Raw genomic sequence first — 57671 nt, forward strand, 5'->3', positions numbered from 1 at the left:
GCCGGGTTTACGGTCTGTTTTTTCTGGGACCGGACCTCGCCCGCGCCCCGGCCGCGGGCCGCCGCGCGGGGCGTTTGGGGTGGGGCCCCCCACCCCCCCCCCCCCCCCCCCCCCACCACTTTTGCGGCCCGGATCCGCCGGGTAAGGTTAGGTTAGCCTCACCGATCAACGGGGACGGCACCACGAATCCAGCCCGGCGGGAGGTGAACCGCGTGTACGTCTGCAGTTGCTTCGGGATCACCGAGCAGCAGGTTCAGCAGCACGCGGAGAACGGCGCCTGCACCCCCCGCCAGATAGCCTCGGCCTCCAAGGCGGGCACGGACTGCGGCGGCTGTGTGCGCCGTATCCAGGCTCTGCTCGGCCGCGGCAGCTGCCCGCGCCGGGAACTGGCGGAACAGGGCAGGTCGCCCCTGGCCGACGTGGCACAGCCGGCCGCCGCCGCGCAGGTGGCCGCCGAGGCCGCCTGAGCGTCTCAGCCGCCGTACTTGGCCGACTCCTTGGAGTCGGGCTGGCTCTGCTCGATCAGCGTCGAGAGATAGAGCGACTCACCCAGCTTGTCGATCAGTTCGAGCTGTGTGTCCAGGTAGTCGATGTGATGCTCCTCGTCCGCGAGGATCGCCTCGAAGATGTTCGCCGACGTGATGTCGGCCTTGGCGCGCATGATCTCCACACCGCGCCGCAACCGGTCGATGGCCTCCACCTCGACCTCCCGGTCCGCCTGGAACATCTCGGTCACGGTCTGGCCGACGCGGACGTGGAAGAGCCGCTGGTAGTTGGGCAGGCCGTCCAGCAGCAGGATGCGCTCCGTGAGCACCTCCGCGTGCCGCATCTCGTCGAACGACTCGTCCCGGGTGTACTTGGCGAGCTTCGTCCACCCCTTGTGGTCCTGCAGCTTGGAGTGCAGGAAGTACTGGTTGATCGCGGTCAGCTCGGCGGTCAGCTGCTCGTTGAGCAGTTCGAGCACCTCGGGGTCGCCCTGCATGAGGGGGCTCCTTCCACGGCGGGGAGTCGAAAAGGGAGGTTGCGCCGCATGATTGCACCGGGTGTCGAAGATCGTCCAGTAAGTGCGTACTTAGTAAGTAAGTGCATGCTTGGTAAAACTAGAACGGCTTGTCCTGGTTGTCCCGTCCTGGACGGGGCTGGTCCTGTGCACCGTCCACCGTCTGTCAGGATGGAGGCATGGGTCACCCGGTGGAGCGCGAATCTGGAGCAGCGGCATCGTTCGAGCTTCCGCCGGGGCAGCGAGTGCAGCGCGGATGGCCGGTCACGCACTACGGTCCGGTGCCCAAGTTCCGGCCCGAGCGCTGGGAGTTCAGGGTCTTCGGCGCCACCGCCGACGCAGAGAAGCGCTGCTGGACCCACGAGGAGTTCACGGCCCTGCCGTACACCACCGTGACGGCCGATCTGCACTGCGTCACCAAGTTCAGCATGCTCGGGGCGGAGTGGGGTGGCATCCCCGCCCGGACCATCCTCGACCTCGCGCCGCCCGCACCGGATGTCACCCATGTGATGGTGTGGGCGGAGTACGGCTTCAGCTCCAACCTGCGGCTGTCGGACTTCGCCTCCGAGCGCGCCATCTTCGCCACCCACAAGGACGGTGAGCTGCTCACCGCCGAACACGGCTTCCCGCTGCGCCTGATCGTCCCGCACCTGTACGCCTGGAAGGGCCCGAAGTGGGTGCGCGGCGTGGAGTACATGACCGCCGACCGTCGCGGTTTCTGGGAGGAACGCGGCTACCACAACATCGGCGATCCCTGGCGGGAGCAGCGCTACTCGTACCAGGAGGAGCCCGGGGACGGCCCCGAGCTCTGACCCCTGCCGGCCGCGGTCAGTGGTGGTACTGGTGCACCACCGCGTGGCCCTTGCCCCGGCCGATCATCCACTTGTTGACCGGGACCGTGACCACGAAGGCGACCGCGAGGGCGATCGCCAGGACGGCCCAGAAGAGCGCCGTGTCGAGTCCCGCGTCCATCGCCCCCGGCCAGAACGCGATCACGCCGTTGTCGACCAGCTCCATCACGGCGATGGACAGCGTGTCCGCGGCCAGCGCCACCCGGATGCCGGCCCGCAGGCCCACGCCCGCCCTGAGTACTCCGCGCAGGGTGAGGGCGTAGCCGAAGAAGAAGGCCAGCACGACCGCCAGGGCCAGGGTCGGTACGTCGCCCCAGCCGAGCGCGGTGCCGATGACCATGCCGAGCACCTCGCCGACGGCGCAGCCGGTGAGGCAGTGCAGGGTGGCCCGGACGGCCATGGGCCAGCCGGCCGGGGAGGGTGCTGGTGCGTGCCGCGCGTGCTCGTGCTGCATACGTGCCCCCAATGTCCAGGTGGTGGTTCCCGTAACAGCGGCAACCATATACCCCCTGGGGGTATTCCTCGGTCTACTCCTCGGGCTGTTCCCCGGCCCTTCAGGAATCCCGTAGCTTCTTCAGCCGCTCCACATCGGCCGCGTGCCCCTGCTTGCCGCCGGGTGTCTCGATGATCAGCGGCACCCCCTCGGTGGCGGGGTGGGTCATCAGGGCGCGGAACGGATCCTCGCCGATGTGGCCGGCGCCGATGTTCTCGTGCCGGTCCTTGTGGGCGCCGACCAGGTCCTTGGAGTCGTTGGCGTGGATCAGCTTCAGCCGGCCCTCGCCGACCGTGCCGACCAGCAGGTCCAGCGTCCGGTGCATCCCGTCCGGGCCCGTCAGGTCGTGCCCGGCGGCGAAGACGTGGCAGGTGTCGAGACACACGCCCAGCTTCGGATGGGCGTCCAGGGCCTCGAAGTACGGCCCGAAGTCCCAGGTGCGTGAGCACAGCGAGGCGCCCTGGCCCGCCGTGGACTCCAGCAGGACGTACGGGTCGTCGTCGGTGAGCTCGTCGAGCAGCGGCAGCAGGTACTCCCTTACCTGCTTCAGGGCCACCGAACGCTTCCGCCCGCCGGTCGCGCTGCCCGTGTGCACGACCACGCCGAGCGCGCCGATCGCCCGCCCGCGGCGCAGCGAGTGCCGCAGCGACTCCACCGACCGCTCGGCGGTGGCCTCGGTGTGCGAGCCGAAGTTGATCAGATAGGGCGCGTGCACGTACACCGGGATCGACTCCTCGGCGCACGCCGCGCGGAACGCCTCGTCCTGGCGCGGGTCACCGGCCGGCGTGGCCCAGCCACGCGGGTTGGCGACGAAGACCTGCACGGTCTCGGCCTTCAGGTCGTGGGCGTAGGTGAGGCCCACGGAGTGCAGGCCGCCGGCGACGGGGACGTGACCGCCGACGGGGTTGCGGGAGGGACCGGGGTGCTGACTCTTCACCCGTTCAGGGTGTCACGCGACCCCCGGCGCCCCGTCAGCGGATCTGGAGGGTGATCGTCGACCCCTTGGGCGCGGTCTCGCCGCCCGGGACGGACTGCCGGCGCACGGTGTCGCCGAACAGACCGAGCAGTCCGCGGTCCTCCTCGACCTCGAAACCGGCGCCCCGGAGTCTCTGCCTTGCCTCGTCCACGCTGTCGCCCACCACGTCCGGAACCTCGATCATCTCCGGACCCTTGGAAAGGGTCAGCGTCACCGTGTCGCCCGCGGCGGCCTCGCCGTCGGGTCCCGGGTCCTGCCGGGCGACCTGCCCTGCCTCGTGCTCCGAGTTGATCCGCCCGGCGGCGACCCGCACCTTCAGGCCCGCCTCCTGGAGCCGCTCCCTGGCCTCGCCCAGGTCGCCGCCGGTGACGTCGGGGACGTCCACCCGGGCGCCCTTGCTGACGGTGAGCGCGATCGCCGTGCCGGCGCGGGTCGTCGTGTCCGTCGCCGGGTTCGTGCCGATCACGAAGCCGCGCGGGACGTCCTCGCTGAAATCCCGGGTCACCATGCCCGGTTCCAGCCCGCTGTCCTCGAGCACGCCGCGCGCCTTGTCCAGCCGATGGCCCGCGACGTCCGGCACCTTCACCGTCTCGGGACCGTCGGAGACGGTCAGCGTCACGGAGTCGTTGTGCCGGATCCGGGCGCCCGGCGCCGGGTCGGTGCTGATGATCGTGCCGCGCCGCACCGTGTCGCTGTAGGCGTGCTTGACCTGCCCGACCTCCAGCCCGGCGTCCGCGAGCCGGTCCTCGGCCTGCGCCTCGGTCTTCGCCAGCAGCGGCGGCACCTGGGTGAACTGGCCGGAGTTGATGTACCACACGCCCGTACCGAGGCCCAGCGCGAGCAGCACCGCGGCGACGACCGTGGCGACGCCGCGCCGGGGCCGGGTCCGGCGGCGCGGGGCGTCGTCGAGGGGCGGCGACTCCAGACGGCTGGTCCGGTTGTAGCGGGACTCGTCGTCGTCCTCGTTCACGGGCAGCCGGCGCAGCGCGGTCAGCGCGCGCGGGATCACGCTCGTCCGGTCGTCGGCGTTGTCGTGCTCCGCGGTGACCGCCTGCGGGGGCACCGCGTCGAGCTGCTCGGCGCCGAGCGCCCCGCGGGCCTCACGGGTCAGCGCGAGCAGCGCCACGGCGTCGCAGGGGCGGACCTCCGGCATGCGGGCGGTCGCCGCGGCGACCAGCTCGTCCAGCTCGAACGCCAGGCCGGGCACCGCGGCCGAGGGCGGCGGGACGTCCTCGTGCACATGCCGGTAGAGCACCTGGGCGGCGGAGTCCCCCGTGTGCGGCTTGCCGCCGGTCAGCATCTCGTAGAGCACCACACCGCACGCGTAGACGTCGACACGGGGATCGGCGCTGCCGTGCTCGATCTGCTCCGGGGCGAGGTAGGAGACGGTGCCCAGGACCGACCCGGTGGTGTGGGTGACCGTGTCCACGGCCCGGACCAGGCCGAAGTCGGCCACCTTGACCCGTCCGTCGTCCCCTATCAGGACGTTCTCCGGCTTCATGTCCCGGTGCACGAACCCGGCGCGGTGGGCGGCGCCCAGCGCGGCCAGGACCGGCTCCAGGATGTCCAGCGCGGCCCGCGGCTGCAGCGCCCCCCGCTCGCGCAGCACGTCCCGCAGGGTGCAGCCGGAGACGTACTCCATGGCCAGGTAGACGTACGCCCCGTCCGCCCCCTGGTCGAACACCTGGACGACGTTGGGGTGGGCGAGCCGGGCCACCGACTTGGCCTCGCGGATGAAGCGCTCGACGAAGGAGGCGTCCACTGCCAGGGTCGGATGCATCACCTTGAGCGCGAGGACGCGGTCGAGGCGGGTGTCCACGGCCCGGTAGACCGTGGCCATCCCGCCGACCGCGATCCGCGCGTCGACGCGGTAGCGGCCGTCGAGCAGCTGCCCGACCAGAGGGTCTTGAAGGGTCGTGTCCACGCAGGCGAGTGTACGAGCCGTCACCGACACCACCGGCCGGTTCCCGGACCATCGGGGCGGTACTGCAGCCGACCTGTGACGTGCCTTACCCGACTGTGCCCTCGGCGCCGTACCGGGTCATTGGAAGGCGGGCCGTTCCGGGTCCAGTGCGGCCGTGCCCGCCACCGGCGACGACGCCTGAGCGAAGTGGCGCCTCGGGATACGCCCCGCCCGCCGGGCCAGCCGCCCCGCCTCCACGGCGCCGCGCATGGCGGTGGCCATCAGCACCGGCTCCTGCGCCCGGGTCACCGCTGAGGCGAGCATCACACCCGCGCACCCCAGCTCCATCGCGAACGCCGCGTCCGACGCCGTACCCGCTCCCGCGTCCAGGATCACCGGCACCCGCGCGTGCTCGACGATCAGCTGGAAGTTGTGCGGGTTGCGGATGCCGAGGCCGGAGCCGATCGGCGACCCGAGCGGCATGATCGCGGCGCAGCCCACGTCCTGGAGCTTGCGGGCGAGGACGGGGTCGTCGTTGGTGTACGGCAGCACCGTGAAGCCGTCGTCCACCAGCGTCTCCGCGGCGTCCAGCAGCTCGATCGGGTCGGGCAGCAGGGTGCGCTCGTCGGCGATGACCTCCAGCTTGACCATGTCGGTGCCCAGCGCCTCGCGCGCGAGGCGGGCGGTCAGCACCGCCTCACCGGCCGTGAAGCAGCCGGCCGTGTTGGGCAGCACGCGGATGCCCAGCTTGTCCAGCACCGACAGCACGGAGCCGTGGACGCCGGGGTTGACGCGCCGCATCGCGACGGTGGTCAGTTCGGTCCCGGAGGCGATCAGCGCGCGCTCCAGCACGTCCAGGCTCGGCGCGCCGCCGGTGCCCATGATCAGCCGGGAGGTGAAGGTCGTACCTCCGAGGACAAACGGATCGTCGGCCATGGGTCAGCCTCCTTGGACGGCGGTGAGGACCTCGACACGGTCCCCTTCCGAAAGGGGTGTGGCGGGCCACTGGGTACGCGGGACGACGGTTTCGTTGAGGGCGGCGGCCACTCCGGAGGGCGCCGCGGTGAGGGTGCGTACGAGGGCGTCGAGAGCCGTCCCGTCGGCGATCCGGCGGGGCTCCCCGTTGACGGAGATGATCATGCGGGCTGCTCCGTGAGTGCGGCGCTGAAGCGCTTCGGCGTGAAGGGACGGGCCTCGTCCGGAAGTTCACCGGTCGTCAGGACGTGCGCCATGGCGTCACCGGTCACCGGGGTGAGCAGGACGCCGTTGCGGTAGTGGCCGGTGGCCAGCAGCAGACCGTCCAGCCCCGTAGGTCCGAGCAGGGGCGCGTTGTCGGGCGAGCCGGGCCGCAGGCCCGCCCTGGTCTCCGTCAGCGGCAGCTCGGTGAGCCCCGGGACGAGCTCGTGCGCGTCGCGCAGCAGCTCGTACACGCCCCCGGCGGTGACCGTCGTGTCCCAGCCCAGCTCCTCGCTGGTGGCGCCGACGACCAGCTCACCGCTCGTCCGCGGCACCAGGTAGACGTGGCTGCCGCGGACCACCGCGCGCACGGTGCGGCTCAGGAACGGCGCGAGGCGCGCCGGCACGGTCAGCCGCAGCACCTGCCCCTTGACCGGCCGCACGGGCGGCACTGCGGCGTCCGGGACGCCCGCGAGCCGCCCGCTGAGGCTGCCGGCGGCGAGCACCACCTGCGCGGCGGCCAGCTCGCCCCCCGCGCGCGTGACGACGCCCGTCGCCCGCTCCCGGACGACCAGCAGCCGCTCGGCCCACTCCCGGTGGAAGACGACACCCGCCCGCTCACAGGCGGCCACGAGGGCCGCCGCGAGCCGCCGCGGATCGATCTGGTGGTCGCCGTCCACCCGCAGCCCGCCGCGCACACCCGGCGCCAGCATCGGCTCCAGGCGGCGGCAGTCCCGGCCCGACAGCCACTCGGAGTCGAGCCCCGTGTGCCGTTGCAGGGCGTGCAGTTCGCGCAGATGGGCGCGGTCGTCGGCGTCCAGCGCGACGGCGAGGGTGCCGCAGCGGCGGTAGCCGAGGTCGTGACCGGTGAGGTCGGTGAGTTCGGCCGCGAAATCCGGATAGCGGCGGGCCGACGCGAGGTTCAGACCGAGCAGGGTCTGCTCGCCGTAGTGGAGTTCCGTGACGGCGGCCAGCATGCCGGCCGCCACCTGGGCGGCCCCGCCGCCCGGTTCCGGGTCCACCACGGCGGTGGCGAGTCCGCGCTGCGCGGCACGCCAGGCCGTGACCAGACCGATGATTCCGCCCCCGATGACGAGGACGTCCGAGGTGCGTGCAGAAGACGACACGGGTACCGCGCCCCTCCCTTCGCCGGCATGACCCGGATCAGGTTCGTACGGTCGGAGGCCGCCCAGCCTCCCTCTCAGCCCGGTGCGTCCGGGCTCCCGCGAGTGCTTTACGGTGGCCACCCTAGCTCTTGACTCCGCCCCTCTGTAAGGGAGCCGCCTGGCATGCCCCGCTCACTGGACGGCCTCGTCCTCGCTCCCGTCGCCGACCAGGCCCCGGGCCAGGTGGGTACGCGCACCCGGTTCACGTACCACGAGGAGGACGGCGAGGTCTGGGCCGAGTACGCGGGTGGGGACGTCGTCCGCGGGTACCTCGTGGGGACGCGCGCGGGGGACCGGCTGGACTTCCGGTACGTGCAGCTCAAGCGGGACGGGACGACGTCCTCGGGGCACTGTGTGTCGGCCGTCGTGGAACTGCCGGACGGGCGGGTCCGGCTGGAGGAGAGCTGGGAGTGGGAGTCGCAGGCCGGCAGCGGGACGAGCGCGGTCGAGCAGCTCGGCTAGCGGTGGCCCGTGGCACGGGGGACCGCGCAACGGGCACCGCCCCCCTTACTGACAAACTGTCAGGTGTCTATGGTGATCAGGTGAGCGAGCAGACGAGGGCACAGGCGCGGCGCGTGGTCGTCGTGGGCGCGGGCATGGCCGGGGTGCAGACCGCGGTCGCCCTGCGGGAACAGGGCTTCGACGGCGCGGTGACGCTGATCGGCGCCGAGCCCCACCAGCCGTACGACCGGCCGCCGCTGTCCAAGGCGGTCCTGCTCGGCACGGCCGAGCACTCCGCCTTCGACGTCGACTTCGAGGCGCTCGGCATCGAGCTGCACCTCGGGCGTGAGATGACCGGTGTGCGCCCCGGTGACCACGAGCTGGACACCGAGGCCGGGCCGGTGCCGTACGACGTGCTGGTCCTGGCCACCGGAGCGGAACCCGTCACCCTGCCCGGCGCCGAGGGCGTCCCGGGCGTGCACCTGCTGCGTACCCTGGACGACGCCGAGCGGCTGCGGCCGGTGCTCGCCCGGCAGCACGACATCGTGGTCGTCGGCGCGGGCTGGATCGGCGCGGAGTTCGCCACCGCCGCCCGGGAGGCGGGCTGCGCGGTGACCGTCGTCGAGGCCGCGGACCGTCCCCTCGCCGGGGCGCTGCCCGCCGACGTGGCCGCGCCGATGAGCGCCTGGTACGCCGACAGCGGCGCCGTCCTCCGCACGCACGCGCGCGTGGAGCGGGTCGAGCCCGGGGCGGTCGTCCTGGACGACGGATCGCGGGTACCCGCCGGCGCCGTCGTGGTCGGCATCGGCGCCCGGCCCGCCACACGCAGGCTCGCCGGCTCCGGCATCGAGCTCGGCCGGCACGGGGAGGTCCTGGCCGACGACCACCTGCGCACCTCGGCGCCGGACGTCTACGCCGTGGGTGACTGCGCGTCCTTCCCCTCGGCGCGGTACGGCGAGCGGCTGATGGTGCACCACTGGGACAACGCCCTGCAGGGCCCCCGCACGATCGCGGCGAACATCATCGGCGAGGCACCGGCCGTCTACGACCCGGTCCCGTACTTCTGGTCAGAGCAGTTCGGGCGCTTCGTCCAGTACGCCGGGCACCACGCGTGCGCCGACGCCACCGTGTGGCGCGGAGACCCGGCGGGGCCCGCCTGGTCGGTGTGCTGGCTGCGGGAGGGCCGGCTGGTCGCCCTGCTCGCCGTGGGCCGCCCTCGGGACCTGGCGCAGGGCCGGCGGCTGATCGAGGCCGCGGCCGCGATGAGCCCGGAGCTGCTCGCCGACCCGGCGCGCCCGCTGAAGGCGGCCACGGCCTAACGCGTCGCCGCAGGTCAAAGGGGTTGGTGGGCGGGGCTGACTTCCGAGTGTCAGTGGGGGATGGCAGGCTTGTTCCCGTGACCGAGATTGACGCAAAGATCGATGCTCTCGTCCCCGCCTGGCTCGCCCTCCCCGACATCGCCGAAATGCTCGGCGTCGAGGTGACGCGTGTGCGGCAGCTGGTCAAGGAGGGCCAGCTCATCGCCGTGCGCCGCGGTGAGAACCGTGCGCTGCACGTCCCCGCCGCCTTCATCGACGGGGACAAGGTCGTCAAGGGCCTGTCCGGGACCCTGACGCTCCTGCGGGACGACGGCTTCACGGACGAAGAGATGCTGGAGTGGCTCTTCACCCCCGACCCGAGCCTGCCCGGCACTCCCGCGCAGGCGCTCGGCGAGAATCGCGGCACGGAGGTGAAGCGGCGGGCCCAGGCACTCGCCGTCTGATCCCAGCCCGACCCGAGAAGGCTGTCCGGCGTACGGGCCGGGCCCGCGGGCCCGGCCCCCGGGGCCGAGCGCCCGCGCGGCCCGTACGCCGGCGGCAGACACATCCAGAGGTACCGATCCACGGGGGGACCCACCTATGCCCGACACCGCCGCCACCGCTCGCGCCCGGCTCGCCGACGCCCGTGTCTACCTGTGCACGGACGCCCGCAAGCGCCAGGGCGACCTGCCCGAGTTCCTGGACGCGGTCCTGGCCGGCGGGGTCGACATCGTGCAGTTGCGCGACAAGGGCATGGAGGCCGCCGAGGAGCTCGAGCACCTCGGGGTGTTCGCCGACGCCTGCGCCCGGCACGGCAAGCTGCTCGCCGTCAACGACCGCGCGGACGTCGCCCACGCCGCCGGCGCCGGTGTGCTCCATCTCGGCCAGGGCGACCTCCCGGTCCCCGCGGCCCGGGCGATCCTCGGCGACGACATCCTCATAGGCCGGTCCACGCACGCGGCGTCCGAGGCCGCGGCGGCGGCAGTCCAGGAGGGGGTCGACTACTTCTGCACCGGGCCGTGCTGGCCCACCCCCACCAAGCCCGGCCGCCACGCCCCCGGCCTCGACCTGGTCCGGCACACGGCGGCGCTGGGCACCGGCCGTCCCTGGTTCGCCATCGGCGGCATCGACCTCGGCAACCTCGACCAGGTCCTGGACGCGGGCGCCCGCCGGGTCGTCGTCGTCCGCGCGATCACCGAGGCCGACGATCCGGGCACGGCGGCGGCGGAGTTCGCGAAGCGGTTGCGAGGCGTCTGAAGCCGTCGGCGGCCTCGGGGGCGTGACCCGATGTGACCGGACGGTGTCCAAGGGGTGGACAACAAGCCGACAATCCAGGCAAATTCCCTGCATCCGGTTGGGGGACAGGCACCCCCTGGCTAACCTGCCCCTATGGCCCTCGGAACCGCATCCACCAGGACTGATCGTGCACGCACCGTGCGCGACATGCTCGCCGCCGGCAAGACGACGTACTCGTTCGAGTTCTACGCGCCGAAGACCGCCAAGGGTGAGCGCAGCCTGTGGAACGCGCTGCGCAGGGTGGAGGCGGTGGCCCCCGACTTCGTCTCCGTGACGTACGGAGCCGGCGGATCCACCCGCGCGAGCACGGTCAAGGAGACGCAGCAGATCGTCGCCGACACCACGCTCACCCCGGTCGCCCACCTCACCGCCGTCGACCACTCGGTCGGCGAGCTGCGCAATGTGATCGGCCAGTTCGCCGACGCCGGCATCCGCAACATGCTGGCCCTGCGCGGCGACCCGCCCGGCGACCCGATGGGGGAGTGGGTGCCGCACCCCGAGGGTCTGACCTACGCCGCCGAACTCGTCCGCCTCATCAAGGAGTCGGGAGACTTCTGCGTCGGCGTCGCGGCCTTCCCGGAGATGCACCCGCGCTCCGCGGACTGGGACACGGACGCCCGGCACTTCGTCGACAAGTGCCGGGCCGGCGCCGACTACGCGATCACACAGATGTTCTTCCAGCCGGAGTCCTACCTTCGACTGCGTGACCGAGTGGCCGCCGCGGGCTGCGAGACGCCGGTCATCCCCGAGATCATGCCCGTGACCAGTGTGCGGATGCTGGAGCGGCTGCCGCAGCTCAGCAACGCTCACATCCCGTCCGCCTTGAAAGAGCGGATCCTCACAGCGAAAGACAATCCGTCCGCTGTACGCTCCATCGGGATCGAGTTCGCCACGGAGTTCTGCGCACGGCTGCTGGCGGAGGGAGTGCCGGGTCTGCACTTCATCACGCTCAACAACTCCACGGCGACCCTGGAAATCTACGAGAACCTGGGCCCGCACCACCCCCCGCGGGCCTAGACCGGTCGCACGCTCATACGACACACTGCGTAACGGCCACTGGGAGAGGGGCGTACATGGGCTGGACGGTCCTCTACATCGCGTTCGGCATCGTCGCGCTGTGGCTGCTCGGCGAGGTGCTGCTGCAGTACAAGGCGCGGCTTCGCTGGCGCCTGCTGGCGTTCGCCGGCTTCCTCGGTGTCGTGGTCGGGGTACTGATCCCGTCCGTCATCGTGATCGGCCTCGGCGCCGCCGCCTTCGCGGTCGGCCAGACCTACGTCACGCTGTCGTTCCGCCGTGGCTTCGCGGCCGGCTGGGCGGTCACCGGGCGTCCCACCCTGGGCGGCAGCAAGCGCCGCCGCGGTGAGCCGGAGCACCAGGACCCGACCCTGGAGGTCTCCGACCTCGAGGCGTCCGGCTACGGCGACGGCGAGGGCAGGTACGAGCAGGGCGGCACCGGCTACGGCCAGGAAGACCACGAGCGCGACGACGTCTTCACCCCCGCCCGCCCCGGCGCCGCGACCGCCGCCGAGACCACCTCCGTGTACGAGCCGCAGCCGATGCCCGACGACACGGGCTCCTACGGTGTCTACGGCGACACCGGCGGGTACGCCACCCAGGGCCAGGCCCAGGACCAGTACGCGGCGGCGGCCCAGTCCGCCGACCAGGCTTACGCCTACGACGGCTACTCCGGCTACGGCCAGCAGCAGTACGGCTACGACACCACCGGCCAGCAGCAGTACGCCGCCTACTCCGACCCGTACATCGGCACCCAGACCTACGGCGGGTCGTACGACGCCGGGTACGACCAGCAGTACGGCCAGCAGGGCTACGGCCAGGACCAGTACGCCGCCGGAGGGTACGGCGGCGAGACCCCGGCCGGCGGAGTGTGGGTGCCGCAGCAGCGCAACCCCGACGACCCTTACGGCGGCGAGCTTCCGCAGGAGCAGCCCTACCCGTATCAGGGGGACGGTCAGGTGCCGCAGGGGAACGGGTACGACGAGCGGTACCGCTTCTGAGTTCTCCCGCCTGCCCGCCGCGAGTGCGCGGGCGTCGGGCGTGGTGAGCCCCGCGCGTCCCGGTTGCCCGGACCGCGGGGCTCACCGATGTCCGCGTGCCCTCACCGGGAACCGCGGAAGTCCGGCCCCTCCACGATGAGACCCGACACCAGCGCGCCCGACATCCCCGCGTGCGGGAGGCCGCCGCCCGGGTGGCACCAGCCGCCGACGGTGAACAGGCCTGGCAGCGCGGTGCTGTTGGAGGGGTGCAGAAGCCTGCCCCCGGCCGCCGCCAGCGCGGGGGCCGGGACCGCCCCGCCCTCCGCGCCGGTCGCCGCGGCGATGTCGGCCGGCGTGTGCGGTTCGTACCGGAGGAGCCGGGCGCGGAGGTCCGGTATCGCACGCTCGGCGGCGCTGATCATGGCTTCGGTGTGGTGGGCGGTGCTCTGCGGCGCGGCCGAGGCCGGGACGGTGGCCGTCACGGTGACCGCCTCGTGGTCCGGGTCCGGGACCAGCCGTGGGTCGTCGGGGCGCAGGACGGTGACCGTGGGGTGCGCAGCCCCGGCGCCCGCCGGGCCGGTGCCGAAGACGGCGGCCAGCTCGCCCTCCCGGTCCGCGGTGTGCACCACCGTCCGGTGCGGTGTTCCCTCGGGGCGGGGGCCGCTCAGCGCCAGCAGCACCGTCAGGCGGCTGGGCAGCCCGCGCTGCGGCGGGACCTCGCCGGTGGCCCGCGGGGGCATGCCCTGCAGAGCGCCGGGCGCGACCCCGGCGACCACGAGGTCCGCCTCCGCGACCGTCCCGTCGGCGAGCTCCACGCCCGCCGCCCGGCCGTCCTTGTCCAGGATCCCCGCGACCTCGGCGCCGAAGCCGAACTCGACCCGGCGGGCGAGACAGCGCTCGTACACCGCGCGCGCCAGCTCCCGGATGCCGCCGCGCACGTACCAGACACCGAAGGCGTGCTCCATGTACGGCAGCACGGCCGCGCTCGCCGGTGCGAGCCGCGGGTCGAGGCCGTAGGCCAGCGCGTGGCTCTCCAGCAGGGCGATCAGCCGGGCGTCGCGCAGCTCCCAGGCGCCGACCTCGGCGAGCGTGGCCGCCCGGCGGGTGCGCAGCAGCTTCTTGTGCGGCACCGAGGGATAGGGCTCGCGCTCGGCCAGCACCGGCCAGTTGGGCCACAGGGGCTCCTCCAGGAGGGGCCGGCGCGTGCGGTCCCAGGCCTCGCGGGCCCGCACCAGGAAGTCGCCCCAGCGGTCGCCCGCACCGGAGCCCAGCGCCTCGTCGAGAGCGGCGACGACGCCGGCGCGCGAGGCGTTCGGCAGCGACAGCTCGGTGCCGTCGGCGAAGAGGTGCCGGGCCGAGGGGTCGACCTGCGTCAGCTCGACGCACGCCTCCAGCGGCTCCTTGCCGGTCTTGAGGAACAGGTCCCGCCAGACCGCGGGCAACGACAGGATCCCGGGACCGGTGTCGAAGGCGAACCCGTCCCGCTCCCGCTGCCGCACCGCTCCGCCGTACGTCTCCGTACGCTCGTACACCGTCACCCGGTGGCCCGCCACGGCCAGCCGCGCGGCAGCCGCCATGGCGCCCATCCCAGCGCCGATCACCGCAATCCGTGCCATGCCTGCGACTTTATCGGTCACCACTGACACTCCGTGACCGCCCCTGCGCCACCGCGCCGGACGCCGGAAGGCGGACTTGGCCAGTGCGCGGCCCTCAACTGCCAGGTGCCGACGGCCACGGCCGGCTCCCCGGCGGGCGGAGCCGGTCCCCGGCGGGCGAGGTGCCTGACGGCCACGGGCCCGAGGCCGCGTCGCGGCGAGCGTCGTGGCCCACTCCGGCGGCAGGTGCGGGGGCCGCTTCGCGGGGTGCGGTGCCTGGTCATGGCGGGTGCGGGCCTGAGCGGGTGGGTGCGGGGACTGCTTTGTGGCGAGAGCCGTGACCCAGCTCGGCGGGTGCGGGGGCCGCTTCCGGCGAGCGGAGTCGCGGGGCCGTATCCCGACGAGCACTGGGCCGCATCGCGGCGGGCTTGGCGTCGGCGGTGGCGGATCGGGTCGTACTCCGGGCGGGCTTGGCGTCGGCGGTGGCGGATCGGGTCGTACTCCGGGCGGGCTTGGCGTCGGCGGTGGCCGAGCGAGCCGTACCTCGGCAGGCCCTGCGCCGGCCCCAGCGCAACGAGCCTCACTCCGGCGCACCCCGCCTCACCCCGGTGGGCCGGTCTCGCGTCTCGCCAGGTGTCGTTCCTCGCGGCGTTGGGCTCTGCGGCGCAGGAAGCGGTGGATGCGGGAGGTGAGGAAGTACAAGGTGATCAGGCCCAGGACCAGCAGAACCGCCGCGATGATCGCCGCCGCCTCGGGGTAGAAGATCGCGAACGTGACCAGCCCCCCGACGCCCAGATCCTCGGCGACGCTGATGAGCACGTTGCTGAAGGGCTCCGGCGACGCGTTGACCGCCATGCGCGTCCCGGCCTTGACCGCGTGGCTGGCCAGTGCCGTCGAACCCCCGATGGCGCCCGCCGCCAGGTCGGACAGCGAAGCGCTCTGCCCGGCGAGCAGCGCCCCGACCCAGGCGCCGGCGGCCGGCCGGATCAGCGTGTGCACCGAGTCCCACGCGGAGTCGACGTACGGAATCTTGTCCGCGACCGCCTCGCAGAGGAACAGCACGCCCGCCGTGATGAGTACCTCGGGGCGTTGCAGTGTCTCCGGGACCTCGTCGCTCAGCCCCGTCGCACCGAAGAAGCCGAGCAGCAGCACCACGGCGTACGCGTTGACGCCGCTGGCCCAGCCGCTGGTGAAGACGAGAGGGAGTACGGACACGGACGCGATCGTAGCCACCGGGCGGCCACGCGTCCTGGGGGCGAACGCGGACGGCTGAGTACCCGTACCTAGTCAGGGAGATGAGTACGCGCGCGGATGGGGCTCCGCCTGCGTGAACGAGAGAGTGGGGGCACGGAAAGGGGCCCGGCGCCGGCACCGCCGACACGGGGCGGCGGAACGGCGTGGCCCTGGACCGCTCCTTCCGCCGGCCGAGGCCGGCGGGAGCGAGGCACGGGGGCACTCCGGGGGAGGGACGACCGAACGGGGGCCCGACGGGGGAACGAGGAAGGGAACGGGAAACGGGGGCACGGGGGAGCGGGAAACCCAGGGGATCACGGGGGATCACGGGGGTACGGGGTACGGGGGTACGGGGGTACGGGGGTACGGGGGAGCACACGGAAGCGCCGGTCCGGCGTGGCCCGCGGGGGACGCGGCCACGATCCGGACCGGCGCTTTCCGCTTCCGGTGGGCTGCCCGCGCCGCCTACGGCCGCCCGCTCACCCGCCCCTGCAACAGCCGCGACAACGCGGCGTGCACGTCGTCCAGGGAGCGCTCCGGCTGGAACGCCTGCCAGTCCAGCGCGGCCACCAGCACCATGCCGACCAGCGCCGCCGCCGTCAGCGGCACGTCGATCTCCTCGCTGAACTCGCCGTGCTCGATGCCCTCGCGCAGCACGTCCTCCACGACGGCCACCGCCTTCTGGCGCACCACCAGCAGCGTGGACTGCCAGGCCCGGTTGGTGCGCCACAGCTCGGCCACGTACAGCTGGGTGAACGCCGGATAGCGGTCGATGAAGACGAGCCCCGCCCGGATCATGGCGTCCAGCGCGGCCACCCGGGTGCCGCCCTCCTTCGCCGTCCGCTCGGCCGCCTCCCGCAGGGAGGCGGTGAGCAGGCCCACGCCGTGCCGCAGCAACTCCTCGAAGAGGACGGACTTGCTGGCGAAGTTGTAGTACACGGTGCCCTTGGCGACCCCGGCCCGCTCGGCGATCTCGTCCACCGTGGTCGCGGAGAAGCCCTGCTCCGCGATGAGCGTGACGGCCGCCTCGTAGAGCTTCTGCCGGGTCGCCTCGCGGCGGGTACTCGCCCCCGACGTGGCGCTGCTGCTTTCCATGGCCCTGATTGTCACAGGAACGGCATCGCTGTAGGGCACAGCCGACGAGGTCACAGGCTCAGCTCCGGGTGCAGCCGGTCCAGCGTCCACACCTGGCGGCGGCGTGCCGACAGCGCGGTCAGCGCGAGGGCGCCCACGGTGAACGCGGCGAGCACCACGCACGCGTGCCAGACGGGACCGAGGCCACCACCCGTGATGAGCCTCCGGAGCGCCTCGACGACGTAGCTCATCGGCAGGAACGGGTGCAGCGCGTTGAAGAAGCCCGGACTGGTCTGCACGGGGTACGTGCCGCCCGCGGACGTCAGTTGCAGCATCAGCAGCGCGAGCACCAGGATCCGCCCCGCGGCCCCGAAGCGCGCGTTCAGCCACTGGACGATCGCCGCGAAGCACGCCGTCACCAGGAACAGGAAGCCCACCGTGCCGGCCGCCCGCACCATCTCCAGGCCGACCGCCCAGTGCAGCACCGCCATCAGCGCCACCGTCTGGAGCACGCCGATCGCCAGGACCGGCAGCCAGCCCGCCAGCGCGATCCGCCAGGCCGAGGCACCGGTGGCCAGCGCCCGCCGGTTGAGCGGCGCGATCAGCATGTACGCCACCATCGCGCCCACCCACAGGGACAGCGGGATGAAGTACGGGGCGAAACCGGTGCCGTAGTTGGGCGCCTCGTACAGGGACTTGGAGGCCAGCTGGACCGGGTCCGCCATGATCTCGGTGCGCGCGTCGCGCTCCCGCCTGTCGTAGTCGGGGATCTGCTCCGCGCCGTCATGCAGCCCGTTCGCGAGCTTCACCGAGCCGTCGACCAGCTTGAACATGCCTCCGCTGAGGTCGTCCGCGCCCGTCTTGAGCTCGCCGACGCCCGTGTCGAGGTCCACCGCACCCGTCCGGGCGGTGCCCAGTCCCGTGTGCAGTGCCTTGGCGCCCTTGGCGACCTTTCCGGCACCCTCGTTCAGCTTGTTGATCTTCGCGACGGCCTCGTCCAGGTCCTCCGAGAGGTGCGGGGCGTCCTTCGCGAGCTCCCGGGCCTGCTGCTCCAGGGTGGCCAGATGGCCGTCGAGCGCGTCCATGTCATCGTCGTAGCCGCTGATCACGGTGTTGAGGTCGTCCGCGATCGTCGCCACGTCGGCCGCCGAGTCCATGGCCTTCTCCAGGTCGGAGCAGGCGGCGTCGGGCAGCACGGGGGTCTCGCAGCGCCGCTTGTGGATGTCGCTCAGCGCGTCGGATGCCAGATGCGCTCCCGTGGCGGCGGCCGGCGCCCGCTTCACCAGCGCGTCGAGGTTGTCGCGGATCGCGGCGGACGAGTCGGCGACCAGCACCGCCGTGTCACCGATGGTCCTCTCGTTCTCCTGGAGGAAGGGACCCAGCTTGTCCGCGATGCCGTTGACCTGGTCGGCGAGCGTCTGCGTACCCTGCGAGACCTGTGCCGAACCGTCCTTCAGGTCACTGGCGCCGGTGGTGAGCTTCGTCAGGCCCGAGGAGAGGTCCCCACTGCCGTCCTTGGCCTCCTTCAGGCCGTCGGCGAGGTCCTTGGAGCCCTTCTCGGCCGTGCCGATGCCGCTCTTGAGCTGGTCGGCGCCGCCTGCCGCCTTCACCGTCTCGCCGTGGATGTCGGAGAACGAGATGAAGATCCGGTCCAGGAAGGACCGCGACGCCTTGGTGGACGCCGCCGTGCGCACCTCGCTGAACACCGTCCGTGATATCTGCCCGACGATGTAGTTGTTCGCGTCGTTCGTACGGACCTGGAGAGCGCCCGTCTCGGGGGAGTCGCCCGAACTGGAGGCGATGCGCTCGCTGAAGTCGGCCGGCATGGTCAGCGACAGGTAGTACGTGCCGTCCTCGACGCCCGCGCGCGCGTCCTCGGCGCTCACCTCGTGCCAGTCGAAGACCTCGCTGTCCCGCAGCCCCGCCACGATGTCGTCGCCCGCCTCGACCTTCTTCCCGTCGGCGGTCGCGCCCCTGTCGTCGTTCACCAGCGCCACGGGGAGCCGGTCCAGGCGGCCGTAGGGGTCCCAGAAGGACCACAGGTACAGCGCGCCGTACAACAGCGGCAGCAGCAGAAGCGCCACCAGGGCGGCCCGGGGCAGCTTCCCCCGGCCGAACCGCCGCAGCTCAAGCGCGGCCAGCCTCGGCGAACGCATCCGCCGCCTCCTTCGTCTCGTCGCGGGCCACCAGGCCGTCGCGGACCGTGCCCCCGTCGTCCCCGTCGTCCCCGTCGTCCCCGTCGTTCCCGCCGTCCTCGTCGTTCCCGCCGTCCCCGTCGCCCGATGCGCCGCCGGCGTCCCGGTCGTCGCCTGCGTGCGGGGCGTCGTCCGCGGACTGCTCCGGTACGTCGCTCCCGGCCCGCCCGGTGGACAGCGCCACGGCCTCCCCGGGGGCCTCGCTGCACACGGCGAGTACCGTCGTCCCGGCCTCGGTGATCGACCTGAGCAGCGCCCACACCTCGGCCCGCTCGGCGTCGGAGAGCTTGAGGTCGGTGTCGTCGACGCCGAGCAGCCGGGGCCGCCCGACGAGCGCCAGCGCGACGGACAGCCGCAGCGCCTCCACCCGCTCCAGGTCGCGTACGGCGGTCCGGGACCCCTTCGGCAGGGCCTCCCGGTCGAGCCCGGCGGCGGTCAGGGCGGCGTCGATCCTCAGCCGCGCCTCGTTCGCGCGCTCGGCACGCGGCCGCAGCAGACCCCGCAGCGAGACGCCGAACCTGCGCTGCAGCAGTGCCCTTTCGCGCAGGTGCTCCCCCACGGTCAGCGCCGGGTCGAGATCGGTGACGCCGGGGACGTGCGCGAGCGCGCTGACCCGGCGCAGGGCCGCCATCTGCTTCGGCAGCCGGGCGTCGCCCACCTGCGCCGTCCCCTCGGTCGCCTTCATCCGTCCGGTGAGCGCGAGCAGCAGGCTCGTGCGGCCCGACCCCGACGGACCCTCGATCGCGATCAGCGAGCCGGGTTCCGCGGCGAAGGTGAGGCCGCGGAAGGCCCAGCCGCGGGGCCCCTCGAGCCCGAAGTCGCGGGCGGTGACGGCGAGTCCCGTCACGGGTCCCCCCACAGTGCCCCCAGGTGTTTCCGAATCGAACCATTTGAACTGACTGGTCAGTGCAAAAGCTAACCCGAACCTGCGATCGAAGCAAAAGCCCAGGTCAGAAAGGATTGTCAGTGCCATACCTCACGATGGGCACATACGGCACCCCGTGTGAGGGCGTGCCGTCACCCAGACGACAGGAGGTTCGTCATGGCCAACTCGTCCGCAGCCGCCGCCCGCCGGCGCCGCGCCACCGGCCCTGCCCCCTCACTGACCGGCCCGGCGAGCGACGTGCACCCCGTGCTCCGCCGGGCCACGGCCCCGCCCGCCGCCCTCGACCTGCTCGCCCAGGCCCGCACCGGGCTCGACGAGGCGACAGCCCTCGAAACGCCGAACGAGCGCTACGCCCTCGCCCACCTCGCCGCCCTGCGCACCGCCGCCGCCGTGCTGGCCGCGCGGGGCCGCCCGGAGACCAGCCCCCGGCGCCGGGCCCGGATCAGGAGCGCCTGGGAAGTGCTCCCCGAAATCGCGCCCGAGCTCACCGAGTGGAGCGCGCTGTTCGCATCGGGGGCCCGGCGCCGCGCCCGGGCCGAGGCGGGCATCCAGGGCGCGGCCAGCCGTCGGGACGCCGACGACCTGATACGTGACGTGGCGACGTTCCTCCGCCTCGTCGAGCGGATGCTGGTGCTCCAGCCGGTCCTCCCGCCGCCCCGCGCGGACGTGGACGCGGAGGCGGCGCGGGATCGCGGCCCCGGCCGCGGCATGCCCGACGCCGGCTGACGCACCGCGGGTGCCCGATGGCGGAACCACTGGTGGTCAGGGGGAAGGTGCGGCCGTCGCGGTGACCGGCCGGCGCGCCGGAGGCAATAGGGTGGAAGGCGCCTGAAGCCTTCCCTCCCGCACCCGGGGCGGGTGAGGCAGCCCGTTCGCTCCGCCCCGCACGAGGGCGGTGCCGCGCCGAGGAGTCAACTGCCGTGTCGGACCCGATGCGCCCGCCCGCCTCCCACCACCACGCTCCAGCGGCGTCGCTGCGCTCCGACCCTCGTCCGCGCACCGCTCTGCGTACCGCCGTGGTGTGGGAGGTGCTCCAGGACGCCCTGGACCGCCGGGTCAAGGCCACGGGCCGGGAGTCGCTGGACGTCCTCGACACCGGGGGCGGCAGCGGCAAGTTCGCCGTGCCGGTCGCGAGTCTCGGCCACCGGGTCACCGTCGTGGACCCCAGCCCCAACGCGCTGTTCGCCCTCGAGCGGCGCGCCGCCGAGGCCGGCGTCGCCGACCGGGTGAAGGGCGTGCAGGGCGACGCCCGCGGCCTGTTCGACGTGGTCGAGCGCGGCGCGTACGACGCGGTGCTGTGCCACGGCGTCCTGGAGTACGTGGACGACCCGGCCGAGGGCATCCGCAACGCGGTGGCCGCGCTGCGGCCCGACGGTGTCCTCAGCCTGCTCGCCGCCGGTCTGGGCGGCGCCGTTCTCGCGCGGGCCCTCGCGGGCCACTTCACGGAGGCCAGGCAGGCCCTCGACGACCCGAACGGACGCTGGGGTTCGGGTGACCCGATGCCGCGCCGCTTCACCGCCGAGCAGCTCACCGGCCTGGTCCAAGGCGCCGGCCTGGCCGTGGGCGCCGTGCACGGCGTCCGGGTCTTCGCCGATCTGGTGCCCGGTGTCCTGGTGGACACCGAGCCCGGTGCCATGGAGGCGCTGCTCAAGCTGGAGGCCGCCGCGGCCGAGCTGCCCGCGTTCCACGCGGTGGCCACGCAGCTTCATGTGCTCGGTGAGACCCAAGGGTCCGCCGGGGCCTGAGCGGCTCCTGTGGGACGCCGCTGATCAGCGGGTTGCTTGCGGATGGAGTACGCCACAGGCCCCCCGATCGGGGCGTTCCCGCCGTATGATCGAGGGAGACCGCCCGGCATGACGGGTCGGCCGCCGGGGAATGTCAACCTCAGCGGGCCGGTCCGGGCATGGCGGGTTCCGGTTGGCCAATTGGCGTAGAGGGGCGGGTTTCACGGGGGCGATTCCCTGCCTATCCTGAAGGGACCCCCCGGGTCGCCCCGGCGACTGCACGATGAGGAGGACTCCGTGCCGCTCTCAGAGCACGAGCAGCGCATGCTCGAGCAGATGGAGCGAGCGCTGTACGCCGAAGATCCCAAGTTCGCGACAGCGCTTGAGGGAAGCGGGCTGCGTACGTACACCCGGCGACGGGTCTACCAGGCGGTCGCGGGCTTCCTCGTAGGTATCGCGCTCCTCATGGCCGGAATGGTCGCCAAGCAGGTCTGGCTCAGCGTGGTGGGCTTCCTCGTCATGCTGGGCTGCGCGGTACTCGCCGTGACCGGTTGGCGCAAGGCTCCCAAGCCGGGCGAGCAGCCTGCCGCGGGTGCCCCCCACGCCGGTCGTCAGGAACGTCAGCGGCGCTCGATGATGGATCGCATCGAACAGCGCTGGCAGCGACGCCGCGACGAACAACAGGGCCACTGATCCGACCACAGCTCCCACGGACAGAGGTGAGGGGCCACCGCCCGCCGGGCGGTGGCCCCTCACGCAGTGCGCCCAGCATGGGCGATTGCTTGGGGGTGGAAGTCCCCTGGGGGAAGAGGTGGTGCCAACCCCGAGCCGGAGGCAAGGGCGTCATCGTGAGGTGGGGTCTGGAGGAAGCCCGAGGCGAGACCTGGGTACCGAGGAACACGAACCGTGTATGAGGCGTGCTGGTCGGGTGAGCCTGCATGGCAAGGCGATGCCCGTCACTGCCAAGAAGGCCAGTGCGTAAACGCGGCGGGGACCCAGGGACAGTGATCGTTCTTACCTGGGGAGATCTGTCCGGGTGTCGGTTGTGCTGAGGTGTCGCCGCGCCGACGGAGTGGGCCGGGAGGTCGGCTCTGACCTGGCAGAAGTCAGCAGAGGCCGTAGTACCAGCCGGGGTGAGCAGGGTGGCTGGGAAGGGCCGAACATCGAGTGGAACGGGTGATGTGGTGGTTGCTCGTGCTGGTCACGTGGACCGCAGCAAGTCCGCTTCGGCGCTGCCGACCGGGAAGGGACCGGTGCATTCCGGGAGTGTCCCGGCGGAGCGTAGTGACCGGTCGGCGCACTCCACGGAGGACGTTCACCGGGAGCAGGAGTCCTCACCCGGGCCGGGGTCAGGATCCGGGTTGATCCGAAGGCGGTCAAACGCCTGAAGGACCGGCTGCGGGAGCTGACCTCGCGCCGGTGGAGCATCGCGATGGATGATCGCATCGCGAAGATCAATCGCTTCACCACCGGATGGATGGGCTACTTCCAGCTCGCGGACACCCCGAAGGTGTTCCGGGGGCTGGACGAGTGGTTCCGCCGCAGGATGCGGCAGATCCGCTGGAAGGAATGGAAGCTCCCCGGGGCCCGGTTCAGGAACCTCCGCGCACTTGGTGTAGCCGAGTGGAAGGCCCGCGAGTGGGCGGGCAGCGGCAAGGGTTACTGGCGGATCGCGGGATCGGCCGTCCTTCAGCGGGCGATGCCCAACTCTCACTGGGACGACCTCGGCCTGCGCATGCTCAAGCCGACCTGGCAACGTTTGAGATCAGCTGGATGAACCGCCGGATGCGTGGCGCGCATGTCCGGTGGTGTGAGAGGAGGGACGGGCAACCCGTCCCTCCTACTCGATTCCCGCCGTTCAGCCGCTGTGCTGACCGAACGGACGGCGCGCCAGGGCCGCGGCCCAGCCGGTCGCCACGCGGCCCTTCACGGCCAGCCACCGGTCGCTGAGGTCCCACACCGCCCGGACGGCCGAGCGCGGCAGCACGACCGCACGGATCCGGGTCCGCCAGCCGGCCCGGGAGCGCAGCGCCTGCCGCAGCCGGCGTACGTCGTCCGCCAGCCCGGCCTCCGCGTGCGGGTCGGGTGCGAACAGCACCTGCTCCACGGCACCGGCCACCCGGTGCACCGACCTGGTCGCCGGGTCGTCCAGATGCCCGAGCCGCACGATCCGCGCGGCAGCCTTGCGCGGGGTCAGCGCCTCGTCCGGCGCGATGCCGTAGTCCCAGGCGGTGTCCGTCAGTTCGCGCCAGGCGGCCAGGACATGCCCGGCGGCCACCTGGGCGGCGAGCCGCTCGTCCGGCTCCACGGCGCGGGCGGTCACCTCGACGCCCTCGCCGCCGCCCGCGCCGCCCCTGCTGCGGGCGGGCACGCCCTGGGGCGCGGAGCCGGTGTGCCTGGCCGAGGCCAGCCGCACCGACCGCCGTCTGACCCGCCACAGCATGGGCAGCAGCGGCAGCACGATCACCGCGACGGCCAGCAGCGTCCAGCCCGCTGTCCCGTACCAGGGGCGGCCTTCGTCGTCCGGGGAGCCCGGGTCCAGCGGCAGCGCGCCGCCGCACATCTCGAGCCGCCTGTCCTGCGCGGAGCAGCTCGCGCTCGTCGACGGCTCGGCCGACGGGGCCGAGTCCGCCGGGCGCGAGGCCTCCGGCAGGTCGGGAATGCCGCTGGGCACCTCGGGCTGGGTGTACGCGGGCGTCGACCCCCGGCTCGGCGTCGGCTCGAAGCGGGTCCATCCCACGCCCTCGAAGTACAGCTCGGGCCACGCGTGCGCGTCCCGCAGCCCCACCGTCACCGTGCCGTCGCCCTGCGCCGTACCCGGCGCGAAGCCCACCGCGACCCGGGCGGGTATGCCGAGCGTGCGGGCCATCGACGCCATCGAGAAGGAGAAGTGCACGCAGAAGCCCCGCTTGTCCCGCAGGAAGCGGGCGATCGCCTGGGAGCCGCTGCCGGCCTGCACCTCGGTGTCGTACTGGAACCCGCCGTTCACGGCGAAGTACTCCTGGAGCGCGACCGCCTGCTCGTACGGGGTCTTCGCCTCGGCCGTGATCTCACGGGCCGTCCGCGCCACGACGCCCGGCAGCGAGTCCGGCACCTGGGTGAACTCGCGCGCGAGGGCGGCGGGCGGCGCGGGCGCCGAGGCCAGCTGCTCGGCGGTCGGCTGCACGGCGAGGCTGGTCACCTCGTAGGTGGCGCCACGGGTGGTCTGGCCGTGGTCGCCGACGAGCGTCATGCCCACCGGCTCGTAGCGCCAGTTGCCGTCGATCTGCACGCCGCTCGGCGGGTAGGGCATCGGCAGCCAGTCCTGCGCGTAGGAGTCCGCGGCCGCGATGCGGGTGCGGACCTCGGTGCGCCGGATGTCCGGGCCCAGGCCGGCGGGCGTCGGCAGCTCGTCCGGCACCGCGACGATGTTCCGCCGGGAGGGCTTCCAGGTGGTGCCGTCGAAGTCGTCCAGGGACACGATCCGCAGGTACATGCCGGCGAGGTCGCCCGTGCTCGTACGCATCGTGAGGACCGTGCGGTCCTCCTCGACGTTCAGGCTGTCGCGCAGGGAGACCAGCGGATTCACCGCCGAGATCGTGCCGCCGTTCTCGCTGCCGGTGCCGACGCCCGTACCGGCGGGGTCCAGCAGGCCGCCGTTCATCGTGGGCAGGGCGAGGGGCACCGCCAGGGCTATGCCCAGCGCGAACACGCCGATCCGCCGCCCCGTACGCACCGGCGCCACCGGGCCGCCCGGCTCCCCGCCCGGGCCTCGCTGTGCCCCGCCGAAGACCCGGCCCCACTGCGCCAGCCGGTCCCGGCCCTCGGCGAGCAGCAGCATCAGATAGCCGGCCGCCGCGATCAGGAACCACACCCAGCCACCGGCGCCGTCGGACAGCCCCGCGGCGACCGAGTACAGCGCGAGCAGGGGCAGCCCGGCGGGGGCGGCGCTGCGGAAGGTCACCGCGAGCACGTCCACCGCCAGCCCGATCACGAGGACACCGCCGACCAGCATCAGCTTGATGCCGTCGGTCAGCGGGGCCGGGATCGCGTACCGCCCGACGTCCTGGGTGCCCTGCCGGAGCAGGTCGGCGAAGTGTACGAACGCGTCGGGGCCGGGGATCACCCCGGCGATCGCGTACTGCGGGGCGAAGACCAGGGTCAGCAGCATCAGCAGGACCAGGGCCTGCACGGTCACCGTCAGCGGGCGGGCGAGCGGCACCCGCCGGGCCGCCGCGCCCACTCCCGTCTGGACCGCCAGCACAACGGCCGCCTGCAGGAACCACGAGACCTGGTCGACCAGCGGCAGCAGTGCGCACGAGGCCAACAGCGTCGCCGCCGTGGCAGACAGCGCCATCCGCGCCTGCCCGCTCATGACCGCCCCTCCCCGTCGGCCGTGCCGCTCGCCGCCACGACGCCGGTGCGCTCACGCTCCGCCTGGCGCCACAGGTCGTGCAGCGGGGCGCCCCGCGACACGCGCACGGCCGTCCATCCGGCCTCGCGCAGCCTCCGCAGCCGCTCCTCCCGCCCGTCCAACGGGCGGGGCGGGTCCGTCGGTTCCCGCACCCAGTCCGCGCTGTCCAGGACGAAGGCGACCGCGCCTCCGGTGCGCTGGCGCATCCGGGCGGCCACCGCGGCCTGCTCCTCGTCGAGGTCCCCGAAGAAGGCCACGAGCAGCCCCTCGTGGCCGCCGCGCAGCACGTCGTAGGCCCGCGACAGACCGGTGCCGTCGGAGTGGTCGATCACCGCGAGGGTGTCCATCATCAGCCCGGCCGCGTCGGCCGACTCCTGGCTCGCCCCCGCGAAACCGTCCGCGCCCTCGCCGGGCACCGAGTTGCCGGTGTCCGTGAGCAGCCGCACCGAGAAGCCCCGTTCGAGCATGTGCACCAGCACGGACGCGGTGCCCGCCACGGCCCACTCGAAGGCCGAGTCGGGGCCGGCGCCCGCGAAGCCGGCGCCCCGGGTGTCGAGCAGCACCGTGCAGCGGGAGCGCTGCGGCTGCTCCTCGCGGCGCACCATCAGCTCGCCGTAGCGGGCGGTGGAGCGCCAGTGCACCCGGCGCAGGTCGTCGCCGTGGCGGTAGCCGCGCGGGATCACGTCGTCCTCGCCGGCCAGTGCCAGCGAACGCAGCCGCCCGTCGCCGTACCCCTTCGCCTCCCCGGTGAGCCGCACCGGCGGTAGCGGCTCCACGCCCGGGATCACCGTCAGGGTGTCGTACGTCGAGAAGGACCGGGTCAGCTCGCACATCCCGAACGGGTCGGTCAGGCGCAACTGGAGCGGGCCCAGGGGGTACCGGCCGCGCAGGTCCGAGCGGACGCGGTAGGACACCTCGCGGCGGCCGCCCGGCTCGACGCGGTCGAGCACGAAGCGGGGGCGGGGGCCGAGCACGTACGGCACGCGGTCCTGCAGCATCAGCAGGCCGGTCGGCAGCCGCGAGACGTTGTCCATCCGCAGATGGACCCGGGACTCGGCACCTGCGGGCACGCGCGCGGGGGACAGCCTGCGGGTGCCCGCCACCCGGTAGCGCGTGCGGTACAGCACCGTCGCGCACACCAGGGGCAGCGCCGCCAGCAGCAGCCCGACCCGGAGCAGGTCGCTCTGGCCGAGGACGTAGGCGCAGACCGCCGCGGCCACTCCGGCGGCCAGGAAGGAGCGGCCGCGGGTGGTCAGTCCGGCCAGAGCCGTGCGCACACCGCCTTTGTCACCCCGGTCGGGGTCGGCGGGCACCGGGCCCGCCGGGACGGTCATCACAGCCTCCGGGGCGGCTGCTGGCCGTAGGCCTGTGCGCCGTGGCCCAGGCCGCCGAAAGCGTTCTGCTGGGGCGTCGAGGGCACCGGTGTGCGCTGCAGGATCTCCTGGACGACCTGCTCAGCCGTACGGCGGTTGAGCTGGGCCTGCGCGGTGGGCAGCAGGCGGTGGGACAGCACGGCCACCGCGAGGGCCTGCACGTCGTCCGGCAGCGCGTAGTCCCGGCCGCCGAGGGCCGCCGCGGCCTTCGCCGCGCGCAGCAGGTGCAGCGTCGCGCGCGGGGAGGCGCCGAGTCTGAGGTCGGGGTGGGTGCGGGTGGCGGCGACCAGGTCCACCGCGTAGCGCCGGACGGTCTCGGCGACGTGCACGCCGCGCACCGCCTCGATCAGCTTCACGATCTCGTGCGCGTGCGCCACCGGCTGGAGGTCGTCCAGCGGGCTCACCCCGCCGTGCACGTCGAGCATCTGGAGCTCGGCCTCGGCACTCGGGTAGCCGATCGAGACACGGGCCATGAAGCGGTCGCGCTGAGCCTCGGGGAGCGGGTAGGTGCCCTCCATCTCCACCGGGTTCTGCGTGGCGACCACCATGAAGGGGCTGGGCAGCTCGTAGGTCTGCCCGTCGATCGTGACCTGGCGCTCCTCCATCGACTCCAGCAGCGCGGACTGGGTCTTCGGCGAGGCGCGGTTGATCTCGTCGCCGATCACGATCTGGGCGAAGATCGCGCCCGGCTTGAACTCGAAGTCCCGGCGCTGCTGGTCCCAGATGGACACACCGGTGATGTCCGAGGGCAGCAGGTCGGGCGTGAACTGGATGCGCCGCACGGAACAGTCGATGGACCGGGCCAGCGTCTTGGCGAGCATCGTCTTGCCCACGCCGGGGACATCCTCGATCAGAAGATGTCCCTCGGCGAGCAGCACGGTCAGCGAAAGCCGCACGACCTCGGGCTTGCCCTCGATCACTTCCTCCACCGCACCGCGGACCCGATCCGCAGTGGCAGTCAGATCAGTGAGGCTCGCTCGATCGTCATAGGTCGTCACCCGGCCCTCCTCGGCCCGTTCTTGCTTACGGGCCGACGCTCTGCGATGCATATCCGGCCCACCCCGAAAACACGGACACCACGCGTGCTGAACTCCGCGCGACGCCACCACCCGCATTCTTGCCGCCGTTACCGATTCGTGTCACTCGACTGTGGACAACTGGCAGCGATATGTCGGGTCTTACGGCAATTTGTTCCGCCCTGTGCCCGGGACTCCCGAAGAACGAGAGCCCGGGCGGCGGTCACGCGGGGTCGATCTCGCGCAGCAGGCCGGTCCGCACGTCGAACACGAAGCCGCGCACGTCGTCGGTGTGGAGCAGGAAGGGCGAGGTGCGCACCCGCCGCATCGACTGCCGGACGTCCTGGTCGACGTCCGTGAAGGACTCCACCGCCCAGGCGGGACGCTGGCCGACCTCGGCCTCCAGTTCGGTGCGGAAGTCCTCGGTGAGGCTCTCCAGGCCGCAGCCGGTGTGGTGGACGAGGACGACGCCGCGCGTGCCCAGCTTGCGCTGGCTGATGGCGAGCGAGCGGATCACGTCGTCGGTGACCACACCGCCGGCGTTGCGGATGATGTGGCAGTCGCCCAGCTCGAGGCCGAGCGCGGGGTAGAGGTCGAGGCGGGCGTCCATACAGGCCACGACAGCCAGCTGGAGGACCGGGGCGGCTCCCAGGCCGGGGTCGGCGAAGGCGGCCGCGTACTTGCCGTTGGCCTCGACAAGGCGGTCGGTGACGGTGCCGACGCGGGCTATGGCGTCCTCGGAGCCGGCAGGGACCGATGCAGAAGTCGTCATGGTGATGACGGTACTGGTCACTGGCGGGCAGTTCCTGTTGTGCGGCGGGACAAAGAACGTCATCGGGCCTTGATGTGAGCTAACCCACAAGCGTGGCGCGTATGCGCCCTTACGAGTGATCTCACCGGTTCGCGGGTTGATCGGCGACCGCCGCCGCGACGCGCAGGCCGGTTGATTGACCGCGACAGAGGGTGGACTAAAGTGACGCGAAGCGGGAGGCGAGGCTCTCCCCGCTGCAGCGAGTTCCCAGAAATTCCGGCGTGGCCGCCGGAGATCTCCCACGTGCGCGGCGCGTACGTACGGCTCGGCCTCCACCCGCTCCCGGCCGGCTGACGCTTTCGGCGCCGGCAGGCCTCCCCTTCACGAGCGGGCGGGGACCCGGCGGTGCGTACCGCCCGCCGGATCTGAGAGGGCCCCTTGAGCCAGAGTCGACACGTCCCGGTCATGCTCCAGCGGTGCCTGGATCTGCTGGCACCCGCCCTGGAGCGACCCGGTGCCGTGGTCGTCGACTGCACGCTCGGCCTCGGCGGCCACAGCGAGGCGCTGCTCGGCCGTTTCCCCCAGGCCCGCCTCGTCGCCCTCGACCGGGACAAGGAGGCGCTGCGCCTGTCCGGGGAGCGGCTCGCGCCGTACGGGGAGCGCGCCGCCCTCGTGCACGCCGTGTACGACGAGCTGCCCGAGGTGCTGGACAGGCTCGGCATCGCGCGCGTGCAGGGTGTCCTGTTCGACCTCGGGGTCTCCTCCATGCAGCTCGACGAGGCCGACCGCGGCTTCGCCTACGCCCAGGACGCCCCGCTCGACATGCGCATGGACCAGTCGGCCGGCGTCAGCGCCGCCGAGGTCCTCAACACCTACCCGGCCGGTGAGCTGGTGCGGATCCTGCGCGCGTACGGCGAGGAGAAGCAGGCCAAGCGGATCGTGGCCGCCGTCGTACGCGAGCGCGAGAAGGAGCCGTTCAGCAACAGCGCGCGGCTCGTGGAGCTGATCCGGGACGCGCTGCCGCAGGCCGCCAAGCGCACCGGGGGCAACCCGGCCAAGCGCACCTTCCAGGCCCTGCGCATCGAGGTCAACGGCGAGCTGTCGGTACTGGAGCGGGCGATCCCGGCGGCGGTCAAGGCGCTGGACGTGGGCGGCCGGATCGCGGTGCTGTCGTACCACTCGCTGGAGGACCGGCTTATCAAGCAGGTGTTCGCGGCGGGCGCCACCAGCACCGCGCCGCCCGGGCTGCCGGTGGTGCCGGAGCAGTACCAGCCCCGGCTCAAGCTGCTCACCCGTGGTGCCGAACTTCCCACCGAGGAAGAGATCGCGGAGAACCGCCGCGCGGCCCCGGCGCGACTGCGCGGGGCCCAGCGGATCAGGGAGGACGTCGAGTGAGGCAGCCGACGGCGCGGGGGTCCGGGATCCCGGCTCACGACATGAGCGGGTCCGGCACCGGGACGGCGGGGGAGGGTGTGTGAGCAGGAAACCCGAACTCAGGGGCAGGGCCGCGCGCCTCGCCCAACTGCTGCCGACCGGACGCGGGCAGGCCGCCCGGACACCCTTCGTCCTCCTCGTCGTGCTGCTCCTCGGGGGCGGCCTCATCGGCCTGCTCGTGCTGAACTCAGCGCTCAGCGAGGGTTCCTTCCAGCTCGACGACCTGCAGAAGGAGACCAGGAGCCTGACCGACGAGGAACAGGCTCTGCAGCGCGACATCGACGCCTACTCCGCCCCCGGAGCCCTCCAGCGGCGCGCCCGCGAGCTCGGCATGGTCCCCGGCTCGGACCCCGCCTTCCTCGGCCCCGACGGCACCGTCAGGGGCGTCCCGTCTCCCGTCGCCGCCGAACCGGCCTCCGCGCGCCGGCCCCTCGTCCTCGCCCCCGAGGCGATGTCCACCGCCTCCGCGCCCGCGGCGCCCGTGCCCCTGCCCGTGCCCACCGTCTCCGTGCCCACCGCCCCCCTGCCCACCCTCTCCGCACCCGGCACCGCAGCGCCCGCCTCACCCGCCCGCCCGAGCGCGGCCCCGGCCGCTCCGACCGCCCCCCGCACGCTCGCCAGCACGCCCTCCCCCCTCCCGACCACACCCTCCGGCAGGTGACGGAAGTGACCGACAGGGAACCGCCGCGCCGCCGCGTGCCCGGACCCGCGCGGCCCGACCGCTTGGCCGGCCGGCGGCGCCCGGGCCCCGGCGCCCGCCCGGCGCGCCGCCCCGGCCCGCCCCGGCCGGCGGCCGCGCGCGGGATCCGGCTCGGCAGCCCCCGCCCCCGGCTGCGGCTGATCGGCTTCGCGCTGACGCTCGTCATGCTGGTCTTCGTCGTCCGGCTGCTCCAGGTGCAGGCCGTGGACGCGAGTGCCTACGCCGCCAAGGCCCAGCAGAACCGCTACGTCGTGCACACCCTCGCGGCGCAGCGCGGCCAGATCACCGACCGCACCGGCGTGGCCCTGGCGACCAGTGTGGACGCGTACGACATCACCGCCGACCCCACGCTGTTCACCCGCGAGCAGCTGAAGGTCGGCGACGCGCCCGAGCAGGCGGCGGCCCTTCTCGCGCCGATCCTCGGCAAGGACCAGGCCGAGCTCGTCCACAAGCTCAGGCCGAAGGACCCCAAGCTCCGCTACGTCAGGCTCGCCGCGCGGCAGACCCCGCAGGTCTGGAAGCAGATCAAGGACCTGAGGACCGCGCTCGCCGCCAAGGCGGAGACCGACAGCAGCACCGTCAACGTCCTCGGCGGCGTCCTCGCCGAGCCCAGCAGCAAGCGCGTGTACCCCAACGGCGATCTGGCCGCCGGGATACTGGGCTGGGTCAACGCCGACGGCAAGGGCGGCGGCGGTATCGAGCAGCAGCTGAACGACGAGCTGGCCGGCGAGGACGGCAAGATCCGCTACGCCCAGTCCGGGGGCCTGCAGGTGCCGACCGTCGGCTCCACCGAGACGCCCGCCGTGCCCGGCTCCGACATCGAGCTGACCATCGACCGCGACATCCAGTGGGCCGCGCAGGACGCCATCGCCCAGCAGGTGGAGAAGTCCGAGGCGGACCGCGGCTACGTCATCGTGCAGGACACCCGTACCGGCGAGATCCTCGCGATGGCCAACTCGCCCGGCTTCGACCCCAACGACCTGACCACGGCCGACGCGACGGCCATGGGCAACGCGGCCCTCCAGGACGCCTTCGAGCCCGGCTCCACCGCCAAGGTCATGTCGATGGCCGCCGTGCTGGAGGAGAACGCCGCCACGCCCCAGACGCATGTGGTCGTGCCCAACCGGCTGCACCGGGGCGACCGGCTGTTCCAGGACGACATCGACCACCCGACCTGGTACCTGACGCTCAACGGCGTGCTCGCCAAGTCCAGCAACATCGGCACGATCCTGGCCACCGGCCAGCTCGGCAGGACGCAGGCGGAGGCCAACCGGGTGCTCCACAAGTACCTGCGCGCGTTCGGCATCGGCGGTTACACCGGACTGGGCTTCCCCGGCGAGACCCAGGGCATCCTCGCGCCGCCGGAGCAGTGGTCGACCTCGCAGCAGTACACGATTCCTTTCGGCCAGGGCGTGTCCATCAACGCCATGCAGGCGGCCTCCGTGTACTCGACCATCGCCAACGGCGGCATGCGGGTCGAACCCACCCTCGTACGCGGCACCAAGGGGCCCGACGGACGCTTCACACCCGCTCCGGAGCCCGACAGGACGCGGGTCGTGAGCGAGAAGACGGCCAGGACGCTCGCCCGGATGCTGGAGTCGGTCGTCGACGACGAGGAGGGCACCGGCACCAAGGCGCGCATTCCCGGCTACCGGGTCGCGGGCAAGACCGGCACCGCCAACCGCGTGGATCCGGACACCGGCAGGTACCGCGGCTACACCTCGTCGTTCGCCGGGTTCGCGCCCGCGGACAAACCCCGCGTCACCGTCTACTGCGCCATCCAGAACGCCACCAAGGGCAGCTACTTCGGCGGCCAGATCTGCGGGCCCGTCTACAAGCAGGTGATGGAGTTCGCCCTGAAGACCCTCCAGGTCCCGCCGACGGGAGCCGGGCCCGCGAAGCTCCCGGTCACCTTCAAACCCTGATGAGCACCGAGCACCCCAGGAACCAGCCGTGACGACGATCACCCCCGATCCCGGGAACCAGAGCAGCCCGCGCCCCTCACTTCGCTCCGGAGCGGGTACGCCCGGTACGCTCACCGCCGTGCCACACGCTGATCAGTCTGAAACCATCCAGAAGGACGTTCCCGTGACCTACCCGGGGCCGCCCAGGCCGGAACGGGTCTCCGCCACACCCCTCGCGGAGCTCGCCGATCAGCTGGGTGTCACCGCCCCGGAAGAGGCCGCCGCGGTCACGGGGATCACCCATGACTCGCGGGCCGTCCGCCCCGGCGACCTGTACGCCGCCCTGCCCGGCGCCCGCGTGCACGGCGCCGACTTCGTCACCCAGGCCGTCGGTCTCGGCGCCGCCGCCGTGCTGACCGACCCGGCCGGCACCGAACGGGCCGCCGCCACCGGCCTGCCGGTGCTCACCGTCGACGACCCGCGCGCGCGGATGGGCGAGCTGGCGGCGACCATCTACGGCCACCCGGGCCGGGAGCTGCTCCAGATCGGCATCACGGGCACCTCCGGCAAGACCACCACCGCCTATCTCGTCGAGGGCGGTCTGCGCACCGGCCGTTCCGCCGGGCTCATCGGCACGGTCGAGACCCGGATCGGCGACGAGCGCATCAAGTCCGAGCGCACCACTCCGGAAGCCACCGACCTGCAGGCCCTGTTCGCCGTGATGCGCGAGCGCGGGGTCGAGGCGGTCGCCATGGAGGTCTCCAGCCACGCGCTGGTCCTCGGCCGGGTCGACGGCTGCGTCTTCGACATCGCGGTGTTCACCAACCTCAGCCCGGAACACATGGAGTTCCACTCCGACATGGAGGACTACTTCCGGGCCAAGGCGCAGTTGTTCACGCCGGAACGCAGCAGGCTCGGCGTGGTCAACATCGACGACGAGTACGGCCGCAGGCTCGCCCGCGAGGCCGGTGTCCCGGTCGTCACCTACTCCGCCGAGGGCCACCCGGACGCCGACTGGCGCGCCGACGACGTCGAGGTGGGCCCGCTGGACTCGCCGTTCACCGTGACCGGCCCCGGCGGCGAGCGGATCCGCGCCAGGTCGCCGCTGCCGGGCCCCTTCAACGTGGCGAACACCCTCGCCGCGATCGTCGCCCTCGCGGCCGCCGGGCTCGACCCGCAGACCGCCGCCGACGGGGTCGCCGCCGTGCCGGGCGTACCGGGCCGGTTGGAGCGCGTGGACGCCGGTCAGGACTACCTCGCGGTCGTCGACTACGCCCACAAGACGGACGCCGTCGAGTCCGTCCTGCGGGCGCTGCGCAAGGTCACCAAGGGCCAGGTGCACGTCGTGCTCGGGTGCGGCGGTGACCGGGACACCACCAAGCGGGGCCCGATGGGCGCGGCCGTGGCCCGGCTCGCCGACACCGCCGTGCTGACCTCCGACAACCCCCGCTCCGAGGACCCCCTAGCGATCCTCGCGACCATGCTGCAGGGCGCGGCGACGGTGCCCGCGCACGAACGCGGCGAGGTGCTGCTCTTCGAGGACCGGGCCGCCGCCATCGCCGCCGCCGTCGGCCGGGCGCAGCCCGGGGACACCGTGCTGGTCGCGGGCAAGGGCCACGAGCAGGGCCAGGACATCGCCGGGGTGGTCCGTCCCTTCGACGACCGCCAGGTACTGCGTGAAGCAATCCGGAAAACCCAGGGATGAAAATCCAGAAGACCCAGGGGATGAACTTGTGATCGCCCTCTCTCTCGCCGAGATCGCAGAAGTCGTCGGCGGGCAGACGCACGACATACCGGATCCGTCGGCACAGGTGACCGGACCGGTCGTCCGGGACTCCCGCGAGGTCGCGCCCGGCAGCCTGTTCGCCTGCTTCGTCGGCGAACGCGTGGACGGTCACGACTTCGCGGCCCAGGTCGTCGAGGCGGGCGCGGTGGCGGTACTCGCGTCGCGCCCCGTCGGCGTGCCCGCGATCGTCGTGGACGACGTCCAGACGGCGCTCGGCGCCCTCGCCCGGCACGTCGTGGCAAAGCTCGGCACCACCCTCGTGGCGCTCACCGGCTCCGCGGGCAAGACCAGCACCAAGGATTTGATCGCGCAGGTACTGCAGCGCAAGGCGCCGACGGTGTGGACGCCCGGCTCGTTCAACAACGAGATCGGGCTGCCGCTGACCGCGCTCAGCGCCACGGCGGAAACCCGGTTCCTGGTGCTGGAGATGGGCGCCCGGGGCATCGGCCACATCCGGTACCTCACCGGCCTGACGCCACCGCGGATCGGCCTGGTGCTCAACGTCGGCACCGCGCACATCGGCGAGTTCGGCGGCCGCGAGCAGATCGCGCAGGCCAAGGGCGAACTCGTCGAGGCCCTGCCGCCGGCGGAGGAGGGCGGTGCCGCGATCCTCAACGCCGACGACCCCCTCGTACGCGCCATGGCGTCGCGTACCAAGGCGAAGGTGGTCCTCTTCGGAGAGGCCGACGAAGCGGACGTACGCGCCGAGAACGTGCGCCTGACGAGTTCCGGCCGGCCCTCTTTCACTCTTCACACACCCTCCGGGTGCGGTGATGTGACCATGCGCCTGTACGGTGAGCACCACGTGTCGAACGCGCTCGCCGCGGCCGCCGTCGCCCATGAGCTGGGCATGTCCGCGGAAGAGATCGCCACCGCGCTCTCCGAGGCAGGCTCCCTCTCCCGCTGGCGTATGGAGGTCACCGAGCGCCCGGACGGCGTGACGGTCGTCAACGACGCCTACAACGCGAACCCCGAGTCCATGCGGGCCGCCCTGCGCGCCCTGGTGGCGATGGGCGAAGCCTCTCGGGCAAAGGGGGGCCGTACGTGGGCGGTGCTCGGCAAGATGGCCGAGCTCGGGGACGAGGCGCTCGCCGAGCACGACGCGGTCGGGCGGCTCGCCGTCCGGCTCAACGTCAGCAAGCTCGTCGCGGTCGGGGGCAGGGAAGCCGCCTGGCTGCAACTGGGCGCATATAACGAGGGTTCGTGGGGTGAGGAGTCGGTGCACGTGTCCGACGCACAGGCGGCGGTCGACCTGTTGCGCAGCGAGTTGCGCCCGGGGGACGTCGTCCTCGTGAAGGCGTCCCGTTCGGTCGGCCTGGAGAGTGTCGCCGAGGCGCTGCTCGCGACCGGCGCCGAGGGTGAGGTCGCCGCCCGATGATGAATCAGATCCTGTTCGCGGGTGTCATCGGGCTCTTCCTGACACTGGTCGGCACACCGCTGCTGATCAAGTTGCTGGCGCGCAAGGGCTACGGTCAGTACATCCGCGACGACGGCCCGCGCGAGCACGCCAGCAAGCGCGGAACGCCGACCATGGGTGGTATCGCCTTCATCCTGGCCACGGTCGCCGCGTACTTCCTGTCCAAGGTCATCACGGGCAAGCCCCCGACCTTCTCGGGTCTGCTGGTGCTGGGCCTCATGGTGGGCATGGGCCTGGTCGGCTTCCTGGACGACTACATCAAGATCGTCAAGCGGCGTTCGCTGGGTCTGCGGGCCAAGGCGAAGATGGCCGGCCAGCTGATCGTCGGCATCGCCTTCGCGGTGCTGTCCCTGCAGTTCGCGGACAACCGCGGCAACACCCCGGCCTCCACCAAGCTGTCGTTCATCACCGACTTCGGCTGGACGATCGGCCCGGTGCTGTTCGTGGTCTGGGCGCTGTTCATGATTCTCGCGATGTCGAACGGCGTGAACCTCACCGACGGCCTCGACGGCCTCGCCACCGGCGCCTCCGTGCTGGTCTTCGGCGCCTACACCTTCATCGGCGTCTGGCAGTTCCAGGAGTCCTGCGCCAACGCGCAGACCCTGACCAACCCGGGCGCCTGCTACGAGGTACGCGATCCGCTCGATCTCGCGGTGGTCGCCTCGGCCCTGATGGGTTCCTGCCTCGGCTTCCTGTGGTGGAACACCTCCCCGGCCAAGATCTTCATGGGTGACACCGGTTCGCTGGCGCTCGGCGGTGTGCTCGCCGGTCTGGCCATCTGCTCCCGCACGGAGCTGCTGCTGGCGATCCTCGGCGGCCTGTTCGTGCTGATCACCATGTCGGTGGTCATCCAGGTCGGCTCGTTCCGCCTGACCGGTAAGCGGGTCTTCCGGATGGCGCCACTGCAGCATCACTTCGAACTCAAGGGCTGGTCCGAAGTCCTTGTCGTGGTCCGCTTCTGGATCATTCAGGGCATCTGTGTGATTGTCGGACTAGGCCTCTTCTATGCGGGATGGGCAGCGGAAAAGTGACTTCCTCGGAGCTCAAGGGCAAGCACGTCACTGTCGCCGGGCTCGGCGTCTCCGGCGTCCCGGCGGCCAAGGTCCTGCACGGCCTCGGCGCGCACGTCACCGTCGTCAACGACGGCGACGACGAGCGCGCCCGGGTCCAGGCCGCGGAGCTGGAGGCGCTCGGCGTCACCGTCCGTCTCGGCGACGGCGCGACCCTGCCCGAGGGCACCGAGCTGATCGTCACCGCGCCGGGCTGGAAGCCGGACAAGCCGCTGTTCACGGCGGCGGCCGGGGCCGGCGTCCCGGTCTGGGGCGACGTCGAACTGGCCTGGCGGCTGCGGGGCCCGGACGCGGCCCCCTGGCTGGCGGTCACCGGCACCAACGGCAAGACCACGACCGTCCAGATGCTCGCCTCGATCCTGACGGCGGCAGGGCTGCGCACCGCCGCCGTCGGCAACATCGGAGTCTCGCTGCTGGACGCGGTGCTCGGCGAGGAGCCCTACGACGTCCTCGCGGTCGAGCTGTCCAGCTACCAGCTGCACTGGGCGCCCTCGCTGCGCGCCCACTCCGCGGCCGTGCTGAACCTCGCCCCCGACCACCTCGACTGGCACGGCTCCATGGAGGCCTACGCCGCCGACAAGGGCCGCATCTACGAAGGAAATCGCGTCGCCTGCGTGTACAACGCGGCCGACAAGGCCACCGAGGACCTGGTGCGCGCGGCGGACGTCGAAGAGGGCTGCCGGGCCGTCGGCTTCACCCTGGGCACCCCGGCGCCGTCCCAACTCGGCGTCGTGGACGGCATCCTGGTCGACCGCGCCTTCGTCGCGGACCGGCACAAGAACGCCCAGGAGCTGGCGGAGGTCTCCGACGTGCGCCCGCCGGCCCCGCACAACATCGCCAACGCCCTTGCGGCGGCGGCCCTCGCGCGCGCGTACGGCGTGCCCGCCCACGCCGTGCGGGACGGTCTGCGCGCCTTCACCCCCGACGCCCACCGCATCGCCCACGTCGCCGACGTGGACGGGGTGGCCTACGTCGACGACTCCAAGGCCACCAACACCCACGCCGCCGAGGCCTCGTTGGCGGCGTACGACTCGATCGTGTGGATCGCGGGCGGACTGGCCAAGGGCGCCACCTTCGACGAGCTGGTCGCCAAGTCGGCGAAGCGGCTTCGCGGGGCCGTCCTCGTCGGCGCCGATCGTGCCCTGATCCGCGAAGCCCTGGCGCGACACGCCCCGGAAGTACCCGTCGTCGACCTCGACCGGACCGACACTGGGGCGATGCTCGCGGCTGTCCGGGAGGCGCGCCGCCTGGCCGTCACCGGAGACACGGTGCTTCTGGCACCTGCGTGTGCCTCCATGGACATGTTCGCCAACTACAAGAAGCGAGGAGACGCGTTCGCGGAGGCGGTTCGCGAACTCGGCGCGGGCGCCTGAGAGCGGGTCTTTCGCCACGGCGGGTGCTGTGGGGACCCTTGGAGGGACAGGTGACTCGGATGTGGCTCGGCTTTGGTCGGCTTCGGCTCCCCGCCGGTGGGAGCCGCTGATGTCCGGCAGCCGTACCGGACGGCCTCCGGTCCGACGAACCGTCCGCGCGCCCGCAGCCCGTCAGCCGCGCGAGAACCTCGCCGTACGGATCTACATCCGCGTGCGCAAGGCCTGGGACCGGCCGCTGACGGCGTACTACCTCATCCTCGGCGGAAGCCTGCTGATCACCGTGCTGGGCCTGGTGATGGTCTACTCGGCCTCCCAGATCACCGCCCTGCAGATGTCGCTCGGCGGGTCGTACTTCTTCCGCAAGCAGATGCTGGCCGCCGTCATCGGCGCGGTGCTGCTGTACGTCGCCTCCCGGATGCCCGTGAAGCTGCACCGGGCGCTCGCCTACCCGATCATCGCCGGCGCCGTGTTCCTGATGGCCCTGGTGCAGGTGCCGGGGATAGGGGTGGCGGTCAACGGCAACCAGAACTGGATCGCCCTCGGGGGCTCCTTCCAGCTCCAGCCCAGCGAGTTCGGCAAGCTGGCCCTCGTGCTGTGGGGCGCGGACCTGCTCGCCCGCAAGCAGGACAAGAACCTGCTCGCGCAGTGGAAGCACATGCTGGTGCCGCTGGTGCCGGTCGCGTTCATGCTGCTCGGCCTGATCATGCTCGGCGGCGACATGGGCACCGCGATCATCCTCACGGCGATCCTGTTCGGGCTGCTGTGGCTGGCGGGCGCCCCGACCCGGCTATTCGTCGGTGTGCTGGCGGTCGCGGCGGTGCTCGGCACGATCCTGATCCAGAGCAGTGCCAACCGGCTGGACCGGTTCCGCTGCATCGGCGCCACCGAGATGGGCCCCGACGGCTCGTGCTGGCAGGCCGTGCACGGCATCTACGCCCTCGCCTCCGGCGGACTCTTCGGTTCCGGGCTGGGTGCGAGTGTGGAAAAATGGGGTCAACTCCCGGAAGCGCACACCGACTTCATCTTCGCCGTCACCGGTGAGGAACTGGGGCTGGCGGGGACGCTGTCGGTGCTCGCCCTCTTCGCCGCTCTAGGCTATGCGGGTATCCGCGTGGCCGGAGGCTCGGAGGACCCCTTCGTCAGGTATGCCGCGGGAGGCGTGACCACCTGGATCACGGCCCAGGCCGTGATCAACATCGGTGCGGTGCTCGGCCTGCTGCCGATCGCCGGCGTCCCCCTCCCGCTGTTCTCCTACGGGGGATCCGCCCTGCTGCCGACCATGTTCGCCATCGGGTTGCTGATCGCCTTCGCGCGAGACGAGCCCGCTGCGCGGGCGGCGCTTGCGATGCGGCAACCCCGCTTTGGTAGAAAGCGGGGGGCCGGGGGCCCCACAGGGCCCCGGAGATGGAACACGATGCGACGTCGCGCCACGGCGCGTTCGTCCGGAGAGCGGTGAATTTCGGTGCATGTCGTACTCGCTGGTGGGGGGACCGCCGGCCACATCGAGCCCGCGCTCGCCCTCGCGGACGCCCTGCGCAGGCAGGACCCGACGGTGGGGATCACGGCCCTCGGCACGGAGCGCGGCCTGGAGACCCGGCTCGTCCCGGAACGCGGCTACGAGCTGGCGCTGATCCCCGCCGTCCCGCTGCCGCGCAAGCCCACTCCCGAGCTGATCACCGTCCCGGGCCGGCTGCGCGGCACGATCAAGGCGGCCGAGCAGATCCTGGAGCACACCAAGGCGGACGCCGTGGTCGGCTTCGGCGGCTACGTCGCCCTGCCCGGCTATCTGGCCGCCAAGCGGCTCGGCGTGCCGATCGTGATCCACGAGGCGAACGCCCGGCCCGGCCTCGCCAACAAGATCGGTTCCCGGTACGCGGCGCGCGTCGCCGTCTCCACACCCGACAGCAAGCTGCGCGACGCCCGCTACATCGGCATCCCGCTGCGCCGCTCCATCGCCACCCTCGACCGGGCCGCCGTCCGTCCCGAGGCCCGCGCGATGTTCGGCCTCGACCCCAACCTGCCCACGCTGCTGGTCTCCGGTGGCTCGCAGGGCGCCCGGCGGCTCAACGAGGTGGTCCAGCAGGTCGCCCCGTGGCTCCAGCAGGCCGGAATCCAGATCCTGCACGCGGTCGGCCCCAAGAACGAACTGCCGCAGGTCCACCAGATGCCGGGAATGCCCCCGTACATCCCGGTAAGTTATCTGGACCGGATGGACCTCGCCTACGCCGCGGCCGACATGATGCTCTGCCGCGCGGGCGCGATGACCGTCGCCGAACTCTCCGCCGTCGGGCTGCCGGCCGCCTACGTCCCGCTGCCGATCGGCAACGGCGAACAGCGGCTGAACGCACAGCCGGTCGTCAAGGCCGGCGGCGGACTGCTGGTCGACGACGCGGAACTCACCCCGGAGTGGGTGCAGCAGAACGTGCTGCCCGTGCTCGCCGACCCGCACCGGCTGTACGAGATGTCCCGCGCCGCCGGTGAGTTCGGCCGCCGGGACGCCGACGAACTCCTCGTCGGCATGGTGCACGAGGCGATCGCCGCCAACCGTGCACACCGTTAGGCACGTTTGAACGGAAGGCAGGGAGCGTGGCCGGACCGACCACCGCCGAACGCGGTGCACGCCAGCAGGAGCAGTCCGGCCCGCCCCCCGCCCGGCGGTTGAGGCGCCCCAGGCTTCGTACGATCATCATTCTTGGGCTTGTCCTGATTCTTCTCGGCGCCGGTGCCGGCTGGCTGTTGTACGGCGCGCAATGGACGCGCGTGCAGCGCGTGACCGTCTCCGGCACCCAGGTCCTGACGCCCGCGCAGGTGCGCGAGGCCGCCGACGTACCGGTCGGGGACCCGCTGATTTCCGTCGACACCGACAGGATCGAGGCACGACTGCGTCGGAAATTGCCCCGAATTGACGTGGTTGAGGTGGTCCGTTCCTGGCCGCATGGAGTCGGCCTGAAAGTGACCGAGCGGACCCCGGTTCTGCTCGTCGAAAAGGGCGCCGAGTTCGTGGAAGTGGACGACGAAGGTGTCCGTTTCGCCACGGTTTCTGAAGCGCCGAAAGGCGTTCCGCTCCTGGAATTGACGGTGTCCCGGTCGGGTTCGGCCGTGCCCAGCCACCGCCGTTTCGGAGAGCTCCGTCTGGTACGCGAGGCGGTCCGGGTCGCCGGAGCCGTTCCTGCCGCGGTGGCCCGGGACACCCGCGTCGTCAAGGTCCGTTCCTTCGACGACATCTCACTGGAGTTGACCGGCGGGCGCACGGTCGCGTGGGGGAGTGGCGAGAAGGGGCGCGCGAAGGCCCGCAGCCTCACCGCTCTCATGAAAGCCGCTTCCGGCGCCCGCCACTTCGACGTCAGCGTTCCCACCGCCCCCGCGTCATCGGGGAGTTGACGCCTATCGGCGCAGGCCAGCACCCTGGTTGGGCAGCGCTATGGCTGATCACATAGGGTGAAAAGAAAAACGGGAGGTTCGGCGTGTTCGTTGAACGTGCGCCACTTGTCGACTTAGTGTCCTGTTCAGAAGACTCCAGGGAACAGACACACTGGTAACCCTAAACTTCAGCGTTAGGGTTCGGGTCGGCGTTACGGACCGTCCCATTCGGCATCAGTCGTCGGATCGCGGGGCACCGCGGGACGACGGCACGTAATTCGAGGCGAGAGGCCTTCGACGTGGCAGCACCGCAGAACTACCTCGCAGTCATCAAGGTCATCGGTGTCGGCGGCGGTGGTGTCAATGCCATCAACCGGATGATCGAGGTCGGTCTCAAGGGTGTCGAGTTCATCGCCATCAACACCGACGCGCAGGCGCTGTTGATGAGCGACGCCGACGTGAAGCTCGACGTCGGCCGTGAACTCACCCGTGGACTCGGCGCCGGAGCCAACCCGGCCGTCGGCCGCAAGGCCGCCGAGGACCACCGAGAGGAGATCGAGGAGGTCCTCAAGGGGGCCGACATGGTCTTCGTGACGGCCGGTGAAGGCGGCGGCACCGGAACCGGCGGCGCGCCCGTCGTGGCCAACATCGCCCGCTCGCTGGGCGCCCTCACCATCGGCGTGGTCACGCGCCCGTTCACCTTCGAGGGACGGCGCCGCGCCAACCAGGCCGAGGACGGCATCGCTGAGCTCCGCGAAGAGGTCGACACCCTCATCGTCATCCCGAACGACCGGCTGCTGTCCATCTCGGACCGCCAGGTCTCGGTCCTGGACGCCTTCAAGTCGGCCGACCAGGTCCTCCTCTCCGGTGTCCAGGGCATCACCGACCTCATCACCACCCCCGGCCTCATCAACCTCGACTTCGCCGACGTCAAGTCGGTCATGTCGGAGGCGGGTTCGGCGCTCATGGGCATCGGCTCGGCCCGCGGCGACGACCGCGCGGTGGCCGCGGCCGAGATGGCGATCTCCTCGCCGCTCCTGGAGGCGTCCATCGACGGCGCCCGGGGCGTGCTGCTCTCCATCTCCGGCGGCTCCGACCTCGGACTCTTCGAGATCAACGAGGCCGCCCAACTGGTCAGCGAGGCGGCGCACCCCGAGGCCAACATCATCTTCGGCGCGGTCATCGACGACGCCCTCGGCGACGAGGTCCGGGTCACCGTGATCGCCGCCGGCTTCGACGGGGGCCAGCCCCCCGCCCGCCGGGACACCGTCCTCGGCTCGTCCTCCGCCAAGCGCGAGGAGCCGGCCCCGGCGCGGCAGCAGACCGAGAGCCGCCCGTCGTTCGGCGCCCTCGGCAGCGTCAAGCCCAAGGAGGAGCCGGAGCCCGCTCCCGAGCCGGTGAGCGAGGTCCAGGCGCCGCCGCCGGTGCCGCCGTCGCGCGCCTACACCGACAGCGCGGCCGAGGAACTGGACGTACCGGACTTCCTGAAGTGATAGGACAGCGCGACACCGTGAACGGCGCGCACTTCGCTTTCACCGACCGGTGGGGCGGGGTGAGCGCCGTTCCGTACGAGGAGCTCAACCTCGGCGGGGCGGTCGGGGACGACCCCGACGCGGTACGGACCAATCGGGAGCTGGCCGCCAAGTCGCTCGGGCTCGACGCCGGGCGGGTCGTCTGGATGAACCAGGTGCACGGCGACGACGTGGCCGTCGTCGACGGCCCCTGGGACGCCGGCTCACCCGTCCCGCCGGTCGACGCGATCGTGACCCGGCGGCGGGGCCTCGCCCTCGCCGTCCTCACCGCCGACTGCGTACCCGTCCTGCTCGCCGACCCCGTCGCCGGGGTCGCCGCCGCGGCCCACGCGGGCCGGCCCGGCATGATCGCCGGAGTCGTCCCCGCCGCGCTACGCGCGATGATGGAACTCGGTGCCGAGCCGGAGCGGATCGTGGCCCGCACCGGACCCGCGGTCTGCTGCCGGTGCTACGAGGTGCCGGACGCGATGCGCGCCGAGGTGGCCGCCGTCGAGCCGGCGGCGTACGCCGAAACGAGATGGGGCACACCGGCGGTCGACGTGGCCGCCGGAGTGCACGCCCAGCTCACCCGGCTCGGGGTGCGCGACCGGGAGCAGTCGCCGGTGTGCACGCTGGAGTCGGGCGACCACTTCTCGTACCGCCGCGACCGCACCACCGGTCGGCTCGCGGGCTATGTATGGCTGGACTGATGGGACATGACGGACCGTAGGGATGAACTCGCCAGAAATCTGGCGAAGGTGGAGGAGCGCATCGCCGCGGCATGCGCCGCCGCCGGGCGGAGGTGTGAGGAGGTGACCCTGATCGTGGTCACCAAGACCTACCCCGCGGCCGATGTGCGGATCCTGTCGGAGCTGGGTGTGCGTCATGTCGCCGAGAACCGAGACCAGGACGCGGCACCCAAGGCCGCGGAATGCTCGGATCTGGCCCTTACTTGGCACTTCGTCGGCCAGTTGCAGACCAACAAGGTGCGCTCCGTGGTCGGGTACGCGGATGTCGTACAGTCCGTCGATCGTTCCAGGCTTGTCACAGCTCTCTCCAAGGAGGCGGTGCGCGCCGGGCGTGAGGTGGGGTGCCTGATCCAGGTCGCGCTCGACGCGGGCGAGAGCGCGCGAGGGGAGCGGGGCGGCGTGGCGCCGGGCGGCGTCGGGGAGTTGGCGGACGTGGTGGCCGGGGCCCCGGGGTTGCGGCTGGACGGGTTGATGACCGTCGCGCCGCTCACCGGGGAGTTCGCGGGACGCCAACCGGCGGCATTCGAGCGGATGATGGATTTGTCGACCGACCTGCGCCGGACCCATCCGGCTGCCACCATGGTCTCGGCAGGGATGAGCGCGGACCTCGAGCAGGCCGTGGCCGCCGGAGCGACACATGTGCGCGTCGGCACCGCGGTACTCGGAGTCCGCCCCAGGCTCGGGTAACGTCGCCAAGAAGTCGGACCACAGCAGAAAATATGGTCATTGCCGTCGCAGGGCGGGCGTAACGACCTCGTGGATCGCGGGCATTTGGCAGTCGTCAGCCGATCCACCACAGAGCGGAGGACTCAGAGCATGGCCGGCGCGATGCGCAAGATGGCGGTCTACCTCGGCCTCGTGGAGGACGATGGGTACGACGGCCGGGGTTTCGACCCCGACGACGACTTCGAACCCGAACTCGACCCGGAGCCGGAGCGGGATCACCGGCGCCACGAGTCGTCGCACCAGTCCCACAGTGCACATCAGTCCCAAAGGGACGAACCGGTACGGATGGTGCAGCCTCCGGCGCCTCGCGAGCCGGTCTCCCACGTCGCTTCGCTACCCGCGGAATCCGGACGTCCGGCGCGCATCGCGCCCGTGGCATCCATCACACAAGAACGCGCAAGCCTGGAGAAGAACGCACCGGTGATCATGCCCAAAGTCGTGTCGGAACGAGAGCCGTACCGGATCACCACACTTCACCCGCGGACCTACAACGAAGCCCGTACCATCGGGGAACACTTCCGTGAGGGCACCCCGGTGATCATGAACTTGACTGAGATGGATGACACAGATGCCAAGCGACTTGTCGACTTTGCGGCGGGTTTGGTGTTTGGTCTTCACGGCAGTATCGAGCGGGTGACGCAGAAGGTGTTCCTGTTGTCTCCTGCTAACGTCGATGTCACGGCGGAGGACAAGGCCCGCATCGCAGAGGGCGGGTTCTTCAACCAGAGCTGAGACGCACGACCGGAAACAGCAGTGCAAGCATCACCGAGCAGTACCCAGAGCATGGATCAGGGGAGAGGGAAGCAAGGGTCATGAGCGTGGTCCTGGATGTCGTCTACATCGCGCTGATGTGCTTCCTCATCGTGCTCATCTTCCGGTTGGTCATGGACTACGTCTTCCAGTTCGCCCGCTCATGGCAACCCGGCAAGGCGATGGTGGTCGTTCTGGAGGCCACCTACACTGTCACTGATCCACCGCTCAAGCTTCTGCGGCGGTTCATTCCGCCGCTGCGTCTCGGGGGCGTGGCGCTCGACCTGTCCTTCTTCGTACTGATGATCATCGTCTACATCCTGATCTCGCTCGTGAGTCGGCTGTGAGCGATGTGAACTACGGTCTTGCCGAATGCCGACGACTACGTTGAGGTGAAGAGATGCCGTTGACCCCCGAGGACGTGCGGAACAAGCAGTTCACGACCGTCCGCCTCCGAGAAGGCTATGACGAGGACGAGGTCGATGCCTTCCTCGACGAGGTCGAAGCCGAGCTGACCCGTCTGCTCCGCGAGAACGAGGACCTGCGCGCCAAGCTGGCCGCGGCCACCCGCGCCGCCGCCCAGAACCAGCAGAACATGCGCAAGCCCCCGGAGCCGCAGGACCAGCAGCAGGGGATGCCCCAGCCCGGCATGCCGCAGCAGGGCATGCCGCAGCAGGGCATGCGCGGTCCCGGCGCTCCTGTGCCCGCCGGCATATCGGGCCCGCCGCAGCAGCAGATGGGTGGCCCCATGGGTGGCCCGCCCCAGCTGCCGAGCGGTGCGCCGCAGCTGCCCGCCGGTCCCGGCGGTCAGGGTCCGCAGGGTCCCGGCCCGATGGGTCAGGGTCCGATGGGCCAGGGGCCGATGCAGGGCCAGATGGGCCCGGGTCCCATGGGCGGTCCGATGGGTGGCCCCGGTATGCCCGGTCAGGGCCCCGGTGGCGACAGCGCCGCGCGCGTCCTGTCGCTTGCTCAGCAGACCGCCGACCAGGCGATCGCGGAGGCCCGTTCCGAGGCCAACAAGATCGTCGGTGAGGCCCGTTCGCGCGCCGAGGGTCTGGAGCGCGACGCCCGCGCCAAGGCCGACGCGCTGGAGCGGGACGCCCAGGAGAAGCACCGCGTCGCGATGGGCTCGCTGGAGTCCGCCCGCGCCACGCTGGAGCGCAAGGTCGAGGACCTGCGCGGCTTCGAGCGGGAGTACCGCACGCGCCTGAAGTCCTACCTGGAGTCGCAGCTGCGTCAGCTGGAGACCCAGGCGGACGACTCGCTCGCCCCGCCGCGGACCCCCGCGACCGCGTCGCTCCCGCCGTCCCCGGCGCCTTCGATGGCCCCGGCCGGCGCGAGTGCCCCCTCGTACGGTGGCAACCAGTCGATGGGCGGTGCGCCGAGCCCGGCCGCTCCGTCCTACGGCGGCCAGCAGCAGATGTCCCCGGCGATGACCCAGCCGATGGCTCCGGTGCGGCCGCAGGGCCCGTCGCCGATGGGTCAGGCCCCCTCGCCCATGCGTGGGTTCCTGATCGACGAGGACGACAACTGACGGTGGGTAGTACGGCGTAGACGTCGGCAGCGTTCATAGGGCGGGGCCCCGGATTCCGATCCGGGGCCCCGCCCTTTTGCTACGCGTGTTCACGGTGTCAGCCGTGTGTGTTCGGACGTGGGCGCAGTTGTCTGGGTGTACGCAACGCCGAAGGCCCGGGCCCACCATGATTTTTCGGCGGGTCCGGGCCTACGGCGGGGGTTACGCCTTGCGCAGGCGGAACGTCAGCGTCAGCGCCTCGTCCGTGAACGGCGCACCGTAGCCGCCGTCCGCCTCGCCCTGGGCGAAGTCCGTGGCCAGGACCTCGTCGGCGATCAGCGAGGCGTGGTCGCCGAGCGCGGCGGTCGTCGCCGGGTCGGTCGCGGTCCAGCGCAGGGCGATGCGGTCGGCGACATCGAGGCCGCTGTTCTTGCGGGCCTCCTGGATCAGGCGGATCGCGTCACGGGCGAGGCCCGCGCGGCGCAGCTCCTCCGTGATCTCCAGGTCGAGGGCGACCGTGGCACCCGCGTCCGACGCCACCGACCAGCCCTCGCGGGGGGTCTCCGTGATGATGACCTCGTCGGGGGCCAGAGTGATCGTCTCGCCGTCGACCTCCACGGACGCCGTGCCCTCGCGCAGGGCGAGGGAGAGCGCGGCCGCGTCGGCGTTCGCGACGGCCTTGGCCACGTCCTGGACGCGCTTGCCGAACCGCTTGCCCAGCGCACGGAAGTTGGCCTTGGCCGTGGTGTCGACCAGGGAGCCGCCGACCTCGCTCAGCGACGCGAGCGACTCGACGTTCAGCTCCTCCGTGATCTGCGTGTGCAGCTCGGGGGAGAGGGCGTCGAAGCCGGTCGCGGCGATCAGCGCGCGCCGCAGCGGCTGACGTGTCTTGACGCCCGACTCCGCGCGCGTGGCACGCCCCAGCTCCACCAGGCGGCGCACCAGCACCATCTGCTTCGACAGCTCCGGGTCGATGGCGGTCAGATCCGCCTCCGGCCACGACGACAGGTGCACCGACTCCGGCGCTCCGGGCGTGACCGGCACGATCAGGTCCTGCCAGACCCGCTCTGTGATGAAGGGGGTCAGCGGGGCCATCAGCTTCGTGACCGTCTCGACGACCTCGTGCAGGGTGCGCAGCGCCGCCTTGTCGCCCTGCCAGAACCGGCGCCGGGAGCGCCGCACGTACCAGTTCGACAGATCGTCGACGAAGGCGGACAGCAGCTTGCCGGCGCGCTGGGTGTCGTACGACTCCAGGGACTGGGTCACCTGGTCGGTCAGCGCGTGCAGTTCGGACAGCAGCCAGCGGTCGGGCAGCGGGCGGTCGGCCGGGGCCGGGTCGGCCGCGGACGGGGCCCAGTTCGACGTGCGGGCGTACAGGGCCTGGAAGGCGACCGTGTTCCAGTAGGTGAGGAGCGTCTTGCGGACGACCTCCTGGATGGTGCCGTGGCCCACCCGGCGGGCGGCCCACGGGGAGCCGCCGGCCGCCATGAACCAGCGCACCGCGTCCGCGCCGTGCTGGTCCATGAGCGGGATCGGCTGGAGGATGTTGCCCAGGTGCTTGGACATCTTGCGGCCGTCCTCGGCGAGGATGTGGCCGAGGCAGACGACGTTCTCGTACGACGACTTGTCGAAGACCAGCGTGCCGACCGCCATCAGCGTGTAGAACCAGCCGCGCGTCTGGTCGATGGCCTCGCTGATGAACTGCGCCGGGTAGCGGGACTCGAAGAGTTCCTTGTTCTTGTACGGGTAGCCCCACTGCGCGAACGGCATCGAACCCGAGTCGTACCAGGCGTCGATGACCTCCGGCACGCGCGTGGCCGTCTTCTCGCACTCGGGGCAGGCGAAGGTGACGTCGTCGATGTACGGGCGGTGCGGGTCGAGGCCCGACTGGTCGGTGCCGGTCAGCTCGGTGAGTTCGGCCCGGGAGCCGGCCACGGTGAGGTGGTCGTCCTCGCAGCGCCAGATGGGCAGCGGGGTGCCCCAGTAGCGGTTGCGGGACAGGGCCCAGTCGATGTTGTTGTTGAGCCAGTCACCGTAGCGGCCGTTCTTGACCGTGTCCGGGTACCAGTTGGTCCGCTCGTTCTCCTCCAGGAGGCGGTCCTTGATGGCCGTCGTGCGGATGTACCACGACGGCTGCGCGTAGTAGAGCAGCGCGGTGTGGCAGCGCCAGCAGTGCGGGTAGCTGTGCTCGTAGGGCAGGTGCTTGAAGAGCAGGCCGCGCTCGCCCAGGTCCTCGGTGAGCTTCTCGTCGGCCTTCTTGAAGAAGACGCCGCCGACGAGGGGGAGGTCCTCCTCGAAGGTGCCGTCCGGGCGGACCGGGTTCACCACCGGCAGGCCGTACGAGCGGCAGACCTTGAGGTCGTCCTCACCGAAGGCGGGCGACTGGTGGACCAGGCCGGTGCCGTCCTCGGTGGTGACGTAGTCGGCGTTGACGACGAAGTGGGCCTCGGCCGGGAACTCGACCAGCTCGAAGGGGCGCTGGTACGTCCAGCGCTCCATCTCGGCGCCGGTGAAGGTCTGGCCGGTGGTCTGCCAGCCCTCGCCGAGGGCCTTCTCGACCAGCGGTTCGGCCACGACCAGCTTCTCCTCGCCGTCGGTCGCGACGACGTAGGTGACCTCGGGGTGGGTGGCGACGGCGGTGTTGGAGACGAGGGTCCACGGGGTCGTCGTCCACACCAGGAGCGCGGCCTCGCCGGCCAGGGGGCCGGAGGTCAGGGGGAAACGGACGTAGACGGAGGGGTCGACGACCGTCTCGTAGCCCTGGGCCAGCTCGTGGTCGGACAGGCCGGTGCCGCAGCGGGGGCACCAGGGGGCGACGCGGTGGTCCTGGACCAGCAGGCCCTTCTTGAAGATCTCCTTCAGCGACCACCAGACCGACTCGATGTACTCGGGCTCCATGGTCACGTACGCCTCGTCGAGGTCGACCCAGTAGCCCATGCGGGTCGTCAGCTCGGAGAAGGCGTCGGTGTGGCGGAGCACGGAGGCACGGCACTTGGCGTTGAACTCGGCGATGCCGTACGCCTCGATGTCCTTCTTGCCGGAGAAGCCGAGCTCCTTCTCCACCGCCAGCTCCACCGGCAGGCCGTGGCAGTCCCAGCCGGCCTTGCGGGCCACGTGGTAGCCGCGCATGGTGCGGAAGCGGGGGAAGACGTCCTTGAAGACGCGGGCCTCGATGTGATGGGCGCCCGGCATGCCGTTCGCGGTGGGGGGGCCTTCGTAGAACACCCACTCGGGGCGGCCCTCGGACTGCTCCAGGCTCTTGGCGAAGATCTTCTGCTCGCGCCAGAAATCGAGCACGGCGTGCTCGAGGGCGGGCAGGTCGACCTGGGCGGGCACCTGGCGGTACGTCGGCGTTGTCATCTGCGAGCTTCCTCCGGCGGACTTGCTGCCTTCCGTCCGGAGGGACGAGAGCTACGTCTTTCCTACGCCGCTTCGGCGCGCTCCCGCGGTACCACCCTCCTTGGCTCGCCGGCGCGGGGTGTCGCGTCGGTGAGCCCCCTCATTGGGGTCGCGATGCCGGTTCTACCGGCCCCGGGCTGGTGAGCTGGGGCTTTCTTCCGGCGGCTCCGGGGTGATCTTCGCGTCGCGCTCGCCCCCGGGCTCCCACCGTCCCCGGGTCGCTCTGGGCTGCGTACGCCGCTACTCGTCCCCATCCATGCTTTTCGCTCCGCCCAGTGTACGGCGCCGGGCGGACCCTGGCCGACCGGATTTACGGGGCCGGTGGTCAGGGTGTAATTTGACCCGATTGGTCAATTATGTGACTTCGGATCCTCTGATGTCCGGCTCGGCGGATTACCCGGCGGGGAGCTGGGCACAACGCATGCATGCCGGGCGCGTGGCGGTCGCGGGGTGGGCGATTCGGGCGGCGTGCCCCGTTGCCGCGGGCGTCGAGTCGATTTATCGTCCCAGCACGATTCGCGTGCAAGATCACAATATGTGAAGGGGCCGCGGCCATGGTGGCGAAAAAGACCGCCGCACAGCAGTCGGCGTCCGGCAGGTCCACGCACGCTTCCGGCGGCGCGGCGGACGCGTCCGGCGGTGCGGCCAAGGGTTCGGGTGGGAAGAAGAGCACGCAGGGCGTGGCATCGGCCGCGAGGCGCGCGGTGGACAAGGCCGTGGAGGGTGTCAAGCGGGTACGGGCAGCGGCCTCGGCGGGGGCGGGCGGGAAGGGTGCGCCTGCTGGGGCGGGGGGTGGGGCTGGTGCCAGGGCTGGGGGGTCCGCTGAGGCCGGGGCCGGGGCCGGGGCCGGGGCTGGGGCTGCGGATGGGGCAAGGGCGCGGGTTGAGGGTGGGGGGAAGAGGGGCACGGGTGCGGGGAAGCGCTCGGCTGAGAAGGCTGTGGTCACGGGGTCGGCCGGGGGGAAGGCGCCGGGTCGGGGACCGGCGCGCGGGGAAGCTCCGGCTCGGGGGGTGGCGGGTGGGAGCGCGTCGGCCAAGGGGTCTGCGGGTGGGAGCGCGTCGGCCAAGGGGTCTGCGGGTGGGAGCGCGTCGGCCAAGGGGTCTGCGGGTGGGAGCGCGTCGGCCAAGGAGTCTGCGCGTGGGCGGGTGCACGCCGGAGGATCGGCGGGCCGACGGGTGCACGCCAGGGGGTCGGCGGGCCTGGAAGGGGCGGTCAGGGAGTCGGCGGATCAGGCGGCGCCGGCTACAGGGGTGGGGACGAGGAAGGCGACTGCCAAGAAGGCTGCCGCCAAGAGGCCCGCTGCCAAGAAGGCCGCTGCCAAGGACGTGAGCGGGGCGGCCGAGGACGCGGTGGCCGAGGCGGCGAGGAGTGGCGGGGCGGTGGGCGAGGGACGCTCGGCGAGGAAGGCGGTCGGGGGTGGTGGGGCCGCTGAGAAGGGGTCGGCGAGGAAGGCGGTCGGGGGTGGTGGGGCCGCTGAGAAGGGGTCGGCGAGGAAGGCGGGCGGCGGTGGTGGGGCCGCTGAGAAGGGGTCGGCGAAGAAGGCGGTCGGGGGTGGTGGGGCCGCTGAGAAGGGGTCGGCGAAGAAGGCGGTCGGGGGTGGTGGGGCCGCTGAGAAGGGGTCGGCGAGGAAGGCTGTGGCCAAGAAGGCGCCGGCGAAGAAGACCGCCGCGGCCAAGTCGGCGGTGGTCGAGGTGGCGCCCGTTCCGGAGGGAGCGGCTGCCAGGAAGGCTGTCACCAAGAAGGCCGCGGCCAAGAAGACGGCCGCGAAGAAGGCCGCCGCCAAGAAGACCGCGGCGCCGAGGGACGCGGCAGCGAAGAAGAGGGCGCCGGCGAAGGACGCCGTTACGAAGAAGGTGGCGCCCGGCAAGGAGAGCGCGGCCAGGACGCCGGCGGGAGCCGAGCGCGGGGCGGATGAGGGGGCCGTGGCCAAGAAGGGGGCCCCCCGCAAGAAGGCCGCTGCCAGGACGGCGGCGGCATCGGAGCAGATGGCGGGTGAGGGGATCGCCGCCAAGAAGGCGGCCCCTGGCAAGAGGGCCGCGGCCGGGAAGGCGGCGGCTGCTGAGCGTGCCCCGGGTGAGGGCGCCGTCGGGAAGGTGACGCCTGCCGAGCCAGCCCCGGCCGGGAAGGCGGCCGCATCCGCGCGGGCGGCTGAGCAGGGCGGCGACCGGGAGGTGGCCACCGGCGAGCACGGTGCTGCCGGGAAGGCGGCGGCATACGAGCGTGCTCCGGGTGAGGGTCCCGTCGAGAAGGCGCCCCCCGGCAAGAAGGCCGCTGCCGGGAAGGCGGCCGCATCCGCGCGGGCGGCTGAGCAGGGCGGCGACCGGGAGGTGGCCCCCGGCAAGCAGGGTGCTGAGAGGAAGGCGGGGTCCGGCAAGGAGGGCGGCGGCGGGAAGGGCGCGTCGGGTAAGGAGAGCGGCGGCGGGAAGGGCGCGTCGGGTAAGGAGGGCGGGGTCGGGAAGGTGGTGGCGGCCGGGGAGGGTGGCGGCGCCGGGGATCTCGGGCAGGAGCGCGCCTCGCAGGGGGCGGGCGGGCGGAGTACGGGCAAGAAGGCGGGCGCGGCGCGGGCCGCGAAGCAGACGGGAGCCACGACGGTGGTTGCGAAGAAGACCCCACGGCAGGCCACGGCGGCGAAGACGGCTGTTCCCAAGGCGCGGGGCGCCGCCGCGGAGCCGGGCGACCTCGCTGTGCGCCCCGGTGAGGACCCCTGGACCCCGGAAGAGGTCGAGGAGGCCCGCGGCGAGCTGACCTCGGAGATGGAGCGGCTGCGTGCCGAGATCGCCAACGCCGAGTCGTCCCTGGTGGGCCTGATGCGGGACTCCGGAGACGGCGCCGGCGACGATCAGGCCGACACCGGCGCCAAGAACATCACGCGCGAGCACGAGCTGGCCCTCGCCGCCAACGCGCGCGAGATGCTCACCCAGACCGAGCACGCCCTGCAACGCCTCGACGCCGGCACGTACGGTCTGTGCGAGAACTGCGGCAACCCCATCGGCAAGGCCCGGATGCAGGCCTTCCCCCGGGCCACTCTGTGTGTCGAGTGCAAGCAGAAGCAGGAGCGGCGGTACTGAACCGGCCCGGGCCCCTCCTGAGCACATGCGCCGTCGGCGGCGTGCCGTACCCTCGTGCTCAGTCAGGAACCTAGGTTGAGGGACTCACGTGGCAGAGGCGGAGCGCATCATCGGTACGCCGGGCACCCCGGACGTGGCGCGGGCCGAGCAGGAGCGGCCCGGTGACGACGCCGCGTCGCAGGAACGGTCCGGCGCCGAAGCGGCACAGACCGCGTCCGGCCCGGACGATCGGGACGCGCAGGCCGAGCGGCCCCGTGGCAGGCGCCGGATCGCCGTGCTGTTCGCGGTCGCCGGGTTCGCGTACGCCCTCGACCTGATCAGCAAGATGATCGTGGTGGCCAAGCTGGAGCACCACGAGCCGATCGAGGTCATCGGCGACTGGCTGCGCTTCGAGGCGATCCGCAACGCCGGTGCGGCCTTCGGCTTCGGCGAGGCCTTCACCGTGATCTTCACTGTGATCGCGGCGGCGGTGATCGTGGTGATCATCCGGCTCGCCCGCAAGCTGTACAGCCTGCCCTGGGCGATCGCCCTCGGCCTGCTGCTCGGCGGTGCGCTCGGCAACCTCACCGACCGGATCTTCCGCTCGCCGGGCGTCTTCAAGGGCGCGGTCGTCGACTTCATCGCGCCCAAGCACTTCGCCGTCTTCAACCTCGCCGACTCGGCGATCGTGTGCGGCGGCATCCTGATCGTGCTGCTGTCGTTCAAGGGCCTCGACCCGGACGGCACCGTTCACAAGGACTGATCAACAGCCTCCGGTCAGCGGTGTCGGACCCGTCCGGCATACTCGACGGGTGAGCACGATTCCCGAGATCCGTACCCTGCCCGTGCCGGACGGCCTGGAGGGCGAGCGCGTCGACGCCGCCATCTCCCGCATGTTCGGCTTCTCCCGTACCAAGGCCGCGGAGCTCGCCGCGGCGGGCAAGGTGCTGGTCGACGGCGCGGCGGTCGGCAAGTCCGAGCGGGTGCGCGGCGGCGCCTGGATGGAGGTCGAGATGCCGCAGGCGGCCCCGCCGGTGCAGGTGGTGGCCGAGCCGGTCGAGGGCATGGAGATCGTGCACGACGACGAGGACGTGGTCGTCATCGTCAAGCCGGTCGGCGTGGCCGCGCACCCGAGTCCGGGCTGGACCGGTCCGACGGTGATCGGCGGCCTGGCGGCGGCGGGGTACCGGATCTCCACGTCCGGCGCGGCCGAGCGGCAGGGCATCGTGCACCGGCTCGACGTCGGCACCTCGGGTCTGATGGTGGTCGCCAAGTCCGAGCGCGCGTACACCTCGCTCAAGCGGCAGTTCAAGCAGCGCACGGTCGACAAGCGGTACCACACCCTCGTCCAGGGCCACCCCGACCCGACCAGCGGCACCATCGACGCGCCCATCGGCCGCCACCCCAACCACGACTACAAGTGGGCGGTCACGGCCGACGGCAAGCCCTCCGTCACGCACTACGACCTGATCGAGGCGTTCCGCGCGGCGTCCCTGCTGGACGTGAAGCTGGAGACGGGCCGCACCCATCAGATCCGGGTCCACATGGCCGCCCACCGGCACCCCTGCGCCGGTGACCTGACGTACGGCGCCGATCCGACGCTCGCCAAGCGGCTCGGGCTGACGCGGCAGTGGCTGCACGCCGTCCGGCTGGGCTTCGACCACCCCGGCGACGGTGAATGGGTGGAGTTCGCCTGCGACTACCCCGACGACCTGCAGAGCGCGTTGGACAAGGTACGCGAGGAGACCTACGGATGAGCCCCGGGTACGTCGTGCGGGTCGCCGAGGAGGAGGCCGACCGCGAGGCGTGTTTCGCCGTGCGCAAGGAGGTCTTCGTCGCCGAACAGGGCGTGCCGGAGGACCTGGAGTACGACGCGTACGACGCCGGCGCGCTGCATGTGCTGGCCGTGCGGGAGGACGGCGTGCCGCTCGGGACCGGGCGGCTGCTGTACGGCGCCGCGGTGGCCGGCAAGACCGGGGGCGATCCGTCGGTGGGGTCGCTCGGCCGGCTCGCGGTGGCGCGGGAGGCCCGTGGACTGGGGATCGGCGTGGCGCTGGTGCGGGCCATCGAGGACGCCGCACGCGTGCGGGGACTCGCGGCCGTCGACCTGCACGCGCAGACGCATGCCCTGGGGTTCTACGAGCGGCTGGGGTATGTGGCCTACGGCCGGGAGTTCCCCGACGCGGGGATACCGCACCGTTCCATGCGGCGCTCGCTCCAGTAGCGTCCGGCACGGCTCGGCCGTGCGACGCGGGGCGTGACCGTGCGACGGGGGTTTCCTCCGTTCCCCGCCCGGAGTCTGACCGTGGATCAGCTGACCCTGCTGGTCGTGCCGTTGCTCGGGGCCGTGCTGAGTGTCCCCCGCGCCGATCACCTCGCGGCCGGCTCATCTCGAGGGACCCCGCCGACGCACACTCGTTTCCGGCCGGGACAGGGCGAGCGGTGCCTGCCGGGGGGTGGTTCGCGCCGTCGGCGGCCTTCCCCCGGGCGCTCCCTCAGCCTCGGTCCGGCCTCGGCGTCTCCACCGCCCGCCGGCCGTCCGGGGAGCGGCGGTGGCCGTTGGGTCCCGGAGGCAGGGTGGCGTCCGCCGTGTTGACGCGGGGGAGGGCGTACTGGTGTTCCTTGATCAGCCAGGCGATCATCTGCTCGCGGACCGTCACCCGTACCGTCCAGACGTCGTCCGCGTCCTTCGCCGTCACCAGAGCCCGTACCTCCATGGTGTTGGGCGTGGTGTCCGTGACGTTCAGGCCGTAGTTGCGGCCGTCCCAGGCGGGGCACTCGCGCAGGATGTCGCGGAGCTTCTCGCGCATCGCGGCCACCGGGGCGGTGTGGTCGAGGTGCCAGTAGACGATGCCGGTCATCTGCGGGGTGCCGCGCGACCAGTTCTCGAAGGGCTTGGACGTGAAGTACGACACCGGCATCGTGATCCGGCGTTCGTCCCAGGTGCGGACCGTGAGGTAGGTCAGCGTGATCTCCTCCACGGTGCCCCACTCGCCGTCCACCACGACCGTGTCACCGATGCGCACCATGTCGCCGAAGGCGATCTGGAGCCCCGCGAACATGTTGCTCAGCGTGGACTGCGCCGCCACACCGGCGACGATGCCGAGGATTCCGGCGGAGGCGAGCAGTGAGGCGCCCGCCGCGCGCATCGCCGGGAAGGTCAGCAGCATCGACGCGATGGCCACCACACCGACGACCGCCGCGACCACCCTCATGATCAGGGTCACCTGGGTACGCACCCGGCGGACCCGCGCCGGGTCGCGCTGGACGCGGGAGTTGGCGTACCGCGAGTACGAGGTCTCGACGACGGCCGCCGCGATCCGGATCACCAGCCAGGCCGCCGATCCGATCAGGACCAGCGTGATCGCCTGACCGATGCCGACCCGGTGGTCCTGCAGCAGTTGCGCCTCGTCGTACGACCCTCTCAGCAGGGCGGCGCACAGCACGAGCTGGAAGGGGATGCGGCCACGGCGCAGCAGACCCCACAGCGGGGTCTCCGGGTGCCGCTGGTCGGCCTTGCGCAGCAGCAGGTCGGTGGCCCACCCGATGAGCAGGCCGAGCACGACCGAACCGCCGATGACTATCAGGGGGCGGAGCAGGTTCTCCATGTCCTCGAACGTAACCAGTCATCGGGGGCAGTGAACATGTGACTTCCTGGCGGATCGGGGTAGTGCCCGGACCGGCGTCGTCGTACCCGGCTGGCACCATGGCCTCATGAACATCATGCTGTTTCACTCGACCTACGGCCTCACGCCCGCGGTGCGCGCCGCGGCGGACCGGCTGCGCGCGGCCGGTCACGAGGTGTGGACGCCGGACCTCTTCGAGGGGCGCACGTTCGAAACGGCCGAGGAGGGCATGGCGTTCAAGGAGGAGGTCGGCAAGGACGAGCTGCTGAAGCGGGCCGTGCTGGCCGCCGCGCCCTACTCGGAGCGCGGACTGGTGTACGCCGGCTTCTCGCTCGGCGCCTCGGTCGCGCAGACCCTCGCGCTGGGCGACGAGAAGGCGCGCGGGCTGCTCCTGCTCCACGGCACGTCGGACCTCGCGCCAGGCGTCTCGGTGGACGACCTGCCGGTGCAGCTGCACGTCGCCGAGCCGGAT

General features: G+C 72.0%; 51 protein-coding genes and 1 riboswitch (1 of these 52 only partly in view). Of the genes, 33 read left to right on the forward strand and 18 right to left on the reverse strand.

The features are described 5' to 3' along the window. The first annotated feature begins 203 nt into the window (after positions 1-203). Positions 204-467: a bacterioferritin-associated ferredoxin gene (locus tag ACGF8A_RS14420; protein WP_393107828.1), complete on the forward strand. Its 264-nt coding sequence runs from the start codon at positions 204-206 to the stop codon at positions 465-467. 5 nt (positions 468-472) lie between these two features. Here the strand turns inward: ACGF8A_RS14420 and bfr are convergent, their stop codons facing one another. Then, a complete protein-coding gene (gene bfr / locus ACGF8A_RS14425) occupies positions 473-982 on the reverse strand; it encodes a bacterioferritin (protein ID WP_393107830.1) in 510 nt (169 codons plus the stop codon). A gap of 197 nt (positions 983-1179) precedes the next feature. Here bfr and ACGF8A_RS14430 point away from each other — a divergent pair, with 197 nt between their 5' ends. Further along, complete coding sequence (locus ACGF8A_RS14430) at positions 1180-1812, forward strand: sulfite oxidase-like oxidoreductase (protein ID WP_393107833.1); 633 nt, start codon at positions 1180-1182, stop codon at positions 1810-1812. A gap of 16 nt (positions 1813-1828) precedes the next feature. On the opposite strand, the gene ACGF8A_RS14435 is transcribed toward ACGF8A_RS14430, so the two are convergent. From ACGF8A_RS14435 to thiO, 6 genes are all read right to left on the reverse strand, one after another. Next, the gene (locus ACGF8A_RS14435; protein WP_393107835.1) at positions 1829-2305 is read right to left on the reverse strand and encodes a DUF4396 domain-containing protein; all 477 of its coding nucleotides are present in this window, start codon (positions 2303-2305) and stop codon (positions 1829-1831) included. Positions 2306-2405: 100 nt separating this feature from the next. Beyond that, positions 2406-3281, reverse strand: a complete 876-nt coding sequence (locus tag ACGF8A_RS14440) for a deoxyribonuclease IV (protein WP_393107838.1) — start codon at positions 3279-3281, stop codon at positions 2406-2408. 34 nt (positions 3282-3315) lie between these two features. Beyond that, positions 3316-5244: a Stk1 family PASTA domain-containing Ser/Thr kinase gene (gene pknB / locus ACGF8A_RS14445; RefSeq protein ID WP_393107840.1), complete on the reverse strand. Its 1929-nt coding sequence runs from the start codon at positions 5242-5244 to the stop codon at positions 3316-3318. 117 nt (positions 5245-5361) lie between these two features. Beyond that, positions 5362-6159, reverse strand: coding sequence for a thiazole synthase (locus tag ACGF8A_RS14450; RefSeq protein WP_393107842.1), 798 nt, complete (start codon positions 6157-6159; stop codon positions 5362-5364). A gap of 3 nt (positions 6160-6162) precedes the next feature. After that, positions 6163-6363: a sulfur carrier protein ThiS gene (gene thiS / locus ACGF8A_RS14455; protein ID WP_393107844.1), complete on the reverse strand. Its 201-nt coding sequence runs from the start codon at positions 6361-6363 to the stop codon at positions 6163-6165. Then, positions 6360-7526: a glycine oxidase ThiO gene (gene thiO / locus ACGF8A_RS14460; RefSeq protein WP_393107846.1), complete on the reverse strand. Its 1167-nt coding sequence runs from the start codon at positions 7524-7526 to the stop codon at positions 6360-6362. Before thiO ends, thiS begins: the two co-directional genes overlap by 4 nt. Next, positions 7523-7636, reverse strand: a riboswitch (TPP riboswitch). It overlaps the preceding gene by 4 nt. 52 nt (positions 7637-7688) lie before the next feature. On the opposite strand from thiO, the gene ACGF8A_RS14465 reads away from it, so the two are divergent. The 6 genes from ACGF8A_RS14465 to ACGF8A_RS14490 all read left to right on the forward strand — a co-directional run bounded on the left by ACGF8A_RS14465 (position 7689) and on the right by ACGF8A_RS14490 (position 12615). After that, positions 7689-8027 (forward strand): hypothetical protein, encoded by a 339-nt coding sequence (locus ACGF8A_RS14465; RefSeq protein WP_393107848.1) that lies wholly within the window; start codon positions 7689-7691, stop codon positions 8025-8027. Between the two features lie 80 nt (positions 8028-8107). After that, on the forward strand, positions 8108-9325 hold the full coding sequence (locus ACGF8A_RS14470) for an NAD(P)/FAD-dependent oxidoreductase (RefSeq protein ID WP_393107850.1): 1218 nt from the start codon (positions 8108-8110) through the stop codon (positions 9323-9325). A 77-nt stretch (positions 9326-9402) separates the two neighbouring features. After that, entirely contained in the window at positions 9403-9768 is a 366-nt protein-coding gene (locus tag ACGF8A_RS14475) for an Rv2175c family DNA-binding protein (protein WP_393107852.1), read from the forward strand. A 136-nt stretch (positions 9769-9904) separates the two neighbouring features. Then, positions 9905-10561: a thiamine phosphate synthase gene (gene thiE / locus ACGF8A_RS14480; protein ID WP_393107854.1), complete on the forward strand. Its 657-nt coding sequence runs from the start codon at positions 9905-9907 to the stop codon at positions 10559-10561. A 132-nt stretch (positions 10562-10693) separates the two neighbouring features. Further along, entirely contained in the window at positions 10694-11617 is a 924-nt protein-coding gene (gene metF / locus ACGF8A_RS14485; RefSeq protein WP_393107856.1) for a methylenetetrahydrofolate reductase [NAD(P)H], read from the forward strand. A gap of 56 nt (positions 11618-11673) precedes the next feature. Then, positions 11674-12615 (forward strand): hypothetical protein, encoded by a 942-nt coding sequence (locus tag ACGF8A_RS14490; protein WP_393107858.1) that lies wholly within the window; start codon positions 11674-11676, stop codon positions 12613-12615. 101 nt (positions 12616-12716) lie between these two features. Here ACGF8A_RS14490 and ACGF8A_RS14495 read toward each other — a convergent pair whose 3' ends face one another. The 5 genes from ACGF8A_RS14495 to ACGF8A_RS14515 all read right to left on the reverse strand — a co-directional run bounded on the left by ACGF8A_RS14495 (position 12717) and on the right by ACGF8A_RS14515 (position 19538). Further along, positions 12717-14210, reverse strand: a complete 1494-nt coding sequence (locus ACGF8A_RS14495) for a phytoene desaturase family protein (RefSeq protein ID WP_393107860.1) — start codon at positions 14208-14210, stop codon at positions 12717-12719. Positions 14211-14789: 579 nt separating this feature from the next. Then, entirely contained in the window at positions 14790-15404 is a 615-nt protein-coding gene (locus ACGF8A_RS14500; protein ID WP_393107862.1) for a DUF4126 domain-containing protein, read from the reverse strand. A gap of 483 nt (positions 15405-15887) precedes the next feature. Beyond that, positions 15888-16517: a TetR/AcrR family transcriptional regulator gene (locus ACGF8A_RS14505; protein WP_393107864.1), complete on the reverse strand. Its 630-nt coding sequence runs from the start codon at positions 16515-16517 to the stop codon at positions 15888-15890. Between the two features lie 50 nt (positions 16518-16567). Continuing rightward, positions 16568-18652, reverse strand: a complete 2085-nt coding sequence (locus ACGF8A_RS14510; RefSeq protein ID WP_393107866.1) for a YhgE/Pip family protein — start codon at positions 18650-18652, stop codon at positions 16568-16570. Beyond that, entirely contained in the window at positions 18624-19538 is a 915-nt protein-coding gene (locus ACGF8A_RS14515) for an ATP-binding cassette domain-containing protein (RefSeq protein WP_393107868.1), read from the reverse strand. Before ACGF8A_RS14515 ends, ACGF8A_RS14510 begins: the two co-directional genes overlap by 29 nt. A 195-nt stretch (positions 19539-19733) precedes the next feature. Between ACGF8A_RS14515 and ACGF8A_RS14520 the strand changes: the two genes are divergently transcribed. The 4 genes from ACGF8A_RS14520 to ACGF8A_RS14535 all read left to right on the forward strand — a co-directional run bounded on the left by ACGF8A_RS14520 (position 19734) and on the right by ACGF8A_RS14535 (position 23078). Further along, a complete protein-coding gene (locus tag ACGF8A_RS14520; protein WP_393107870.1) occupies positions 19734-20303 on the forward strand; it encodes an SAV_6107 family HEPN domain-containing protein in 570 nt (189 codons plus the stop codon). 194 nt (positions 20304-20497) lie between these two features. After that, complete coding sequence (locus ACGF8A_RS14525) at positions 20498-21322, forward strand: methyltransferase (protein ID WP_393107872.1); 825 nt, start codon at positions 20498-20500, stop codon at positions 21320-21322. Positions 21323-21598: 276 nt separating this feature from the next. Continuing rightward, positions 21599-21994: a DUF3040 domain-containing protein gene (locus tag ACGF8A_RS14530; protein ID WP_393107874.1), complete on the forward strand. Its 396-nt coding sequence runs from the start codon at positions 21599-21601 to the stop codon at positions 21992-21994. A 691-nt stretch (positions 21995-22685) separates the two neighbouring features. After that, positions 22686-23078 (forward strand): group II intron maturase-specific domain-containing protein, encoded by a 393-nt coding sequence (locus tag ACGF8A_RS14535; RefSeq protein WP_393108080.1) that lies wholly within the window; start codon positions 22686-22688, stop codon positions 23076-23078. An 81-nt stretch (positions 23079-23159) separates the two neighbouring features. Here the strand turns inward: ACGF8A_RS14535 and ACGF8A_RS14540 are convergent, their stop codons facing one another. The 4 genes from ACGF8A_RS14540 to ACGF8A_RS14555 all read right to left on the reverse strand — a co-directional run bounded on the left by ACGF8A_RS14540 (position 23160) and on the right by ACGF8A_RS14555 (position 28918). After that, a complete protein-coding gene (locus ACGF8A_RS14540) occupies positions 23160-25655 on the reverse strand; it encodes a DUF3488 and DUF4129 domain-containing transglutaminase family protein (RefSeq protein ID WP_393107876.1) in 2496 nt (831 codons plus the stop codon). Further along, entirely contained in the window at positions 25652-27028 is a 1377-nt protein-coding gene (locus ACGF8A_RS14545) for a DUF58 domain-containing protein (RefSeq protein WP_393107878.1), read from the reverse strand. The genes ACGF8A_RS14540 and ACGF8A_RS14545 overlap by 4 nt, the downstream gene beginning before the upstream one ends. Then, positions 27028-28065 (reverse strand): AAA family ATPase, encoded by a 1038-nt coding sequence (locus tag ACGF8A_RS14550; RefSeq protein ID WP_393107880.1) that lies wholly within the window; start codon positions 28063-28065, stop codon positions 27028-27030. The genes ACGF8A_RS14545 and ACGF8A_RS14550 overlap by 1 nt, the downstream gene beginning before the upstream one ends. 241 nt (positions 28066-28306) lie before the next feature. Beyond that, entirely contained in the window at positions 28307-28918 is a 612-nt protein-coding gene (locus ACGF8A_RS14555; protein ID WP_393107882.1) for a beta-class carbonic anhydrase, read from the reverse strand. Between the two features lie 354 nt (positions 28919-29272). Between ACGF8A_RS14555 and rsmH the strand changes: the two genes are divergently transcribed. The 16 genes from rsmH (at position 29273) to ACGF8A_RS14635 (ending at position 47148) form a co-directional block, all read left to right on the forward strand. Continuing rightward, entirely contained in the window at positions 29273-30229 is a 957-nt protein-coding gene (gene rsmH, locus ACGF8A_RS14560; protein WP_393107884.1) for a 16S rRNA (cytosine(1402)-N(4))-methyltransferase RsmH, read from the forward strand. Positions 30230-30308: 79 nt separating this feature from the next. Beyond that, positions 30309-30929, forward strand: a complete 621-nt coding sequence (locus ACGF8A_RS14565) for a septum formation initiator family protein (RefSeq protein WP_393107886.1) — start codon at positions 30309-30311, stop codon at positions 30927-30929. A gap of 5 nt (positions 30930-30934) precedes the next feature. Further along, complete coding sequence (locus ACGF8A_RS14570; RefSeq protein WP_393108082.1) at positions 30935-32893, forward strand: peptidoglycan D,D-transpeptidase FtsI family protein; 1959 nt, start codon at positions 30935-30937, stop codon at positions 32891-32893. Positions 32894-33056: 163 nt separating this feature from the next. Beyond that, complete coding sequence (locus ACGF8A_RS14575) at positions 33057-34577, forward strand: UDP-N-acetylmuramoyl-L-alanyl-D-glutamate--2,6-diaminopimelate ligase (RefSeq protein ID WP_393107888.1); 1521 nt, start codon at positions 33057-33059, stop codon at positions 34575-34577. 28 nt (positions 34578-34605) lie between these two features. Continuing rightward, positions 34606-36036 (forward strand): UDP-N-acetylmuramoyl-tripeptide--D-alanyl-D-alanine ligase, encoded by a 1431-nt coding sequence (gene murF / locus ACGF8A_RS14580; protein WP_393107890.1) that lies wholly within the window; start codon positions 34606-34608, stop codon positions 36034-36036. Further along, positions 36033-37106 carry a phospho-N-acetylmuramoyl-pentapeptide-transferase gene (mraY, locus tag ACGF8A_RS14585; RefSeq protein WP_393107892.1) on the forward strand — a complete coding sequence of 358 codons (1074 nt, stop codon included), beginning with the start codon at positions 36033-36035 and terminating at the stop codon, positions 37104-37106. Before murF ends, mraY begins: the two co-directional genes overlap by 4 nt. Continuing rightward, positions 37088-38518, forward strand: coding sequence for a UDP-N-acetylmuramoyl-L-alanine--D-glutamate ligase (murD, locus tag ACGF8A_RS14590; protein ID WP_393107894.1), 1431 nt, complete (start codon positions 37088-37090; stop codon positions 38516-38518). The genes mraY and murD overlap by 19 nt, the downstream gene beginning before the upstream one ends. Positions 38519-38627: 109 nt before the next feature. Further along, positions 38628-39974, forward strand: coding sequence for a putative lipid II flippase FtsW (ftsW, locus tag ACGF8A_RS14595; protein ID WP_393107896.1), 1347 nt, complete (start codon positions 38628-38630; stop codon positions 39972-39974). A gap of 6 nt (positions 39975-39980) precedes the next feature. Then, positions 39981-41078, forward strand: a complete 1098-nt coding sequence (murG, locus tag ACGF8A_RS14600; RefSeq protein ID WP_393107898.1) for an undecaprenyldiphospho-muramoylpentapeptide beta-N-acetylglucosaminyltransferase — start codon at positions 39981-39983, stop codon at positions 41076-41078. Positions 41079-41104: 26 nt separating this feature from the next. Then, positions 41105-41899, forward strand: a complete 795-nt coding sequence (locus ACGF8A_RS14605; protein WP_393107900.1) for a cell division protein FtsQ/DivIB — start codon at positions 41105-41107, stop codon at positions 41897-41899. A 278-nt stretch (positions 41900-42177) separates the two neighbouring features. Beyond that, positions 42178-43371: a cell division protein FtsZ gene (ftsZ, locus tag ACGF8A_RS14610; RefSeq protein ID WP_393107902.1), complete on the forward strand. Its 1194-nt coding sequence runs from the start codon at positions 42178-42180 to the stop codon at positions 43369-43371. Continuing rightward, on the forward strand, positions 43368-44099 hold the full coding sequence (gene pgeF / locus ACGF8A_RS14615) for a peptidoglycan editing factor PgeF (RefSeq protein ID WP_393107904.1): 732 nt from the start codon (positions 43368-43370) through the stop codon (positions 44097-44099). Before ftsZ ends, pgeF begins: the two co-directional genes overlap by 4 nt. Positions 44100-44105: 6 nt before the next feature. Next, entirely contained in the window at positions 44106-44825 is a 720-nt protein-coding gene (locus ACGF8A_RS14620) for a YggS family pyridoxal phosphate-dependent enzyme (RefSeq protein ID WP_393107906.1), read from the forward strand. Between the two features lie 129 nt (positions 44826-44954). Next, on the forward strand, positions 44955-45596 hold the full coding sequence (locus ACGF8A_RS14625; protein ID WP_393107908.1) for a cell division protein SepF: 642 nt from the start codon (positions 44955-44957) through the stop codon (positions 45594-45596). Positions 45597-45676: 80 nt separating this feature from the next. After that, complete coding sequence (locus ACGF8A_RS14630; RefSeq protein ID WP_393107910.1) at positions 45677-45961, forward strand: YggT family protein; 285 nt, start codon at positions 45677-45679, stop codon at positions 45959-45961. Between the two features lie 53 nt (positions 45962-46014). Next, the gene (locus ACGF8A_RS14635) at positions 46015-47148 is read left to right on the forward strand and encodes a DivIVA domain-containing protein (RefSeq protein WP_393107912.1); all 1134 of its coding nucleotides are present in this window, start codon (positions 46015-46017) and stop codon (positions 47146-47148) included. A gap of 201 nt (positions 47149-47349) precedes the next feature. Here ACGF8A_RS14635 and ileS read toward each other — a convergent pair whose 3' ends face one another. Next, the gene (gene ileS / locus ACGF8A_RS14640; RefSeq protein WP_393107914.1) at positions 47350-50487 is read right to left on the reverse strand and encodes an isoleucine--tRNA ligase; all 3138 of its coding nucleotides are present in this window, start codon (positions 50485-50487) and stop codon (positions 47350-47352) included. 1673 nt (positions 50488-52160) lie between these two features. On the opposite strand from ileS, the gene ACGF8A_RS14645 reads away from it, so the two are divergent. The 4 genes from ACGF8A_RS14645 (at position 52161) to ACGF8A_RS14660 (ending at position 55797) form a co-directional block, all read left to right on the forward strand. After that, positions 52161-53594: a TraR/DksA family transcriptional regulator gene (locus tag ACGF8A_RS14645; protein ID WP_393107916.1), complete on the forward strand. Its 1434-nt coding sequence runs from the start codon at positions 52161-52163 to the stop codon at positions 53592-53594. Positions 53595-53682: 88 nt separating this feature from the next. Beyond that, positions 53683-54336 carry a signal peptidase II gene (gene lspA, locus ACGF8A_RS14650; RefSeq protein WP_393107918.1) on the forward strand — a complete coding sequence of 218 codons (654 nt, stop codon included), beginning with the start codon at positions 53683-53685 and terminating at the stop codon, positions 54334-54336. Between the two features lie 49 nt (positions 54337-54385). Beyond that, entirely contained in the window at positions 54386-55330 is a 945-nt protein-coding gene (locus ACGF8A_RS14655; protein ID WP_393107920.1) for an RluA family pseudouridine synthase, read from the forward strand. Then, positions 55327-55797: a GNAT family N-acetyltransferase gene (locus ACGF8A_RS14660; protein ID WP_393107922.1), complete on the forward strand. Its 471-nt coding sequence runs from the start codon at positions 55327-55329 to the stop codon at positions 55795-55797. The genes ACGF8A_RS14655 and ACGF8A_RS14660 overlap by 4 nt, the downstream gene beginning before the upstream one ends. 271 nt (positions 55798-56068) lie before the next feature. Here ACGF8A_RS14660 and ACGF8A_RS14665 read toward each other — a convergent pair whose 3' ends face one another. Beyond that, positions 56069-57181, reverse strand: coding sequence for a mechanosensitive ion channel family protein (locus tag ACGF8A_RS14665; protein ID WP_393107924.1), 1113 nt, complete (start codon positions 57179-57181; stop codon positions 56069-56071). A 106-nt stretch (positions 57182-57287) separates the two neighbouring features. Between ACGF8A_RS14665 and ACGF8A_RS14670 the strand changes: the two genes are divergently transcribed. Further along, a protein-coding gene (locus tag ACGF8A_RS14670; protein WP_393107926.1) for a dienelactone hydrolase family protein crosses the window boundary here: on the forward strand, positions 57288-57671 show its 5' portion. It continues 186 nt past the right edge of the window; the window shows 384 of its 570 coding nt (coding positions 1-384); the start codon lies at positions 57288-57290; its stop codon lies off the right edge, out of view.

This window comes from Streptomyces sp. NPDC047706 (assembly GCF_043204795.1).
Taxonomy (GTDB): domain Bacteria; phylum Actinomycetota; class Actinomycetes; order Streptomycetales; family Streptomycetaceae; genus Streptomyces.

What these genes read in the sequence shown, in the direction of transcription:
- ACGF8A_RS14660 (WP_393107922.1), top strand. Translation starts at nt 55,327, where the DNA reads ATGAGCCCCGGGTACGTCGTGCGGGTCGCCGAGGAGGAGGCCGACCGC.
- ftsW (WP_393107896.1), top strand. Translation starts at nt 38,628, where the DNA reads ATGTCCGGCAGCCGTACCGGACGGCCTCCGGTCCGACGAACCGTCCGC.
- ACGF8A_RS14625 (WP_393107908.1), top strand. Translation starts at nt 44,955, where the DNA reads ATGGCCGGCGCGATGCGCAAGATGGCGGTCTACCTCGGCCTCGTGGAG.
- ACGF8A_RS14540 (WP_393107876.1), bottom strand. Translation starts at nt 25,655, where the DNA reads ATGAGCGGGCAGGCGCGGATGGCGCTGTCTGCCACGGCGGCGACGCTG.
- ACGF8A_RS14630 (WP_393107910.1), top strand. Translation starts at nt 45,677, where the DNA reads ATGAGCGTGGTCCTGGATGTCGTCTACATCGCGCTGATGTGCTTCCTC.
- thiE (WP_393107854.1), top strand. Translation starts at nt 9,905, where the DNA reads ATGCCCGACACCGCCGCCACCGCTCGCGCCCGGCTCGCCGACGCCCGT.
- ACGF8A_RS14465 (WP_393107848.1), top strand. Translation starts at nt 7,689, where the DNA reads ATGCCCCGCTCACTGGACGGCCTCGTCCTCGCTCCCGTCGCCGACCAG.
- ACGF8A_RS14435 (WP_393107835.1), bottom strand. Translation starts at nt 2,305, where the DNA reads ATGCAGCACGAGCACGCGCGGCACGCACCAGCACCCTCCCCGGCCGGC.
- ileS (WP_393107914.1), bottom strand. Translation starts at nt 50,487, where the DNA reads ATGACAACGCCGACGTACCGCCAGGTGCCCGCCCAGGTCGACCTGCCC.
- ACGF8A_RS14430 (WP_393107833.1), top strand. Translation starts at nt 1,180, where the DNA reads ATGGGTCACCCGGTGGAGCGCGAATCTGGAGCAGCGGCATCGTTCGAG.
- bfr (WP_393107830.1), bottom strand. Translation starts at nt 982, where the DNA reads ATGCAGGGCGACCCCGAGGTGCTCGAACTGCTCAACGAGCAGCTGACC.
- ACGF8A_RS14520 (WP_393107870.1), top strand. Translation starts at nt 19,734, where the DNA reads ATGGCCAACTCGTCCGCAGCCGCCGCCCGCCGGCGCCGCGCCACCGGC.
- ACGF8A_RS14545 (WP_393107878.1), bottom strand. Translation starts at nt 27,028, where the DNA reads ATGACCGTCCCGGCGGGCCCGGTGCCCGCCGACCCCGACCGGGGTGAC.
- ACGF8A_RS14620 (WP_393107906.1), top strand. Translation starts at nt 44,106, where the DNA reads ATGACGGACCGTAGGGATGAACTCGCCAGAAATCTGGCGAAGGTGGAG.
- ACGF8A_RS14505 (WP_393107864.1), bottom strand. Translation starts at nt 16,517, where the DNA reads ATGGAAAGCAGCAGCGCCACGTCGGGGGCGAGTACCCGCCGCGAGGCG.
- ACGF8A_RS14495 (WP_393107860.1), bottom strand. Translation starts at nt 14,210, where the DNA reads ATGGCACGGATTGCGGTGATCGGCGCTGGGATGGGCGCCATGGCGGCT.
- ACGF8A_RS14490 (WP_393107858.1), top strand. Translation starts at nt 11,674, where the DNA reads ATGGGCTGGACGGTCCTCTACATCGCGTTCGGCATCGTCGCGCTGTGG.
- ACGF8A_RS14665 (WP_393107924.1), bottom strand. Translation starts at nt 57,181, where the DNA reads ATGGAGAACCTGCTCCGCCCCCTGATAGTCATCGGCGGTTCGGTCGTG.
- ACGF8A_RS14555 (WP_393107882.1), bottom strand. Translation starts at nt 28,918, where the DNA reads ATGACGTTCTTTGTCCCGCCGCACAACAGGAACTGCCCGCCAGTGACC.
- thiS (WP_393107844.1), bottom strand. Translation starts at nt 6,363, where the DNA reads ATGATCATCTCCGTCAACGGGGAGCCCCGCCGGATCGCCGACGGGACG.
- mraY (WP_393107892.1), top strand. Translation starts at nt 36,033, where the DNA reads ATGATGAATCAGATCCTGTTCGCGGGTGTCATCGGGCTCTTCCTGACA.
- ACGF8A_RS14450 (WP_393107842.1), bottom strand. Translation starts at nt 6,159, where the DNA reads ATGGCCGACGATCCGTTTGTCCTCGGAGGTACGACCTTCACCTCCCGG.
- murD (WP_393107894.1), top strand. Translation starts at nt 37,088, where the DNA reads ATGGGCAGCGGAAAAGTGACTTCCTCGGAGCTCAAGGGCAAGCACGTC.
- metF (WP_393107856.1), top strand. Translation starts at nt 10,694, where the DNA reads ATGGCCCTCGGAACCGCATCCACCAGGACTGATCGTGCACGCACCGTG.
- ACGF8A_RS14510 (WP_393107866.1), bottom strand. Translation starts at nt 18,652, where the DNA reads ATGCGTTCGCCGAGGCTGGCCGCGCTTGAGCTGCGGCGGTTCGGCCGG.
- ACGF8A_RS14635 (WP_393107912.1), top strand. Translation starts at nt 46,015, where the DNA reads ATGCCGTTGACCCCCGAGGACGTGCGGAACAAGCAGTTCACGACCGTC.